Source organism: Methylobacterium litchii, assembly GCF_038442315.1.
Taxonomy (GTDB): domain Bacteria; phylum Pseudomonadota; class Alphaproteobacteria; order Rhizobiales; family Beijerinckiaceae; genus Methylobacterium; species Methylobacterium litchii.
Window position 1 is genome coordinate 1 of the sequence record NZ_JBBXMY010000006.1, and the last position, 56,020, is coordinate 56,020.

The following is a 56,020-nucleotide window of genomic DNA, read 5'->3' on the forward strand; positions in this document are numbered from 1 at the left end:
TCATCGGGTGGTCGGGGTTGCCGCGGACGCCCTGCAATTGGCCGTCCTTGACGTCGAACAGCATGGAGCAGGTATCGGGGCAATCGTGCGGGCAGCCTCCGAAGAAGGTCTCCGTCAGGCTCTCGGCTTGGGCGACGATCAGCGAGTCCGGCTTGACGATTTCGTTCATGTTTCCTCCGCAGTCGGGCGTCCGGCCTTCTTGGCGTTCCGGATGGGGAGCCCGACCCATTCCTGGGATGCACTAAACCGCAAACAATTCCAAATTTTGGTCACGCAAAAGAGCCAAAGTCGGCGAGACCCATGGTACCAACCGTTTTGTCGCGCCCCATCGGGGTCGAGTTGGCTGGCGGCGGCTTCGACCACGCGGTCGCGACAGGCCGCCGATGATGGTGAGGTAACGGGTGGAACTGACGCTCACGCTGGACGCCACCTCCGCCAAGCCCTTGCAGGTCCAAGTGTTCGACCAAGTCCGGGAGATCATCCTGGAAGGGAAGCTGAAGGCCGGCATGGCGCTGCCGCCGAGCCGCCTGCTCGCCGAGCGCCTAGGCATCTCTCGCAACACCGTGAACGCAGCCTACGAGCGGCTTTCCGCCGAGGGCTACGTCAAGGCGCGCGGCACGGCCGGGCTGTTCGTGGAGCCCATCCCGCCGGACAGCCTCCTGCTGATCCAGCGGGGCGGCCAAGCCCTGACCAACGGACCGGTCCCGGACGAGACCGGCGAACCTTTGCTCTGCTTCGCCGGCTCGCCTGGGGGCGGCGGCGAGAGGCCCGAGCTCGATTTCTGGGTCGGGCGTTCGGACCCCGCCGGGTTTCCCTTGCGCATCTGGCGGCGGATCGTGAATCGTCTGCTGTCGCACGAGACTGCCTACCTGACCGACTACTGCGATCCGGCCGGTCTCCCGGAACTCCGCGCGGCCATCGCCACTCACCTGAGACGGGCCCGCGCCGTCGCGGTGACGAAGGACCAGGTCGTCGTCACGACGGGCGGGCAGGACGCCCTCAACCTCGTGTTCAACCTGTTGAAGGGGCACACCCGGCAGCTCTGCATCGAGAACCCCTGCTATCTTGGCGCCTCCCTGATCTTCCGGAGCGCCGGCATGGCCGTCCATCCGGTCCCGGTCGACGGCGACGGCCTGCGCACGGAGCTTCTCCCCAGGGACCGGGGCAGCCTGCTCTACGTCACGCCCTCGCACCAGTTCCCGACCGGCGCGATCATGCCGTTGACCCGGCGGCTGGAACTCCTGCGCTGGGCCGAGGAGACCGACAGCTACATCGTCGAGGACGACTACGACAGCGACTTCCGCTACGACGGCCCGCCGCTGACCGCCCTGGCCGGCCTCGATGGCGGCCGGCGCGTCTTCTACGTCGGCACGTTCTCCAAGTCGGTGGGGGCTGGCCTGCGCATCGGCTATGCCACGGTCCCCCGAATGTTCTGGGACGAGGCCCGGATGATGAAGGCGCGGATGAGCAACGGCCAAGCGTGGCTTGAGCAGGCTGCACTGGCCACATTCATCGACGAAGGGCACTTCGACCGGCACCTGCGCCGGCTACGGCAACTCTACAAGGCCCGTCGCGATCATCTCGTCGCCACACTGCGGCGGACGTTCGACGAGGCCATGATCATAGGCGGCGAGAGCGGACTGCACCTGGTCTGGCGGCTACCGCCCGGGTGCCCCCCGGCGAGGCAAGTCCAGGTCGCGGCGAGGGAACGGGGCATCGGCGTCTACGCGTTATCGAGCGGGGCCGCGTTCGACGTCGATCAGGGGGCCCGGGACGACATGCTGGTCTTCGGCTACTCGTCCCTCACCGAAGCGCAGATCGGGGATGCGGTTGGAAGGCTGAAGTCGATGCTGGGCGATCACGCGTAGGCACGTCATCCGTAACGACCCTCGTCCCTCAGCCAAGATTGCCCACCACGAGTGAGGTGGCCGAACCGAGGGCGTGCGGCAACGGCGTTGCCGGGCATGTTTGACCGGAGGCTCCTCGGGTTGGGGCGGTACGGTTGGTGCTGTCGACCGGCCTATCGGATGACACCTAGCGGGTGTCCTATTCCGTCGCCGGCCTGCTGCGCCGCCGTTTAGAGGCCGCCAAGCGCAGGATACGGGACAAAGCCTCGACCGAGTAGGGCTTCTGAAGAAGCTCGAACCCGTGGTCGCTCTCCTGCGCGAGGACGTGGCTGTAGCCGCTGGTGAGTACCACCGGCAGACCGGGGTAGAGACGTCCGATCTCCCGTCCGAGCTCGACCCCGTTGGTGCCGGGCATGATCACGTCCGAGAACACCACGTCGTAGGTTTCCGATTCTGCGGCCAGTGCCGCCAGGGCCTCGTCTGCGTTCCCGACCCAGTGCGTGTCGTAGCCGAGTTCCTGGAGGGTCTGGGTCGAGAAGGTGCCGACGTCCCGGTTGTCCTCGACCACCAGGACGCGGGTACCCCGGCCATCGACGACGGCGGCCTCGTCCACGGCCTCATCGACCCGTACGGCGTCCGCGCCGACGCGCGGGAGATAGAGCGAGAAGGTGGTGCCGTGCCCGACCTCGCTCTCGACAAGGACCTCGCCGCCCGATTGCTTGGCGAAGCCGAACACCTGGCTGAGGCCCAATCCGGTGCCTTGCCCGACACCCTTGGTCGTGAAGAACGGCTCGAAGATCCGGTCGATCCGGTCGGGTGGAATGCCGGAGCCCGAATCCGACAGCGCGATCCGGACGAAGTCGCCGGCCTGGGCGGGATGCGAGCGCAACGCCGGCACGACACCCACGGCGTCGACCGCGATGTCGAGCCGGCCCTCGCCGTCCATCGCGTCGCGGGCGTTGACCGCCATGTTCACCAGGGCGGTGTCGAACTGGCTCGGGTCGGCGCTGACGTGGCACGGCTCGTCGCCGACGTGGATCGACACCGCAATCCGTGCGCCGGTGAGGGTACCGACCATCTCGCCGATGGCCCTCACGCTCCGTCCGACGTCGAATACCTCCGGCCGCAACGCCTGACGTCTGGCGAAGGCCAGGAGCTGGCCGGTGAGCTTGGCGGCCCGGTCGACGGTGTCCGAGATCGCGCCGATGTACCGGCCCCGCCGTTCCTCGGTGAGGTCGTGTCGCTTGAGCAGGTCGGTCGACGACTTGATCACGGTCAGCAGGTTGTTGAAATCGTGGGCCACGCCCCCGGTCAATTGCCCGACGGCCTCCAGCTTCTGCGATTGTCGCAGCGCCTCCTCGGCCTGGAGCAGGCTGGCGGCGCGCTCCTTCTCCTGCGTGACGTCGCGGGAGACGCAATACAGCATCCCCTCGACCGGGACGGCCGTCCAGGACAGCGTGCGGTATCCCCCGTCCCGCGCCCGGAAGCGGTTCTCGAACGCGAGCGTCAGGCCGCCGGCCGCGAGGCGGGCGACCTCGGCGCGCGTCCTCTCGCGGTCGTCGGGGTGTTCGAGCCACTCCGAGGTCTTGCCGACGATCTCGTCGCGTTCCCACCCCAGGATCGACCGCCAAGCCGGGTTGATGCTGACCCAGACGCCGTTCGTGTCGGCGACGCCGAGCATGTCCTGGCTCACCTGCCAGATGCGGTCGCGCTCCTTGGTGCGCTCGGCGACCTGGGCCGCCAGGGTCTCGTTCAACGCCCGCAGCGCCCCCTGCGCGCGGACGCGCTCCACGGCATCCCAGATCCGCGCCGCGACCTCCTCGACCAGCGAGACCTCGTCGGCCGTCCAGGCCCGCGGCTCGCGTTGGTTGACGTAGACGACTGAGCGCAGGCGTCCCTCGTGGACCTGCGGCACGGCGATGAGAGCGGCGATGCCGAAGGCGGCCATTCCGAGGCCGGCGGTGTCCGGATCGGCCTCGACGTCGGCGTACACCGATGTCCGGCCTGCCTTCAGGTTGGCGATGTTGCCGGGGCCGAACGCGTCGAGCGGGTAGGTGTCCGCCAGCGTCGCGACGCCGTCGACGTATTCGGTGCCGAGGGTGGCGGTCATGCCGTCCTCCCCGACGAAGCCGTAGCCGACCCTGCTGGCGCCGATGTGTCGCCCGAGGGCGTCGACCGCCGCCTGCATCCGGCCGCGCGGGCCGCCCTGTTCGCGCAAGGTGTCAGTCAGGTCGAGCAGGAAGCGCTGGCGCCCCTCGGCGGCGTGCCGTTCGGCGACGCGCCGCTCCAATTCCGCGTTCATCTCCCGGAGGCGACGCTCGTCCTGCCGGCGGTCGGTGACGTCGGAGACCGTCAGCACGGCCCCCATGAGCTCGCCGCCGCTGAACATGGGCGCGTTCGTGCAGATCACCTCGATGGGCGTTCCGTCACGGCGGAAGAAGGTACCGTCGCGCCGGCGAAGGGTCTCGCCCTTCCGGATGGCGTGCACGAAGGCGCATTCGGAAGCGGGGAACGGGCTTCCGTCTGGATGGTGGTGATGGGCGACCTCGTGAAGGTCCTGCCCGAGCAGGCTTCCGTCCTCCCAACCCAGCAGGGCGTGTGCGGCCACGTTGGCGAAAGTCACGATTCCGTCGAGGTCGAGCTGGAACACCGCCTCGCTGACGTGGTCCGTCACGGTCCGCAGCAGGTCGGTCTGCCGCTGCAGCGCCTCCGCCGCCAAACGCTGGCTGGTCCTGTCCCGAAGGATCTTGAGGTAGCCGACGTGGCTGCCGTCGTCGGCGTGCAGCGGCATCATCTCACCGAGCGCGAAGAACCGCGAGCCGTCCTTGCGCACGTGCCAGCGCTCGTCGTTGCCCCGGCCTTCCTCGCGTGCGCTCCTCATCTCGCGCTCGGGGACGCCCGCTTCGGCGTCCTCCCCGGTGAAGAATACCCGGGCGGGCTTGCCGCACATCTCGGCCTCGGACCAGCCGAGGATCGCCTCGGCCCCGGCGCTCCAGCCGGTGACGAGACCGTCGAGATCCATGGTCACCATGGCGTAGTCGATGGCGCTGTCGAGGATCTGGCGGTGCCGGGTGTCCGCTTCCCGGGCGCTTCGAAGGGCGTCGTCCCGGGCAGCCATCGACCGCCGCAACTCCATCTGCGCCATGACCTGGCGTGAAAGGGCTTCGAGGGCTTCCCCTTGCTCCGGTGTCAGTCCCTCGGGCCGTGGCTCCCGGTCGATCACGCACAGCGTCCCGAGCGCGACGCCCTCGGGCGTCTCCAGCCGGGCGCCGGCATAGAACCGGAGGCGGGGCTCCCCGGTGACCAGCGCGTTGTCCCAGGTGCGCGGGTCGACGGTCAGGTCCGGGATCACCAGCAATCCCGGTCGCGCCAGGGCGTGCGCGCAGACCGATTGTGACAGCGGGGTCTGGCAGGGGTCGAACCCGACCCGGGCCTTGAACCACTGGCGGTCGCCATCGACGAGGCTGACCAGGGCCACCGGGGTCGCGCAGATGCGCGTGGCGAGCAGGACAATGTCGTCGAAGCCCTGCTCCGCCTGCGTGTCGAGGATGCCGTAGCCGTCGAGGACCGCGAGCCGGGTCGGTTCGCGGGCGGCGTCCTCAGGCGCGGTCATAAATGGCCTCGGCCTGCGTGGCCCCACGCCGGTTGCTGACCGCTTCCCGCTCCATCAGGAGGCGCAGCGCCGTCGTGACGACCTCGCTGACCAAGATGTATTCGCCCTTGGCGACCTGGGTCTCGACGTAGGCGATCAGCGGTTCGGTCAGGGCGATGTGTCGCGAGTGCTTTGCGGCCATCCGGTGCCGGTAGCAGTTCCGACATCCGGTGTCGCAACCGCGCCATCCGTCTCACGCAGTCGTGTCGTCGCAGCGTGCGGACGCCCGCTCGAGGGCTCCGGTCTACCGGCCGGGCCGCATGAACCGGCCCGCCGCGGGAATTCGCTTGGGTCGCCGGCGCTCGGGGATCGGGGTAACGCTTCCGACCGACGCGGCGCCCCGCTCTTCCCAGTGCCGATCCTCGTCACCGCGGCGGCCCCGGCTGCGAAGGAGAACCGCCATGAACAGCATCATCGACATGATCACGGGTTTCGGCAGCGAGGCCGTCGGCAACGCCACCGGTCACCCGTCGGGCGTTTCCCGTTGACGATCAGCGACCCTTCAAACCTGGAAATCTCGCATCCCCGGCCCCGGACCCGTCACCTCCAGCGCGCCGGAGTACCCGAGCACCCGGATGCGCGCGAACAGGAGCTCGTCGCTGCATCCCTTACCGGCTGGTTGACGCCGGCGTCGAGATGACCGGGAACGTGGGCCATCAATTTGATCAGCAACGCCCATTCCTCGCCGGATCATCGGTGGGAAGGCAAACGTGGAGGCCGCCGTGGCCGAAGTAACTTCGACAGCTGCAGCCGGTGTTCGCAGTTCTGTAGGGAAGTGGCGCTCCCAAGGGGAATCGAACCCCTGTTTTCGCCGTGAGAGGGCGACGTCCTAGACCGCTAGACGATGGGAGCTTTCCGGCGGCGTGGCGTTGCTATAGCGACGCTGGGATCGGGGCACAAGTGCCGCCCGGTAGATATTTCAACGAACGGGTGAGCGCGGGTGGAAGAGCACGGACAGGAACGTGTCGGCATCGTGGACGAGGGCGGCCAGCGCCTCGACCGCGCCCTCGTCGGGCTTTTCCCCGACCTGTCGCGTGCGCGGTTGCAGGACCTCGTCCGCGAAGGCCATGTCAGCCGCGACAGCGGCGTGCTGCGCGATCCTTCCGCCAAGGTCGCCGCCGGGACGCGGCTCGTCCTCGATATGCCGCCGCCCGCCGATCCGGTGCCGGCAGCGGAAGCCGTGGATCTCGTGGTCGCCTATGAGGACGACGATCTCATCGTCATCGACAAACCCGCCGGCCTCGTCGTCCACCCGGCGCCGGGCCATGCCGGCGGGACCCTCGTCAACGCCCTCATCGCCCATTGCGGTGCCAGCCTGTCCGGCGTCGGCGGCGTGCGGCGGCCGGGGATCGTCCACCGGCTCGACAAGGACACGAGCGGCCTCATCGTCGTCGCCAAGAACGACGTCGCCCACCATGGCCTCGCCGCCCAGTTCGCCGACCATGGCCGCACCGGGCCGCTGGAGCGCGCCTACCTCGCCTTCGTCTGGGGGGAGCCCAACCCGGCGGCGGGGACGATCGAAGCGAGCCTCGCCCGCTCTCGCCACAACCGCGAGAAGATCGCCGTCGTCTCGGACGAGACCGGGCGCCACGCGATCACGCATTACGCGGTGGCGGAACGCTATGCGGAGGCGAGCCTTGTGCGCTGCCGGCTCGAGACAGGGCGCACGCACCAGATCCGCGTCCACCTCGCCCATCGCGGCCATCCGCTGCTCGGGGATGCTGTCTACGGGGCCGCGTTCCGCACGAAGGCGGCCAAGCTGGGCGAGGCGGCACGCGCCGCGCTGATCTCCCTGGACCGGCAGGCCCTGCATGCGGAACTGCTCGGATTCGCCCACCCGCGAACGGGCGAAACCCTGCGGTTCGAGAGCCCGCTGCCGCCGGACATGGCCGCGCTAAAGGCTGCGCTGGTCGCGTAATTTTCAGCGGTGAGCGTGCGAAAGGGCACGACAGGCCGCGGCACTTCGTGCCATCCTTCAACCCAACGATCCGGTCGTGCGTTGGTGGCGACGTAACGTGTCCCAGACGCGACGGGATTGGTCGAGCGGCCCCAGTCAGATGGGCGCTTGGGGGGTTGGCTCAAGGGCGGCCCCGTCGATCACCGCGTTCGCCCGTCTGGGGGACCTGTTTGAGGAGTTATGCCATGGCCGGTACGCTGCCCGTGCTCGCCAACGAAGGTGGCCTTTCCCGCTACCTCGACGAGATCCGCAAGTTCCCGATGCTGGAGCCGGCGGAAGAGTTCACCCTGGCGAAATCCTGGCGCGACGGTGGGGATCGCGAGTCGGCCCACCGGCTCGTCACTTCTCACCTGCGCCTCGTGGCGAAGATCGCCATGGGCTATCGCGGCTACGGCTTGCCGATCGCCGAGGTCGTGTCCGAGGGGAACGTCGGCCTGATGCAGGCCGTCAAGCGCTTCGACCCGGACAAAGGCTTCCGGCTGGCCACCTATGCGATGTGGTGGATCAAGGCGGCGATCCAGGAATACATCCTGCGCTCGTGGTCCCTCGTGAAGATGGGCACCACCGCCAACCAGAAGAAGCTGTTCTTCAACTTGCGCAAGGCCAAGGGCAAGATCTCCGCGCTGGAGGAAGGCGACCTGCGGCCCGATCAGGTGTCGCAGATCGCGACCCGCCTCGGCGTGCCGGAGCAGGACGTGGTGGACATGAACCGCCGCCTCTCGGGTGACACCTCCCTCAACGCGCCCCTGCGCGAGGAAGGCGAGGGCGAGTGGCAGGATTGGCTCGTGGACAACACGCCGAGCCAGGAGACGGTGCTGGTCCGCGAGCAGGAAGGCCAGAACCGGCTCTCGGCCCTGCGCGATGCCCTGAGCGTGCTGAACGCCCGCGAACGGCGCATCTTCGAGGCGCGCCGCTTGGCCGAGGATCCGATCACCCTTGAGGATCTGTCGGGCGAGTTCGGCGTCTCCCGCGAGCGGGTACGCCAGATCGAGGTCCGCGCCTTCGAGAAGGTGCAGGAGGCGGTGAAGCGCAACGTCGCGACCCGTGAGGCGCCCCGCGCGCTCGCTGCCCACCACTAAACGCCAATGCGAGAGTCATGACGAACGAAGCCGGCGAAGCGATCCGCCGGCTTCGTTCGTGTGGGGTGGTCACTTCCAGGCGTCGAAGGCCTGTTGCAGCACCTGCTCGCCGGAGGAGCCCTTCTCGAAGGTCAGGACCGCGCGGCGCCCCGACGTGTAGCGCACGGCCACGTCGAACCACGCCCGGTGCAGGAGCAGGTCGGTGTTGCGCTCGACATCGGCGGGCAGGGACGACAGCCCGATCAGGAAGAGGTTGTCGCGCACCCGCACCGGCAGACCCGAGACGGGCGAGCCCCGGGCGTTCTCATCATCCTTGGCTTGCAGCAGCCCGACATCCTGCACGACTTGCGCGGAGGGATCGCTGCCGGTCTGGCTGAACGACAGGCTCACCGTGTGCGAGGCCGGAAGAGTCGTGTCGAGGTTCTTCTGGATCGTCATGGTGAGCGTCAGGCCGCTCTCCGGATAGGTCACGATGGCCGTGGCCGAGGTCTGCAGCGGCTGGCCCTGGTCGCCGTTGGCGGTATCGATCCGCCACGTCACGCGGCCCTGCGTCGTGATTGGCTGCGAACTCTCGGTCGAGGTCGATTCCTCGATCAGGAAGGCACGCTGGGCCACGGCGACGCTCGGCTGGGCCGGGGCGACGGGCGCGGCGGTCTTCGGGGCGGCGCCATCCTGCTTGGGCTTCGGCCGCTCGGACGGGGCGGTCTCACCCCCGACGCGGTCGTTGAACTTCGCGTCCGGGTTCTCGCCGATGGGCTGGGACGTCTCCGGGGTCGAGCGGGCGACGAGTTGGGGTTTGTCGCGCAGCAGGAAAGCCGCGACGGCGATGGCGCCGATCACCGCCACCAGCACGATGCCGATCACGAGGTTGCGCAGCACCTTCGAGCGACTGCCGCGCGGGGCAACGACGGCAATCCGAGGGCGCTGGCGGCCCTGAGCGGCGTCGCCGACGGCATCCGACTCGTCCAGGGGGGCGGGCTCCGTGGCCGGCGACGCGGTCACGGGCGCGAACTCGGTCTCCGGACCCGTCGCGGGCTTGCGCGCCGCGATGGCGATGGCCGCCTCGCGGGGCTTCTCGGCGGTGGGCTCGGGCGACAGGACGAAGCGTGGGGAGGGCGCGGCCGGAAGGGCGGGCTCAGGCGCTTGCGGCTGGGTCTGCTCGGGCGGGCCGGCCTCGGGCAAGGGATCCGCCGCAGCCGTGGCCATGCGCTCCGCGACGGGCTCGACCGGCGGCTCGGGCGCGGGCTTCGGTTCGGGCGGCGGCGGTGGCGGGGGAGGCGGCGGAGCCTGGGCTGGCTCCGGCTTCGCGGCGTCCTTGTCTTTAGCGGCGTCGTTGGCCGGCGCGGGAATGCCGCCGTGCTCGACCTCCAAGCGCTCGATGGCGGTGTCGAGGGCGCGGCGTTCGAGGTCGATGTCGTCCTCGGACAGCGGCGGTTCGAGGGAGCGAAGCTGGCTGATCAGTGCATTGCGCGCCCGGTCGTAGACGGCGCGCCGGAGTCCGGGCGAGCGGTCGGGAAGAGCGTCGAGGGCCCTAGCCAGAAGCGGGTAATAATCGGCCATACTGCTCCGGTTCGCCCGCTTGGCGCCCTGCCGGCCACGGCCGAAGCCGCAGCCGCGTTCCTGCTACGCTCTTTTAACCAAAACGGCCGGCATTCACTACCATCGACGACGTTTGCGAGGCGCCATCAACGAGAGATGCGACCGCGCTGCTCAATCCTCGAAGGGGTTGTGCATCAAGATCGTGTCGTCGCGCTCCGGCGAGGTCGAGAGCAGCGCCACGGGCGCCCCGATCAACTCTTCGATCCGGCGCACGTATTTGATCGCCTGCGCTGGCAAGTCGGCCCAGGAGCGGCCGCCGGCCGTCGTCTCGGACCAGCCCTCGAACGCCTCGTAGATCGGCTCGACGCGGGCTTGGGCCGCCTGACTCGCGGGGAGGTGGTCGATCACCTTGCCGTCGAGGCGATAGCCCGTGCAGATCTGGATGGTCTCGAACCCGTCGAGGATGTCGAGCTTGGTCAGGGCGATACCGTTGATGCCGGAGGTGCGCACCGTCTGCCGCACCAGGGCCGCGTCGAACCAGCCGCAGCGGCGCTTGCGGCCGGTGACGACGCCGAACTCGCGGCCACGCTCGCCGATCCGCTCGCCGGTGGCGTCGGTCAGTTCGGTGGGGAAGGGGCCTTCGCCGACGCGGGTCGTGTAGGCCTTCACGATGCCGAGCACGTAGCCGATGGCCGAGGGGCCGAGGCCGGAGCCGGTCGCCGCCTGCGCCGCCACGATGTTGGACGAGGTGACGTAGGGGTAGGTGCCGTGGTCGACATCGAGGAGCGCGCCCTGGGCGCCCTCGAACAGGATGCGCTTGCCGGCACGGCGGGCCTCGTCCAGCAGCGACCACACCGTATCGGCGAAGGGCAGGATCTTGGGGGCGATGGCCAGAAGCTCGGCCTTCAGGGCGGCGCCGTCGATCTCGTCGATGCCGAGGCCCCGGCGCAGGGCGTTGTGGTGCGCGAGCAGCCGGGCGATCTTCGCGTCCAGCATGTCGGCATCGGCCAGATCCACGACGCGGATGGCCCGGCGCCCGACCTTGTCCTCGTAGGCGGGGCCGATGCCGCGCTTGGTGGTGCCGATCTTCAGGACCGCGTTCGAGGTCTCGCGGTAATGATCGAGCTCGCGGTGCAGGGGCAGAATCAGCGTGGCGTTGTCGGCGACGCGCAGGTTCTCTGGCGTGATCGACACGCCCTGTTGCCCGATCTTGGCGATCTCTTCCACGAGGTGCCAGGGATCGACCACGACGCCGTTGCCGATCACCGACAGCGTTCCGCCGCGCACGACGCCCGAAGGCAGCAGCGACAGCTTGTAGGTCACGCCGTCGATCACCAGCGTGTGGCCGGCATTATGGCCGCCCTGGAAGCGGACCACGACGTCGGCCTGCTCGGAGAGCCAATCGACGATCTTGCCCTTGCCCTCGTCGCCCCATTGGGCGCCGACTACGACGACGTTGGCCATGCCTGCCCTGAACCCGTGTCAGTGATGTCCACGCCGTCGGACGCAATCCAAAGGCGGGCTCAGAGCCCGTTTTCGCGATCCGGCAGTGGAAATCAAGCAAGCAGGGCGCAGGCGGGGTCCGTAACCCCGTCTGTCCGACGCTATTTCGCCTCGGTGCCGGGCGTCCGGCCAGGCAAATCACCGGGCTTGATCACCGGCATCGTTCCGGTTTGATCGGGCTTCACCACCGTTCCGGTGGCATCGCCCGGCGGCTTGATGACCCCGTCATTCTTCTGAAGCTTGTCCGAGAGGGATTGATCCTTCGGCGGGGCGTCGGCGCTCGGGCGAACCCGGTCCGGCGGCGTCTGGGTCGCCGGGGGGAGGGCGGGATCGCTGTCCTGCTTGCGCAGGGGAGCGTCCGGGTTCTGGGCCAGCGCCACCCCGCCGGTCAGCATCACCGCGAGGGCGGCGGCAGGCACTTTGGAGAGACGAAACAGGCTCGGCAACGCGGCCTCCATGGTCGAGTACGAGGTCCCGACGAAACAGGTGGCAGCCCAAACCGTTCCGATCTCCGGCCCGAAACGCCTCAGCCGGCGCGGGCCAAGTCCAGGTAAAGCTCGCGCAGGCGCTTGGTCAGCGGGCCGGGCTTGCCCTCGCCGATGGCGCGGCCGTCGATCTCGACCACCGGCATCACGAAGGCGGACGCGCTCGTGTAGAACGCCTCGGCAGCGTCCAGGGCCTCCGTGACGGGGATCAGACGCTCCTCGATGGTCAGGTCGGCCTCGGCGGCGAGCTTCAGCACGCTGGCGCGGGTGATGCCCGGCAGCAGCGCCGTGGAGAGCGGACGCGTCACCAGCTTGCGGTCGCGGCTGACGATGAAGGCGGTGGAGGACGAGCCCTCCGTGATCGCCCCGTCCTCGACCATCCAGGCCTCGGAGACGCCGGCCTCGACGGCCTGCTGCTTTGCCAGCACCTGTGCCAGAAGGGCGACGGACTTGATGTCCCGACGCTTCCAGCGAAGATCCTCGACGGTGATGACCCGCGCACCCTTCTCGGCCAGCGGGTTGGCGGCGACCGTCTTGGCTTGGGTGAACATCATCACCGTGGGCGGCGTGTCCGCCGAGGGGTAGGCGAAGTCGCGCTCGGCCACGCCGCGCGTCACCTGCATGTAGACCAGCCCCTCGGTGACGCCGTTGCGCTGGACGAGCTCGGTCTGCAGCCGCTCCCATTCCGCGGAATCGTGCGGATTGCGGATGCCGATCTCGCCGAGGGACCGGTCGAGCCGGGCCAGATGCGCCGCATTGTCCACGAGGCGTCCGTCCAGGATGGCGGACACCTCGTAGATGCCGTCGGCGAAGAGGAAGCCGCGATCCATGATCGGCACCTTCGCCTGCTCGAAGGGCAGGAACTCGCCGTTCAGGTAGACGATGCGGGACGCGCTCACGGCGGTTTCCTCAAGACTCGGACGATGGAACGGGTGGTGCGGGATTCGTGCCGGCCGATCAAGCCTTGCCGAAGACCCGCTCGAAGATCGTGTCGACGTGCTTGAAGTGATAGCCGAGATCGAAGCATTCCTCGATCTGCTCCGGCGTCAAAGCCTTGGTCACTTCTGCGTCGTTCTTGAGCAGCGTGAGGAAGTCTCCCTCGCCGCGCCAGACCGGCATCGCGTTGCGCTGGACCAGCCGGTACGAATCCTCGCGGGAGACGCCGGCCTGGGTGAGCGCCAGCAGCACCCGCTGCGAATGGACGAGGCCGCCGAGGCGGTCGAGGTTCCGCTGCATGTTCGCCGGGTAGACGAGCAGCTTCTCGATGACGCCGGTCATCCGCGCCAGGGCGAAATCGAGGGTCACGGTGGCGTCCGGGCCGATCATCCGCTCGACGGAGGAGTGAGAGATGTCGCGCTCGTGCCAGAGGGCGACGTTCTCCATGGCCGGGTTCACGTAGCTGCGCACCATGCGGGCGAGGCCGGTGATGTTCTCGGTGAGCACCGGGTTGCGCTTGTGCGGCATGGCCGAGGAGCCCTTCTGGCCCTCGGAGAAATATTCTTCCGCCTCAAGCACTTCGGTGCGCTGCAGGTGGCGGATCTCGATGGCGAGCCGCTCCAGCGACGAGGCGACGACGCCCAGCACCGCGAAGAACATCGCGTGGCGGTCGCGCGGGATGACCTGCGTCGAGACCGGCTCGGGCGAGAGACCCATCTTGCGCGAGACGTATTCCTCGACGCGCGGGTCGATGTTGGCGAAGGTGCCCACCGCCCCGGAGATGGCGCAGGTCGCGATCTCCTCGCGCGCCGCCACGAGGCGGGCGCGGTTGCGGGCGAACTCGGCATAGGCCTGGGCGAGTTTGAGGCCGAACGTCACCGGCTCGGCATGGATGCCGTGAGAGCGGCCGATGGTCGGCGTCATCTTGTGCTCCTGCGCCCGGTGCTTGAGAGCGTCGAGGAGGGCGTCCACGTCGGCGATCAGGATGTCGGCCGCGCGCACGAGCTGCACGTTCAGGCAGGTGTCGAGCACGTCCGAAGAGGTCATGCCCTGGTGGACGAAGCGCGCCTCCGGCCCGACGATCTCGGCGAGATGGGTGAGGAAGGCGATGACGTCATGCTTCGTCACGGCCTCGATGGCGTCGATGCGGGCGACGTCGAAGGTCGCGTCGCGGCCCATCGCCCAGACCTTCTCGGCCGCGTCCTTCGGCACCACGCCGATCTCGGCGAGCGCGGTGGTCGCGTGGGCCTCGATCTCGAACCAGATCCGGAAACGCGACTCGGGCGACCAGATCGCGGTCATCGCGGGGCGGCTGTAGCGGGGGATCATCGATGCTGACTCGACCGTCGGGGAACGGTCGGCGGGTAGCACCGCCGGGCGTTTAGCTCAATGCGCACCCGTGACGGGGCAGGGGAGCGCTACTCGACCCGCACCCAACCGGGGCCCATCAGCCGCTCCTGCGGCTTGAACTTGGCCTTGTAGTCCATCTTGCGCGAACCATCGACCCAATAGCCGAGATAGAGATACGGCAGGCCGAGCTGCTTCGCCCGGCGGATATGGTCGAGGATCATGAAGGTGCCGGGGGAGCGCCCGGCCTCGGTCGGCTCGAAGAACGAGTACACCATTGACAGCCCGTCCGAGAGGACGTCGGTGAGGCACACGGCCATCGGGCCGCCCATGCCCCGCCCGGTGATCGCCGTATCCGGCCCGTGGCGGCGGTACACGACGAGATGGGTGTCGACGTGGCTGTCCTCGATCATCATGGCGTAATCGAGCATCGTCATGTCGATCATGCCGCCGTCGTCGTGCCGGGCGTTCAGGTAGCGGCGGAACAGGGCGTACTGGTCCGAGGCCGGGCGGTTCTGCTCCGGCGCGCCGACCAAATCGGCGTTGCGCGCCATCACCCGCTTCTGGCTGGCGCTCGGGATGAAATCGTCCACCACCACCCGCACCGAGACGCAGGCGCGGCAGGTCTCGCAGGCCGGGCGGTAGGCGATGGTCTGCGAGCGGCGGAAGCCGCCCTGCGTCAGGATCTCGTTCAGGTCGCTGGCCCGCCGCCCGACGAGGTGCGTGAAGACTTTCCGCTCCTCCTGGCCCGTCAGGTACGGGCACGGCGAGGGCGCGGTGAGATAGAATTGCGGAGTGTCGCGCGGATGGCTCGTCACGCTTCGTCGGAACCTCGGCCACGGCTGCTCACGCCGCGCTTCTCACCAATCTACAAGGGTCGCGGCCGGGCTCAATGGGCCAGAAGGCCAAGCACGCCCTAAAAAGCCGCGACGCTTGGCCCTTGCTCTTTCCGTTGCCTAACGCGCGTGAACCACCGCGAGGCCGAGGAGCAGGTCATGCCCGAGGCGACGGTCGGAGCGGACCAGCCCGAAGGCCACGTCCACGCACCAGAGCAGGAAGGTCGAGACCGCCACGTAGAAGAGCAGCGCGTGAACCGCCGCCGACACGATGTCGACCGGCGCGCCGCTTTCCGGCGCCACCACCCGCAGGCCCATCAGCCGCTGGCCGATGGTGCTCTGCCGCCGGCCGCCCACGGTGATCGCGCTGTAGATGATCCCGCTCGCGGGCAGCACCGCGAATAGCGTCCAGCCGAGGCCGAAGGTCACGAGGCCGATGACCGTGATCGCCAGGGTCAGCAGGGTCGTGAAGCCGAGGATGAACAGGATGTCGAGCAGGTAAGCGATGGTGCGCGCACCGAGGCTCGCCCGCACGTAGGGAATGGGCAATCCCCCGGTGAAGGGTGCGGTGGCCGGACGGGCGGCGTAGTCGGTGCGGGATTCGTACATGGGAAGACCCTGCAAGCGGTGCAGCGACCGTTAGGTGGGCGCCGCCGCACTCCGCCGCAAGGGCGGGCTCACGGCTGGCCGGGATCGGCGCGCGCCGCGTCGGGCGTATCGAGGTAATAGCGCTGCAGCATGTGGAGGGCCGCGCCGGTGAGGGCGTTGCCGTCGGTCGCCACCTCCGTGAGCTTGGCCGCGTTGTCGAAGCGGCAGACCATCCGGTGCTGGCGCGTGCCTTCGGCGTAGTCCACCCGCACCGTTCCGGGGGCGGGACCGGACCCCGCTCCCAGGAAGCGGATGCCCGCGCCCTGCGCCACCGCCGGCAGGGCCCGGCGGCAGGTCGCCACGCGGTCCCGCCGCAGGGTGTCCTGGCAGGCCGCGAGCCCGCCGAGGAACCCCGCGACGATGCCCCCGGCCACCAGCCAGCGATGCAGGACCTTCACGGAATGAGAGCCCGGCGCCCTTCCGTCAAAGGGCGCGCAGCTTCTCGGCCACGCGCGGTGCGTGGTACGTCAGCACGCCGTCGGCGCCCGCGCGCTTGAAGGACAGCAGCGCCTCGACCATCGCCCGGTCGCCGTCGAGCCAGCCGTTGCGGGCGGCGGCCTCGATCATCGCGTACTCGCCGGACACCTGATAGGCGAAGGTCGGCACGCCGAACGTGTCGCGGACCCGGCGGATGATGTCGAGATACGGCATCCCCGGCTTCACCATCACCGAGTCGGCCCCCTCTTCGAGGTCGAGGGCGACCTCGCGCAGGGCTTCGGCCGAGTTGCCGGGGTCCATCTGGTAGGTGCGCTTGTCGCCGACCAGAGCGGCCTTGGTGCCGATCGCGTCGCGAAATGGGCCGTAGAACGCGCTCGCGTATTTCGCGGCGTAGGCCATGATCTGGACGTCGAGGAAGCCCGCCTTGTCGAGGGCGCGGCGGATGGCACCCACGCGCCCGTCCATCATGTCCGAGGGGGCGATGATGTCGGTGCCGGCCTCGGCCTGGATCAGGCTCTGCTCCACGAGGACCGCCACCGTCTCGTCGTTGAGGATGGCGCCGTCCTTCATCAGCCCGTCATGGCCGTGGCTGGTGTAGGGGTCGAGGGCGACGTCGGTCACGATGCCGATCTCGGGGAACTCGCGCTTCACCGCCCGCACCGCGCGGCAGACGAGGTTCTTGGCGTTCAACGCCTCCGAGCCCACGGGATCGCGCAGGCTCACCTCCGTGAAGGGGAAGAAGGCGATGGCCGGGATGCCCAGGCGCACCGCGCGCTCAGCGTCGCGGACGATCTCGTCCACCGTCAGGCGCTCGACGCCCGGCATGGAGGCCACGGGCTCGCGCTTGCCCTCGCCCTCGATGACGAACATCGGCCAGATCAGGTCATCGACGGTGAGCGTGTGCTCGCGGACGAGGCGGCGCGACCATTCCGCCTTGCGGTTCCGGCGCGGACGCTGGGTGATGCCGAGGCTCCCGCTGCTCTTGTCCTCGCGGACGGCGGCATAGGCGAGGGGGCGGGGTTCCGGGATTCTGTCCGACATGCGCGCGGGTGTCCGGGCTCGAAGAGGCGGCCGCGCGGGAGGCTCCCGCGGGACGACCGCGACAGGCAAGCGGAGGCGCTCGCCTGCCGCTGCGCCGGCCTAGCACGCCGGGCGGGATCGACCCAAGGGCCACGCGCAGGGCAGGGGTGCCGCACGTTGACGGCACGGCCCCGATGGGTTCAACCCGGCCGGGGGTGGGCGGTCGCATCGGGAGACGACGCAACGTGAACATCGAGCGGAGCCTGCGCGCGAGGGTTCGTCCATGCGCGGCCTGATCCCGCTGCGCAGCAAGCCGGTCCGGCCGGGGGGCCTGCTGGGAGACCGCATCGAGCGCGACGCGGCGCCCCAGCCCAGCACCTGGGACACGGCCCTCGTCTGGTTCATGCGGCTCACCGCGCTGGCATGGCTCGCCAAGGCGGTCTTCGCCTGGGCGACCATCCTCGACGTGCGCCCCGGCGCCCCGCCCTTCGAGGCCGAGCCGTTCGGCCGGCAGGCCGCCATCGTCTATTTCGCGGTGGTCGATGCCGTGGCCGCGAGCGGCCTGTGGCTCACCAGCGCCTGGGGCGGGGTGATCTGGCTGCTCGCCGTGACCTCCGGGCTGACGCTCGCCATCCTTACACCGAAGCTCGTGCCGGTCTCGATGCCGCTCCTGATCTTCGGCGTCCTCGTCATGCTCATCTATTTTCTGCTCTCCTGGCTCGCCGCCAGGGAGGGGCATTGAGCCAGCCGCACAGGATTGACGGAAGCTTATCGCAACCCTCGCAAGCTCGCCGAACGAAAGTGAACGAAATCTTCCTTTAATCCATTCAGTTTGTCTTTACTGACACAGGTAAATCGCGAATTCATCTTGCCGCTTAAATCGTCTTTCATTCCCAGCGGATAGCTTTGCCAACATAAGCGGTGACGGACCACACGATCACCGCAGGATCCGTCAGGGATTTCACCGATGAAGAGCCAGTCCGCCCGCACCCAGCCCGCCGCCTCCGAGGAGCCGGCTTCGCCGCACAACGCCTACCTCGAGGCGCTGCATCTCGTGGAGCGGCTGCACCGCCGCCTCCTCGACGTGATCAAGGACGAGTTCGAGCGGCGCGGCCGCGAGGACGTCAACAGCGTCCAGGCCCTGCTGCTCTACAACATCGGCGACAGCGAGCTGGCCGCCAGCGAACTGCGGACGCGGGGCTACTATCTCGGCTCCAACGTGTCCTACAACGTCAAGAAGCTCGTGGAGGCCGGCTACCTGCACCACGCCCGCTCCAAGACGGACCGGCGCTCCGTGCGGATCAGCCTGACCGACAAGGGTCGCCAGATCCACGACATCGTGCAGCAGCTCTACGACAAGCACTCGCGCACGATCGCCCCGATCGGCGGCATCTCGGACGACGACTTCGACCGTCTGAACCGCGCCCTCAGCCGCCTGGAGCGGTTCTGGACGGACCAGATCCGCTACCGCCTCTAAAGGTGGAGCAGGCCGGCGATGCCGGACACCACGGCGTAGGCGAAGCCCGCATTGATCGCCACGCCGAACAGGCCCACCGCGAGGCCCGCCAGCACGACGATCCCGTCGCGCTCCACGAGGCCGAGGCCGACGAGGCAGACCGCGAGCCCGAGCGGGATCTGCCCGATGAGCGGCGCCGCCACGATCAGCGCGAGGGCGAGCGCCAGAAGCGCCACGCCCATCCCGCGCATGCCGATGGCCGTCTCGAAGACGCTGAGGCGCGGGCGCGACCAGCGCTCCAGCCGCCGCAGGACCGGCACGGCCCGCTTGACCGCGCGCTTCACGTCCGACTGCTTGATCGACTGGCCGAGCAGCCGCCGGGGCAGCCACGGCGCCGACATGCCGGCCGCGATCTGAATGGCCACGAGCAGCAGCAGCAGACCGCAGACGAGCGGGATCGGCGGCGGCATCGGGAGGCAATTGGGCAGGCCCAGCAGCACGACGAGCAGGGCGAAAGCCCGGTCGCGCAGGACCGCCACGATGTCCGCTACCGTAAGACGCTCGCCTTCCTGGCTCGCGAGCACGGTGAGAACGTCCGAGGTGCGAGCACCGTAAGACACGTCCGGTCCAACCTTCACTGACTTGCGGCGGGCTCTATCCGAGATCGCCGCCTGCGCCAAGCCGCGCGGCGTCCCCCGGCTTTTTTGCACCCCCTCCGCGAACCTGACGTGCGGTCGGGGACCGTGCAGTCTCACCTAGAGTCTCGTTCCGCAACCGCGCCGTTCTACTGGTGGAAGCTGCAACCGTTCCTGTCCATTTGCTGGCGTTAACCAGGCTTTTACCAATCACGCCGGGTCGCCTCGTCACGGCGCTCCGACAGGGTCTGCGTCAGGCGGCGTGTGTGCGTAAGTCTCCTCCACAGGCGATGGGTCTTGGGCCTTGCGCTGCTCGGCCTCGCGGAAAGCCGCGTCGAGGCGAGCGATCTCGATGTGCTCCTGTTCGCGAGCCTGGATGCCGGCCGGTCGACCTTCTCCGCCAGCGGCGCGAAAATCGGGCTCGGCACCCGCGACAGGGACGGGCCGCTGGCCCTGGTCGCCATCGGCGACGGGGTGCGCATCGAACGGAAGCGATGCGGCTGCGGCGCGCCTGCAACGATTCTGTCGCTCTCGGCCCAAGCCTCCGCGCAACTCGGCTATCAATGGGTCCTGCCGCAGGGCGTCGTTGCCGCCTTTGCGGGATTCGAGACCCGATTCGACGGCGTGCGGGGCGTCCGCGACGGAATGCGGCTGCAGGCCGAGGCATGGCTGCGGCCGGACGAAAAAACACTCCTCCACGCGGTGACGGTCGCCGGCACGGCGCGCGGCAGCGTCTGGACCCGCATCGCCTGGGGCTACCGGCTCTGGGACACGTATCTCGGGCCGGAAGGCAGCGCCTATTTCGACGCCACCGGCTACGGAAAGGTCGCCCTCGGCCTCCACGCCACGGACTTCGTGCTGAAGAACACCCACATCCGCCTCTCGACGGGGATGCAGTGGGAATCCCACCGGACCCGCCCCGCCCCCTATTTCACGCTGACCACCTGGGCCTCGTTCTGATCCGCCGAGAGCGAACCGAGGAAGCGGGCGGCATCCGTGCGGATCTGCTTGCGGCGCGTGTCGTCCATGCCGGCCAGCGTGCGATAGGGCATCGCCATCCGCTGGTTGCCGGCCAGACGCTCCTCATTCTCGATGAGGAAGTTCCAGTACAAGTAGTTGAACGGGCAGGCCGTCGGGCCGGTCTTGGCCTTCACGTCATAGGCGCAGTCCCGGCAATAATCCGACATGCGGTCGATATAGGCGCCGGAGGCGGCATAGGGCTTCGAGCCCATGACACCGCCATCGGCCCAGAGCACCATCCCGTGGACGTTCGGCAACTCGACCCATTCGTAGGCGTCGGCGAAGACGACGAGGTACCATTCCTCCACCTGCGCCGGATCGAGCCCGGCGATGAGGGCGAAATTGCCCGTCACCATCAGCCGCTGGATGTGGTGGGCGTAGGCATGGGCGCGGGTCTGATCCACGACCTGCCGGATGCAGTGAAGGTCCGTCTCGCCCGACCAGTAGAACCACGGCAGCGGGCGGCTCGCGGCAAGGGCATTGGTCTCGGCGTAGGCCGGCATCCGCGCCCAGTAGAGCCCGCGCACATATTCCCGCCAGCCGAGGATCTGGCGGATGAAGCCCTCCGCGCAATGCAGCGGCACCGCACCCTCGCGATGCGCACGCTCGGCGGCCCGACACACCTCCTCGGCGGTGAGCAGGCCGGCATTGAGGGCCGGCGAGATCAGCGCGTGATAAAGGAACGGCTCGTTGCCCTTCATCGCGTCCTGATAGTCGCCGAAGGTCGGCAGGCATTCGGCGAGGAAGTGCTTGAGCGAGGCGATCGCATCCGCCCGCGTCACCGGCCAGGAGAAAGTGGCGCAGTCGCCGAAATGGTCGGGAAACTCCTGCTCGACCAAGGCGATGGCCTCGCGGGTGATCGCGTCGGGCTGGAAGCCGATCCGGTCGGGCAGGCGGTGGCCCTTGGGCAGGCGCTTGCGGTTCTCCGCATCGAAGTTCCAGCGGCCGCCCAGCGGTTCGCCGCCCTCCATCAGCAGGCCGGTGCGCTTGCGCATCCCCCGGTAAAAGGTCTCCATCCGCAGATGATGGCGCCCCTCGGCCCAGCGGGCGAAATCCTCGCTGGGGCAGAGGAAGCGGTTGTCGGCGCGGATCTCGACCGGCACCGGCAGGCTATCGCGCCAGCCCTGCATCATCTCCCAGACCCGCCACTCGCCGGGCTCCGTCACCACGATTCGCGCGATGTCGTGGCGGGTGAGCGCCCGTTCCAGTTCCCCGGTGAAGCTGCCGGTGTTCCCCGCATCGGTGAGGCGGACGTAATCGACCTCCGCGCCCTCCTCGCGCAACTCCTCGGCGAAGTGGCGCATGGCAGCGAACAGGAAGGCGATCTTCTGCTTGTGGTGGCGGACATAGGTCGCCTCGTCCCGCACCTCGACGAGCAGGACGACGTCGCCGTCCGTGTCGAGATCGGTGAGGCTGGAGACCCGGCGGTTCAGCTGGTCGCCAAGGACGAGGCGCAGGACCCGACCCTCTCGGGGCTTCTCGCGCGCTGGACGGCTGGCCACATATCCTCCCGGTCGCGAGGGCGACGCCGATGTTCCCACAGGGGTCGCGCCCAGGATAAAGCCGGCCTATGACCTCCGGTACCGGCAGCGCCCGGCCTTCCCGGCACCACGACGTCGCAGGCTTTCCATGAAGTTCGCCTTTGCGGGCATCGATTTCCTCGGTGGCGTGTTCGAGGCCCTGATCGAGGCCAACTGGACGCCGCTGAAGCTGTTCACCCGCCCCTGCGACGGCATCTACGACCATAACGAGGTGGTTGTGGCCCGCGCTCGCGCTGCGCGGATCCCGATCCAGCTGTCGAAGATCCAGCAGGCCGACCTCGACGCGCTGCATGCCGCGCACGGGCGGGATTGGGCGCTGGTGGTGGCCGGCTACCCTTGGTTGGTGCGCGGCTGGCGCGGTAAGGTGAACTTCGCCCTCAACCTTCACCCGTCGCCGCTCCCCACCGGGCGCGGCCCCTATCCGCTGTTCCGCGCGGTCCTCGACGGGTACGAGACCTGGGGCGTGACAGCCCATGTCCTGGCCGAGAACGGCTTCGACACCGGCGATATCCTCGCCCAGGAGATCTTCGCGATCGGCGCGGGCGAATCGCACGAGACCCTTCTGGCGAAGTGCCAGATGGCGGCCCGTCGCCTCGCCACCGGTCCCCTCGCGCGCGATCTGCCGAACCGGTGGAAACGCGCCGAGCCGCAGGGCGACGGCTCCTATTGGGCGCGGGCGACGGATGCCGACCGGACCCTCGACTTCCGCCAGGAGGTCGAGGCGATCCTCCGGCGGGTGCGCGCCTTCGGCACCGTCGAGACCATCGCCCGAATCGGCGACATGCGGGTCTTCATCGCCCAGGCCGACGGCTGGGTGGAGGCGCACGGCCACATCCCAGGAACCGTCGTCCATCGCCATCGCCGGCATCTCGTGGTGGCAGCGCGCAACGGCTACATCCAGATCCTGCGCTGGTCTCCCGCCTCGCAGGTGGAGGCGGCGCAGATCGGCCGCTAAACGAGCGCCGTATTTTCCCGCGTCATCGGACACGCGAAGCCGGCTTCCGTTTCCTCCCGGGCTGTTTTAGAGGATCAGGCAAGTTGCTCGGCCGGTCTGGGCTAGTTTAGTTCGTGATGTCACGCGCTGTGGTTCGCTCCTCTTGGGTGTACCGCTGGGGGGAGCGCTCGCCATGACGCAAAAGCCCGACGAGCAATCCGTCGCGGCCGAGGCGATCATCGTCTTTGGGATGGCGATCATCGTGGGCGCCGGCCTCTTCGAGTGGCTGGTGATCTCGCCCGACCATCCCGGCTACGCGCTGTTGCGCGTCCTCGCCGCGAGCCTCGTCGCGACGCTGGTGACGACGCTGCTGCCGGTGGAATGAGGCCGCCTCATTTTAGGCTGGACAGGCCCCGGCCGAGGGCCTAATTCCCATAACCGCGCGGGCGTAGTTCAGTGGTAGAACGTCAGCTTCCCAAGCTGAATGTCGTCGGTTCGATCCCGATCGCCCGCTCCACCTCTCCCCAAGCTGCGGCTGGCACGGCCGGGTCGGACGTTTTCTGGCCTCGATTTGCGCGGCCTGAGCAAGCATCACGTCATCCGAGCCAGCGTGTCGTCCTTCCAGCGCAGCCTGTGCACCATCGCCATCGCCGCGTGGCCGAGGACGACGATCATCAGCGTGAAGCCCAACCAGTAGTGGAAAAGGTCGGCGGGGATCATCATCCACGCGATCTTGTCGTCCCGCCCCGGCATCAGCGGAAGACCGTAGGGGGTGAACGGCTTGCCCGAGCCGTATTGGCGCAGCAGCGCCAGGCTCGGAATGACGACCATCAGCGCGTAGATCAGCCCATGCCCGAGTACCGCGGCCCGCCCAAGGCGGCCGTCGTGGATCGGGCGGCGCTTGATGTTCGCGAGCCCCCAGATCCCGCGAAACAGGACCAGCACGAAGAGCGTGAAGCCGAGGGTGAAATGGCTTCCGCCGATGAATCGCGTGACGGCTGTGTCGCCGATGGTGACGTAGAGCAGCGCCCCGGCGAATTGCCACGCGAAGAGCGCCGCCATGAGCCAATGGAAGGCGCGGCTGACGCGGCCGTAGCGCTGTGGGGTGTCGCGCCAGCCGGCCGTCGTCATGCGCGGTCCCCCGGTTCGTTCACGAGCACATCGAGCCGGTAAGCCTCCGTCGCGCCATGGTGGATCGCGCGGAGGAACGGATGACCGGTCGCCATGAACAGTTCGGCGGCCTCGTCGCCGCTCAGCGGATAATGCGTCACCCCCGTCCAATGCACCAGGACGATGGTGCCGCCCGGCCGCAAACTGCCCTTCACGCGCTCGACCAGACGCTCCACGTCGATGGGGTCGAGGAAATAGACCACCTCGGACAGGACGATCAGGTCGAACGTCCCCTCCGGCCATTCCCCGGGCACCTGGGCGCGGGCGAAGCGCACATGGGCCAGATCCTTGTTGCGGTCCCGCGCCTGCTCCAGCGCCTTGTCCACCACGTCGAGGCCGAGGACGGCATCGCAGCGCTCCGCCAAAGCCCGCGTCAGCACGCCGATCGAACATCCGACCTCGACGGCGGAGGCGAAGCGCGGGGCGGGCAGGGCGGCGAGGGTGGCCGCGTATTTCTCGCGCTCGTAGTCGCTGGTGGCCAGCTGCCAGGGGTCGGCGCTGCCGGCATACTGGCCGTCGAAGTAGCTCGGCGGCAGCGAGGACGTGAAGCGGCTCACGTGACGTCCCCGTCCCACAGGTCGCCGACGAGGCCGTCGGCCTTCAGGATCTCCGCAGCCGCGCCGACCAGGGCGCCATCGGGAGCGGGCTGGCGCAGGTAGGTCGCGAGATCGCGTGACAGGCGCTCCAGCGGATGACCGCGCAGGAAGCCCTGCAAGCCGACCGAGCGCTGCGCCAGTTGCAGCACGTCGAGCCCCGCGCGCTCGACGGCGAGGCGGACGAGGTTGATCGTGGCGACGATCCGCTCGGGCGGTAGGATGGCGTCAGAGACGGTCTCGGCGCCGCGCTTCACCCAGTTGCGGGCGCCTTCGAGGGCAAGAGCCCCCTCGCCGAGCCGCGCGAGCTGGTGCGGGTCGCCGCCACGGCCGGTGCGGGTGAGGTGGGCCCGCCACGCATCGAACACCGCCTCGATGCCGCCGAGTTGCACGGCCGCGAAGCGCCACGCCCCGCCGGAGAAGGCCGGCTGTCGGGAATAGGAGTCGGGCTCGCCGAGGATGTCCTCGTCGCGCACCGGCAGGCCGGCGAAGTCGAGGGTGCCGGTGGCCGAGGCGCGCATCCCCTGCGATTGCCACGCGGAAAGGTCGGCGCGGGTGCCGTGGTCGAGCGGCATCACCAGCATGAGCGTGCCCGGCACGCCGTCCCGCCGCGCGGTGACGAGGGCGCGGGTGACGTATCCCGCACCGGAGGCGAAGGTCTTCACGCCGCCAAGTTGCAGGCCGCCCTCGGCCTCCCTCAGGACGAGGCCGTTATCCGGTGGCTCGGTGTTCCAGACGCCGAAGAGGTGGCCCGCACGGGCGTCGGCGAAGAGCCGGGCGCGCTGGGCGGCATCGCCGTGCGTGGCGACGAGTTGCAGGGCGTTGACGTGGCCCTCGTAGAGCCGCCCGAGGGCGAGGCTGCCGTATCCGACGAGGCGCAAGACCTCCGCGAGGGCGCAGGCTCCCGGCTCGTCGCCAAGGCCGGTGCCGCCGGCTTCGGCGGGGATGGGGGCGGCCAGGAGGCCGAGGCGGGCGAGGTCGGCGACGTCCTCGCTGGGGAAGCCGTCGTCGCGATCCTGCGCGGCGGCCCGGAACGGCGCGGTCGAGGCGACGAGACGTGCGGCCGCGACCGCATCGTAGGCGAGGTCGAGCGGTGTTCTCTGGTCCATCCGTCTCTCACCCCGGTCCGCAGCGGCAACGTCCGCGACATGCGGCCTTGTGACGACAACCATACCGAGGCGAAATCTTTCACGGAAACGTTATGCGCCATCGCGGCGCATGCCCCGAACCGAAAGCTGGGGAGGACGCAGCGGCCTACGCAGGCTCGATCCGCCGGCCCGAGGCCCGGTCGAAGACGTGGGTCCTGTCGGCCGGAAAGGTCACGCGGATCGTCTTGCCCATCGCCGGGCCGCCCGTGGGCGCGTTCGGTGTGCGGAGGGTCAGCGTCGCCCCACCGGGCCGGGTGGCGTGGACCAGCATTTCCGATCCGAGCAGTTCCACCACCTCGACCGGCCACGCCATGCCATCGGAGGCGAGGGCGACATGCTCCGGGCGGATGCCGAGGAATACCGGGTGGCCATCCGGCAGCTCGTAGTGCTGCGGCCCGAGCGCGAACTCGGTGTCCTCGACCGCGATGGCGCTGCCGTTCCAGCGCATGAGGCCGGGCAGGAGGTTCATCGCGGGCGAGCCGATGAAGCCGGCGACGTAGGTGTCGGCCGGGCGCTCGAAGATCTCGGTCGGCGTCGCCAGTTGCACCGGCACGCCCTGGTGCATCACCAGCAGGCGGTCGCCGAGCGTCATCGCCTCGACCTGATCGTGGGTGACGTAGAGGCTCGTCACCTTCAGCCGGCGTTGCAGGCGGCGGATCTCGCCGCGCATCTGCACGCGCAGCTTCGCGTCGAGGTTCGACAGCGGCTCGTCGAAGAGGAACAGCTTCGGGTCGCGGACGATGGCGCGGCCCATGGCGACGCGCTGGCGCTGGCCGCCGGAGAGTTGGCGCGGCTTCCGATCAAGGAGCGCTTCGAGGCCGAGGAGCGACGAGGCGGCATCGACCTTGGCGCGGATCTCGGCCTTGCGCAGGCCACGGATCTTCAGCCCGTAGGCCATGTTCTCGTACACGCTCATGTGCGGGTAGAGCGCGTAGTTCTGGAACACCATCGCGATGTCGCGGGCGGAGGGATCGAGCTGCGTGACGTCGCGCCCGTCGATCAGGATGCGGCCGCCGGTCGGCGTCTCAAGCCCCGCCACGAGGCGCAGCAGGGTGGATTTCCCGCAGCCGGAGGCGCCGACGATCGCCAGCATCTCGCCATCGGCGAGCGTGAGATCGACCCCCTTCAGGATCTCGTTGGCGCCGAAACTCTTGCGCAGGCCGTCGAGCGTCAGGCCCGCCATCACTTGTCCCCCTCGGTGAGGCCCTTCACGAACCAGCGCTGCATCAGGAGCACCACCGCCACGGGCGGGATCAGCGCCAGCACCGCGGTCGCCATGACTTTGTTCCACTCGGTCGCCGTGTCGACGCCGATCATCTTGACGATGCCGATCACCACCGTGTCGAGCTTCGGGTCCGTCGCGACGAGGAGCGGCCACAGGTACTGGTTCCAGCCGTAGATGAACAGGATCACGAACAAGGCCGCGATGTTCGCGCCCGAGACCGGGATCACGATGTCCCTCAGGAAGCGGAGCGGCCCGGCCCCGTCCATCCGCGCCGCCTCAACCAGTTCGTCGGGGATGGCGAGAAAGGTCTGCCGGAACAGCAGCGTCGCCGTCGCGGAGGCGATGAGCGGAATCGTCAGGCCGGTGAAGCTGTTGATGAGGTCGAGGGACGACATGACCTGGAAGGTCGGGATCAGCCTCACCTCCACCGGCAGCATCAGGGTGAGGAAGATCAGCCAGAAGGCCGTCATCCGGAAGGGGAAGCGGAAGAACGTCACGGCGTAGGCCGAGGGCAGGGACAGGGCGATCTTGCCGAAGGCGATGGCGAGCGCCATCCCGGCCGAGACGAGCAGCGCCCGCCACACCGGCCCGGCCCCGGCCGAACCGTCGAGCAGCACGTCGCGGTAGACGCCGAGTCCGTCGAGGTTCGGCACGAGGGAGACTTCCCCTCGCGCGATGGCGGCGGAGTCCTGCGTCGAACCGGCGATGGCGATCCAGATCGGCAGGGCGAAGAGCAGGATCGCCAGGATCAGGACGGCGTGGGGAATGAGGTGGAGGGCGGAGCGGCGCATCAGGTCACGGCCTTCCGCCCGAGGAAGCGGAATTGCAGGGCGCAGAGCACGATGACGCCGACCATCAGCACCACCGATTGCGCGGAGGACGAGCCGACATTCGCGTTGACGATGCCGTCGAGATAGACCTTGAGCACCAGCGTCTGAGTCGATTGCCCCGGCCCGCCGGCATTCACCGCGTAGACCGTCGCGAAGGTGTCGAAGGCGGCGTAGACGAGATCGACCACAAGCAGGAAGTACACGGTCGGCATCAGCAGCGGCAGCACGATGGTGCGGAAGCGGCGGATGCCTCGGGCGCCGTCGATCCGCGCCGCCTCGATGATCGTCTTCGGGATAGCCTGGAGCCCGGCCAGGAAGAAGATGAAGTTGTAGCTGATCTGCTTCCACGCGGCGGCCAGGATGACCAGCGCCATCGCCTGTGTGCCGTCGAGCTTGTAGTCCCAGTCGATGCCGATCCGGTTCAGCCACGCCCCAACGAGGCCGATCTGCGGGTGGAACATCAGCACCCACAGCACCGCCGCCATCGCCGGCGCCACGGCGTAGGGCCAGATCAGCATTGTGCGGTAGAAAGCCCGCCCCCGGATCTCGGTATCGGCGAGGACGGCGAGCCCCAGCGCCACCCCCATCGAGAGGAGGGTGACGCAGCCGCAGAACAACGCCGTCCGCCCGATGGCCGCGACGTAGAGGGGATCACCGAACAGGTCGGCGAAGTTTTCGAGCCCGACGAATTCCGTGCTGGTGCCGAAGGCATCCTCACGCTCCAGGCTCGATTTGATGGCCTGGACCGCCGGCCACAGGAAGAAGACCAGCGTCAGCACGAGCTGAGGCAGGATCAGCAGCGCCGGCAGGAGCTTGCCGGGAAACAGCGTACGTCGTTCCATGGGTGGAGAGCGTCCCGATCCGCCGCGTCAGCCCCGGGCGGATTTCTGGAACTCGCGCAGCACGCGGTTGCCCCGTGCGACGGCGCTGTCCATGGCGGCCTGCGCACCCTGCTGGCCCTGGAGCGCCTTCTCGATCTCCTCGTAGAGGATCACCCGGATCTCCGGCAGGCGGCCGAGCCGCAGCCCCCGCGAGTTGGGGGTAAGCTCACCCCGCCCAAGCTGCTGCGCGGGCACGTCGGTGCCGGGGTTCTTCTCGAAATAGCCAGCCTGCTTCGTCGCCTCGTAGCCGGCGCTGGTCACGGGCACGTAGCCGGTGTGCTGCGCGTAGAGGGCGACCTGCTCGGGCTTCGAGATGAAGCCGTAGAAGGCGGCAACCGCCTTGTACTCGGCCTCGGTGCGCTTGGGCGCAGTCATGGCCCAGAGGCTCGCGCCGCCGATGATCGAGTTGTTGGGCTTCGGGTTCAGCGCCGGCTCGGTGGGCAGGAAGGCCTCGGCGTAGCGGAACTTTGCGTTCTTCACGATGTCGGCGCGGCCGGAGGACGAGCCGAAGCCGATGGCCGCCTGCCCGGAATAGAACACGGCATCCGGCGCCGTATCGCGGCCGGCATATTTGAACGCACCGTCCTTCGACAGGTCCATGAAGCGCTGGAGCTGATCGACGAAGGGCTTCGTGTTGATGAGGAGTTGCGCGCCGAGCCCGTCATAGCCGTTGCCCTCGGTGGCGTAGGGCAGGTTCTGGATCGCGGCGTATTCCTCGAACTGGATCCACGTCATCCAGGCGGAAGTGCTGGCGATGGGCGTCGCCGCCTTCGACGCAAGCGTGCGGGCGGCCTTGGCGAAGTCGTCGTAGGTGGCCGGCGGCTTGTCCGGGTCGAGTCCGGCTTTCTCGAAGGCGTCGCGGTTGTACCACATCACCGCCGTCGAGGAGTTGAACGGCATCGAGGCGAGCTTGCCGTCCGGCAGGCTGTAATAGCCCCGCACGCCGGGGATGTAGGCCTTCGGATCGAGGGCGAGCCCGGTCTCCTCCGCGAGCTTCCAGGCCGGCTTGATGGCCGGTCCCGCCTGCAGCATCGTCCCCGTGCCGACCTCGAAAATCTGGACGATGTGCGGCGCCTTGCCGGCGCGGTAGGCGGCGATGGCCGCCGTCAGGGTCTCCGGGTAGGTACCCTTGAACACCGCTTCCAGTGTCACGTCCGATTGGCTGGCGTTGAAGTCGCGCGCCAGGCGTTCGACCTCCTCGCCGTTGGCGCCCGACATGGCGTGCCACAGCACGATGGTCGTCTTGTCGCCCGCGGCGGCAGGGCCGGGTCGCAACGCGGTCCATGCGGCCACGGAGCCGACGCCCGTCAGCAGGACGCGACGATCCATTCAATGCCTCCCAAGCTTGGGCGCGCCCGCGCCGGGAGGCACCATGCACGGGCGCGATGACGGAATAAAGCGGCGTATCAGTAGCCGTGGTGATGATGGTGGTGATGATGTCCCCAATGATGGGGACGGTGGTGGCCGTGGTGGTGGTGCCGGCGGGGACCGTAGCCGTACCCATACCCATGATCGTGGTGGGGGCGGTGATGGCCCCAGCCGTGGTGGCCGTGATGGTGACGCGGGCCGTGGTCATACCATTGCGCGGAGGCGGCGCCGGGGACCAGCAGGAGCGTGGCGGCGACGAGACCGACGAGACGTGCCTTCATGGGACTGCCCTTTCATTTCACGATGAGGACAGTCTCGGGCCAGGGCGTTGAACCCATTCTGAAGCCGCTATGCAGTGTCCGTACAGGAACGCGGCGGGGCTATTCCTTCACGGCGCCGGTCAGCGCGGACACGTAATATTCCACGAAGAACGAGTAGAGGATCACCAGCGGCAGCGAGCCGAGCAGCGCGCCGGCCATCAGCGAGCCCCACTTGTAGACGTCGCCGTCCACGAACTCGCTCACGACGGCGATGGGCACCGTCTTGTTCTGCGTCGAGGACAGGAAGGTCAGGGCGTAGATGAACTCGTTCCAGCACAGCGTGAGGGAGAAGATGCCCGCCGAGATCAGACCGGGGAAGGCCAGCGGCAGGATGATCTTGGTGAGGATCTGCCAACGGCTCGCGCCGTCCATGAGGGCGCATTCCTCCAACTCGTAGGGGATGGTCTTGAAGTAGCCCATCAGCAGCCACGTCGAGAACGGGATCAGGATCGTCGGATAGGCGAGGATCAGGGCGATGGGGGAATCGAACAGCCCGTAGGCCTGGATGATCGTGGCGAGCGGAATGAACAGGATCGAGGGCGGCACGAGGTAGGCGAGGAAGATCGCCGCGCCGACCCAGCCCGCGCCCCGGAAGCGCACGCGGACGCAGGCATAGGCCGCGAGCACGCTGGCGAAGAGCGAGAGCACCGTCGCCAGCACCGACACGTACATCGTGTTCCAGAGCCAGCGGGGATATTGCGTCTCGAACAGCAGCTTGTGGATGTGCTTGAAGGTCGGGTCCACCACCCAGAACGGGTTGAACCGCTCCATATCGATGAGCTGCTCGTCCGGTTTGATGGCGGTGAGCGCCATCCAGTAGAACGGGAACAGCAGCACCGCGAGGATCACGAGGAGAGGCAGGTAGGTGGTCACGAGCCGCCGGGGCAGGCGGTCGAGATAGGCCATGCCCTCCGAATTGTCGGTGATCCCCGCCGGCCTTGCCTCCATGACGGGGTTGAGGCGCGGGTCGGCATGGGCGGGCGGTGCGGGCGCGCTCATCGGTCGGTTTCCCCGGACTGCCAGGCCCTGCGCTGAAGGCCGAACCACGAGATGCCGATGGCGGCGAGCAGGAACGGCACCATGGCGGTGGCGATGGCCGCGCCCTCGCCGAGCGTCCCCGAGAGGATGCCGCGCTGGTAGGAGAGGGTGGCCATCAGGTGCGTGGCGTTCACCGGCCCGCCGCGCGTCATCGCCCAGATCAACTGGAAGTCGGTGAAGGTGAACAGCACCGAGAAGGTCATCACCACGGCGATGATCGGGGTGAGCAGCGGCAGGGTGATCCGCGAGAAGATCTGCCAGTTCGAGGCGCCGTCGAGGGTCGCGGCCTCGTAGAGCGAGGGCGAGACGGTCTGCAATCCGGCAAGCAGCGTGATCGCGATGAAGGGCACGCCGCGCCAGATGTTGGCGAAGATCACGCAGGCGCGGGCCGTGTTGGGATCGCCGAGGAAGTCGATGTTGCCGTCGATGATCCCGAGATGCCGGAGCGACCACGAGATGATCGAGAACTGGCTGTCGAAGATCCACCAGAAGGCGATGGCCGAGAGCACGGTCGGCACCACGAACGGAATCAGCACGATCGACCGGATGATCGACTTGAACGGCATGTTCTTGTTGAGCAGCAGGGCGAGGTACAGCCCGACGCCGAACTTCACCACCGAGGCGACGGCGGTGTAGAGGCAGGTGTTGAACACCGACAGCCAGAACACGTCGTCGTCCCAGAGCCATTCGTAGTTCTCGAGACCGATGAACACGCCCTCGCGGCCGATCCGCGTGTTGGTGAAGGACAGCCAGATGCCCTTCAAAAGCGGATAGGCCAGGAACAGGCCGAGGATCAGCGCGGTCGGCAGCATGAACCAGAAGCCCGCCCAGCCCCGGCTCGCCCGAAGGCGGGTCCAGGCCGAGCGGGTCGGGACCGCGACCGGGGCGGGCCGTGTCAGGGCGGTGTGCGCCATGGTCTCGCCTCCGGCCCTTGGGCGTCAGGTGTTGCGGAAGATGCGCTGGGCCGCGCGCTCGGCGTTCTTGATAGCGGTCTTCACGTCCTCGCGGCCGGTGCAGTGGCTCGCGAACATGTCGACGACGACGAAATCCGCCAGCACCGCCGCGATGCGCTCGCTCACCGGGGCGAGGCCGCCCGCCGCCAGGGAGCGCCGCCCGGCCTCGGCGAAGACCGCGTTCTTCGGGTCGTTCGTCCAGATCGGGTTCTTGGGGTAGTTCGACAGCGGCTCGCAGAGGTAGCCCTGCGCCGCCTCCAGCCACGGCCCGTAATTGCTGGCCTCCATCATGTAACTGATGAAGGCCTTACAGGCGTTCGGCGCCTTCGAATATTTGAAGGCCAGGATCGGGAAGGCGAGCTGGAACTCGGTAGGCTTGCCGGCGGGGCCAATCGGCCAGACCGCGTGGTCCATGTCCTCGGCGAGCTTCGGGTTGTCCTTCTTGGCGGCGGCGTAGATCGAGATGCCGTTGTTGGTGAGGTAGAGGTCGCCCGCCAGGAACGCCTTGTTGTTCGAGGAATCGTTCCACGACACCGTGCCCGGCACGAAGGTCTCGTACAGGTTCTTGACGTATTCGAGGGCCTTCGCCGTCTCCGGCGAATTGATGACGATCTTCTCGTTGGCGTCCACGAGGTTGGCGCCGTGCGACCACAGCGCCCAATGGCACCATGTGTTGCCGTCGCCCGTCGCGTGGCCCAGGGCGAAGCCGGCGGGGGTGTTGTTCTTCTTCAGGCCCCGGCACAGTTCGAGGAAGCCCGCCGTGTCGGTGGGGAACTTGTCGAAGCCGGCCTTCTTCATCGCCGAGATGCGATAGTTCGGATAGCCGCCGTTGAACGCGACGGGGATGGCGATCCACTTGCCCTTCACCTTGCCGTAGGCTTCCGCCGAGGGGAAGAACGGGCCGTACTTCTTGGCGAGCGACTCCGCGACATCCTCCAGCGGCAGGCACTTGTCGGGGAACAGGGCAGGGAATGAAAACAGCCCCCACACGAGGTCCGGCCCCTGGCCGGTGTTCGCGGCGACCGACGCCTTGGGCTGGATGTCGTCGAAGGATTCGTTGGTGACGGTGACCTTCACCCCCGTCGCCTTGGTGAAGGCCTCCACCAGCTTCATGAAGGCCTCGTCCTCGGCCGGGACGAAGCGCTTCCACCGCAGCAGCGACAGGCTCGCCCCCGGCTCGGGCTTCCATTCCGAGGTCTGCGCCCAGGCTTTGGCGAAGCCGAGCAGGTCGCTTCCGGCGGCGAGGCCGGTCGCGGCGGCGCCGGCGAGGAGGGAACGGCGGTCGAGAGCAGTCATCTTGGGGTCTCCCTCGGGGCTGATCAGCTCGGCAGGCGACGGCCGGTCCCGGCGTCGAAGAAGTGCACGCGGTTCGGGCCGAGCGAGACGATCTCGCCCGGCCGCTCGCTTACGCGCTCACGCAGCACGCAGGTCATGTCCTGCCCGCCGGCCCGCACGGCCAGCATGGTCTCGGAGCCGGTGGGCTCCACCACCACCACCTCGGCGGCAAGACCATCGGGGGCGAGGTCGAAATGCTCCGGCCGGATGCCGAGGATCAGCGGCCGTCCCTCGCTTCCCGAGGGCGCGTCCTTCAGCGGGATCGTCAGCCCGCCCTCGGCGACGAAGGTGAGATGGCCGTTCGACCGGACTTGGCCGGGGATGAAGTTCATGGCCGGCGAGCCGATGAAGCCCGCGACGAACAGGTTGTCGGGCCGGTCGTAGAGGTCGAGCGGCGGCCCGATCTGCTCCACGATCCCGTCGTGCATCACCACGATCCGGTCGGCCATGGTCATGGCCTCGATCTGGTCGTGGGTGACGTAGATCGTCGTCGTCTTCAGCCGCTGATGAAGCTCCTTGATCTCGGTGCGCATGGCGACGCGCAGCTTCGCGTCGAGGTTCGACAGCGGCTCATCGAATAGGAAGACCTGCGGGTCGCGCACGATGGCCCGGCCCATGGCGACGCGCTGGCGCTGCCCGCCGGACAATTGGCGCGGGTAGCGGTCGAGGAGGGGCGCGAGCCCCAGGATCTGCGCGGCCCTGGCGACGCGCTGATCGATCTCCGACGCCGCCGCCTTCCGGATGCGCATCGAGAAGGCCATGTTCTCGCGCACCGTGAGGTGAGGGTAGAGCGCGTAGTTCTGGAACACCATCGCGATGTCCCGCTCCTTCGGCGGCACATCGTTCACGACCCGCTCACCGATTCGGATTTCGCCGCCGGAGATGTTCTCCAGCCCGGCGATCATGCGCAGAAGAGTCGACTTTCCGCAGCCGGACGGGCCGACGAGGATGACGAATTCGCCATCCCGAATGTCCACGGAGACACCGTGCAAGACATTCGTCGAACCGAAAGCCTTGCGAACCTCGCGGATTCCCACCGAGGCCATGCTTCCTCCCGTGCAAGGCCGCTCTGACGGCGGCTCTGTCGGGCCAGTACAAAGGAGGTGCCCGGGGAAAGCAAGCTCTTGTCTGTGTTATTCGCGCGATTTGCCTACGCCCTGTCACCGAGTGCAACGCAGCGAAGGTTATTTCTCGTTTTTGTGCTTTGCGGTGAGTCCGCCGTGGTTCAGACGACGCAGGGAAACCTGAAGTCGTGCTTCCGCCGCCTTGATCTCGTTGAGCGCGCTGTGGGTGTAGTGGATATGCGCCTCGGCGGCCTCGCCTGCCTTCTCGACATCGCCGGCCAGCACGCAGGCGGTGATCTCCCGGTGCTGGGCATAGAGCCGGTCGCGCGTCTCCGGGCGGGCGAACAGCGTCTCGCGATTCTCGATCACGCCCTGGCGCAGCATCCCGGATAGGGCGCGCATCGTGTGCAGCACGACGAGGTTGTGGCTCGCCTCGTAGACCGCGATGTGCAGGGCGACATCGGCCTCGGCCTCCTCCCGGTCGTTCCCCTGCTCGTGCGCGCGGTCGATGCGCTCCATGCATGTCGCGAGGCGGTCCCGGTCCACCGCGCTCGCCCGTGCGGCGGCGAGTCGGGCGGCCATCCGCTCCGTTGTTGCCCGGAACTCCAGGTAATCGTCCACGACCTCCGCGTGGGAGGCGATCAGCGCGATCAGCGGGTCGGTGATCTCGCGGCCGAGCGGCGCCACCGAGCGGCCGGCGGGGGTCGAGACGATGAGCCCGTCCTTCTCCAGCATCTTGATTCCCTGCCGCAGGGTCGGCCGCGAGACGTGGAGCTGCAGGGCGAGGTCGCGCTCGGGAAGCAGCAGATCGCCGGGGCTCAGCGTCCCCTCGGCGATGAGGTCCTTCAGGTGGCGGGCCGTGCTTTCGGCCACGCTCTCGCCCTTGATGGGATCCTGCTCCATGCCCCGCCCCAGCCTTCGGACCTCACGGACATCACCGGATGTATCGCTTTGGGCAAATGCTATTTCCAATTGACGAGCTTGGTCAATTCATTTTACCAAGCCGCCGCCATCGGTCCAGCTAAGGTTAGCCGCATACACGCCACCTGCGGGAATGACGACCGGGGCCGCATCGCCACGATGCAAAAAGGGGAGGACAAGGCGTGACCTGGAACCAAGTCTACGATCCGTTGGCGAACACGTTCGGATCGACGGCGCTCGCGGCCCTGCCGATCATCGTCCTGCTCGGAGGCATCGGCCTCCTGCACATGAAGGCGCATACGGCGGCGCTGCTCGGTCTCGTCACCGCCCTCCTCGTGGCGATCATCGGTTTCGGGATGCCGGCGCAGATGGCCGGCGCCACCGCCGCCTACGGCGCGGCCTTCGGCCTGCTGCCGATCGGCTGGATCATCCTCAACGTCATCTTCCTCTATCGGCTCACCGAGCAGACGGGGCAGTTCGACATCCTCCGCGACTCCATCGCGGGCATCACGCCGGACCGGCGCCTGCAACTCCTCTTCATCGCCTTCTCGTTCGGCGCCTTCTTCGAGGGCGCGGCAGGTTTCGGCACGCCGGTCGCCGTCACCGCCGCGATGCTGATGGGCCTGGGCTTCACGCCGCTCGCCGCCGCCGGCCTCTCGCTCATCGCCAACACCGCGCCGGTCGCCTACGGCGCGCTGGGCGCACCGGTCATCGCCCTCTCGGCCGTCACCGGGCTCGATCTCCTCGAACTCTCGGCCATGATCGGGCGGCAATTACCGTTCTTCTCGGTGATCGTGCCGTTCTGGCTAATCTGGGCCTTCGCCGGCCGCAAGGGCATGTGGGAAGTCTGGCCGGCGCTGCTGGTGGCGGGCGTCTCCTTCGCCGTCCCGCAATATCTCGTGTCGAACTTCCACGGCCCGTGGCTCGTGGACGTCATCGCCGCGATCTGCTCCATGGCGGCGCTGGCGAGCTTCCTGCGGGTGTGGAAGCCCGCCCGGATCTGGACCTCGACGGACACCGCGACCCCCGCCGGCGCGACCGTGGCCACCGCGCCCGTCGCCCCAGCCCGGACGCACAGCGCGGGCGCCGTGTTCCGCGCGTGGCTGCCCTGGCTGATCCTCTCGGTCTTCGTCTTCGCCTGGGGCACGCCGCAGTTCCGTGCGTGGCTCGACTCGCTCTTCATCTACAAGCTGCCGGTGCCGTACCTGCACAACCTCGTCTCCAAGGTGCCGCCGGTCGTCGCCAAGGCGCACAGTGAGGCGGCGGTCTATACTTTCAACATCCTCTCGGCGACGGGCACGGGCATCCTGTTCTCGTCCATCGTCGGCGGGCTGATCCTGGGCTTCAACCCGTTCAAGCTCGTGAAGGAATACGGGCGGACGGCCTACATCGTCCGCTACTCGCTCATTACCATCTCGGCGATGCTCGCGCTGGGCTACGTCACCCGCTACTCGGGCACCGACGCCACCCTCGGCCTCGCCTTCGCCCAGACGGGCTGGATCTACCCGTTCTTCGGGGCGATGCTCGGCTGGCTCGGCGTGGCGCTGACGGGATCGGACACGGCCTCGAACGTCCTGTTCGGCGGCCTGCAGAAGATCACGGCGGAACAGCTTGGCCTCTCGCCGGTCCTCATGGCCGCCTCGAACTCCTCGGGCGGCGTGATGGGCAAGATGATCGACGCGCAGTCCATCGTCGTGGCCTCCACCGCGACCCAATGGTACGGCGGCGAATCGAAGATCCTGCGCTACGTGTTCTTCCATTCGATCGCGCTGGCCTGCCTCGTCGGACTATTGGTGATGCTCCAGGCCTACGTGCCGCCCTTCACCGCCCTGGTCCCGCCCACGGTCGTCACCCCGGCGGTGGTCCACTGAGCCGAATTGGACAGGGGGCGCCCATGGCGTCCCCTGTCCCCGTCGCGGGGATCGCGAGCGCCTGCGGAGTTTGATGATGCGCCTTTCTCAGTGCCACTCGTTCCACGACTTCCGCCGCATGGCGAAGAGCCGCCTGCCGAGGCCGATCTTCGACTACATCGACGGCGCGGCCGACGACGAGGTCACGTACCGGCGCAACACCTCGTCCTTCGACAATTGCAGCCTTGTGCCCAACGTCCTGCGCGGCGTCGGCGACGTGGACATGTCGGTGACGGTGATGGGCCAGAAGCTCGCCATGCCGGTCTATTGCTCGCCGACCGCGCTGCAGCGCCTGTTCCACCACGACGGCGAGCGCGCCGTCGCGGCGGCGGCCGGTAAGTACGGCACGATGTTCGGCGTCTCGTCGCTGGGCACGGTGAGCCTGGAGGAGGCGCGGCGGATCAGCGGCGGGCCGCAGGTCTACCAGTTCTACTTCCACAAGGATCGCGGCCTGAACCGCGAGATGATGGCCCGCGCCAAGCAGGCCGGCATCCAGGTGATGATGCTCACCGTGGACAGCATCACCGGCGGCAACCGCGAGCGCGACAAGCGCACCGGCTTCTCGATTCCCTTCCGCCTGACGCTCGGCGGGATGCTGCAATTCGCGATCCGGCCCGCCTGGGCGATCAACTACGCCACGCACGAGAGCTTCAAGCTTCCGCAACTCGACAACCACGTCGACATGGGCGGCGGCTCGCTCTCGATTAGCCGCTACTTCACCGAAATGCTCGACCCCAGCATGACCTGGGACGACGTTGCCCTCATGGTGCGGGAATGGGGCGGCCAGTTCTGCCTCAAGGGCATCATGTCGGTGGAGGACGCCAAGCGCGCGGTCGACATCGGTTGCACCGGCATCGTGCTCTCGAACCATGGAGGCCGGCAGCTCGACGGCTCCACCACGGGCTTCGACCAGCTCGCCGAGATCGTGGACGCGGTCGGCGACCGGATCGACGTCATCATGGATGGCGGCGTTCAGCGCGGGACGCATGTGCTGAAGGCCCTCTCCCTCGGGGCGAAGGCGGTCGGCCTCGGGCGCTACTACCTGTTCCCCCTGGCCGCCGCCGGACGGCCTGGTGTCGAGAAGGCGCTCAGCCTGATGCACGCAGAGATCGAGCGCGACATGCGCCTGATGGGCTGCTCGTCCATCGCGGAACTGTCGCGGGACAACCTGCGCTTCACGAAGGATTGGGGCGTTCAGACAAGGCCGATGGCGTAGGCGGCGCCTCGCTGCGCGAGGCGAAATGCAGCCGCAAGGTGAGCGTGTCGCCGTCCTCGCTCACCGCCTCGAAGCCGAGGCGGCGATAGAGGGCGAGGGCGGGGGCGCGGCGATCCACCTGAAGGCTCATCGTCCGCGCGCGCTGCCGCGCATGGGCGAGGGCTTCGGCGAGGAGCGATTGTGCGATCCCCCGGCGGGCACGGTCCGGCAGGGTGCTGACGTTGCTCACGAAGGCGTCTCCGCCATCCTCCGGGCAATAGATCGCCACCAGCCCGACGAGGCGATCCGCCTCCCAGGCTTCGAACCGCTCGGCGCGCCGGGCGAGCTTGTCGGAATAGTCCGCGATGCCGACGCGGGTTTCGAGCGGCGGGACGAAGCTCCCGGAGCAGGCGGCGAGATGCCGGGCGATCGCTACCGCGTCCGAGCGGTTGCGGGTGATGCGCGGCGCGGCCCCGCTCACGCGGCCTCGGGCAGGCCGGCGGGGGCGGCCTCGTGGTGGGCGAGGAGATCGCATTCGCCGAGCATCGCGCGCGTGCCCTCGCGCCCGTTGAACATCAGCACGTCGATGATCGACAGCCACGGTACGAATTCCGCGCCGAATTGCGGGTAGGCGAGGGGCCTCGCCTTCAGGAAGCGCAGTTCCATGCCGCGCGCCTCGAATTCCTGCGGATCGTAGAGCGCGGTGCCGCCGATGGGGTTCACGTACGTCGTGGCCCCGAGGCGCTCGCACAGGCCGAGGACGCGATCCTGCTTGCGCAGGTCGGTGCGGCCCTCGATCTCCGAGGCGGTGAGGATGGGCGTGGCGATGCCGAGATGCGCGCAGGTGCGCGTCAGGCCCTCGCGCAGGTGGAGGAACAGGTTCTCCGCGCGGTGGCGCAGCACCGCCTCCACCAGGGGCATCGTCTCGGCGAAGGAGGGAGCCCGGCGGTAGGCACCCGCGATCTGCGCGCAGAGCTTGTCCGGGGCGAAATCGCCCGCGACCTGCCGCTCGGCGATGTCGAGTTCGTCCGCGCCCCTGGCGAGCGGCAGGGTAAAGGTGACGGCCTCGCCGTCCCGCAGGAAGCGATTTCGGTTGATCCAGCCCTTCTTCGTGTATTTCACCGCATCGTAGATCACGAAGCGATCCACGGACGCGATCAATTGGAAGTAGCCGATATACGGGAAAAGATACGGCTGCATGATCGCGACACGCATGGCGGCTCAGGTCCGCAAAGGGTCGGCGATGCGGGCGACGGTCCTGGCGACCACCTCCGGTTCGAGATCGGGGTAGATCGGCAGGCAGAGGATGCGGTCGGCAGCCTGCGCCGCAATGGGCAGCCCGGCGCGGCCGGCGCTCGGCAGGCCGGCATACATCGGATGGTCCGAGATCAGCGGGTGGAAGTAGCGGCGGGTGTGGATGCCCTCCCGCTTCAGGATCTCCCACAGGGCATCGCGGGCGATAGGGTAATCCGGTCCGACGAGGACCGGGAAATACGAGTAGTTGGCCCGCACCTCGCCAACGCCGTCGAGGCAGGCGATTCCGGGAATGCCGGTGAGCCCGGCCCGGTAGGCCGCATCGATGGCTCCGCGCCGGTCGATGACGGAATCGATGTAGCGCAATTGCAGCAGGCCGAGGGCGGCGTTGAACTCGCTCATCTTGCCGTTGAGGCCGACTTCGATGACGCTGGTCTCGCCGTCGTGGCCGAAGTTCTTGAGCTTGTCGATTTGCTCCTTGCGCGCCGCGTCGGGGCAGACGATGGCGCCGCCCTCGAAGGTGTTGAAGACCTTGGTGGCGTGGAAGCTCAGCACGGAGAGGTCGCCGTGCCGCAGCACCGAGCCGCCGGCATCGCGCACCCCGAAGGCATGGGCGGCGTCGTAGACGATCTTCAGCCCATGCCGCTCGGCGACCGCCGCGAGACCGTCGACGTCGCAAGGGTGGCCATAGCAATGGACCGGCAGGATCGCGCGGGTCCGGGGCGTCACCGCCGCCTCGACCGCCTTCGGGTCGAGGTTCAGGGTCACGGGGTCGATGTCGGCGAAGACGGGCGTGAGCCCGGTCCACATGAGCGCGTGGGAGGTCGCGACGAACGAGTAGGGGGTGGTGATGACCTCGCCCGAGGACAGGCCCAGCGCCCGAAGCGCCATGATGAGGGCCGTGGTCGCGTTGTTGAACAGCGCGACATGCGCCACGCCGAGATGTTCGGCCAGCCGCGCCTCGAACTCGTGGTGGTACGGGCCGCCGTTGGTCAGGACCTTGCGGTCCCAGATCTCCCGCAGCATCGGCTCGAATTCGGCGTAGGGCGGGAGAAAAGGCTTCGTGACGTAGATCGGCCCGTCTGCCTGCGGCGTGGGCGGCTCGCGCAGCAGCGCGGGGTCGCGGGCGGCGGCGGCGAGGCGTTCCGCCAGGGCGTCGTCGAGGAGCGGGGAGGGGACGCCGGCCCCCTCCGCCTTGCGCTTGCGGCGGACGCCGCCCTCGGTCGGAGCCTTCAGCCGCGCGCGCATGGCTCACCTGTCGCCCAGCGGGTCCACATGGCCCGGAACGCCTTCCCGACCTCGCCGGCGAGGCGGGCGTGGTCTGTCATGGGGCCGGCGAAGAAGCGCTCGCGCAGGCCCTCGCGGGTGCGGGTCAGGCGCTCCCGGTCGGTGGCGAGGGCGACGGCCGTCGCGACATACGCGTCCTGCGAGGTCGCCACGAGTTCATTGAGGTCCACCGAGCCGAGCACCACGGCGCCGGCCCGTTCGGGGGCGGTGGCGCCGCACAGGGTCACGAAGGGCACGCCCATGCTGAGCGTGTCGCAGCTCGTCGTGCCGCCGTTATAGGGAAACGGATCGAGGGCGATGTCGATCTGGTGGTAGAGTTCGAAATAACCGCTCGTCACGCGCGGTTGCAGGATCACCCGGTCGAGGTCGATCCCGGCGCGGCCCAGCCGCTCGTCCACCTGCTGGCGGACTTCCGGCGTGTTGACGTCGCCCACCACCATGAACAGCCGCGCATCGGGGATCGCGGCGAGGATGCGTCCCCAGGTCTGGAGCGCGGCATCGCTCACCTTCTCGAAGCGGTTCATCACGCCGAACGTGACGAAGCCGTTCTCCGCGCAAGGGGGCCGCTCGCGCACGGGCGGCGTGTCGTCGGCGAGGCGGTAGGTGGCCGACACGCGGGGCAGGCGCCACAGGGCCTCGGTGTGGAGGGCATCGCAGCCCTCGCCGTCCTGCACATCGTCGGTGAGGCGGTAATCGATGGCGGAGAGGCCGGTCGTGGCCGGATGGCCCATCCACGTCACCTGAACCGGGGCGGGCTTGCGGGCGAAGACCTGCAGGCGGTGTCCGGCGCTGTGACCGGAGAGGTCCACGAGGATATCGATGCGGTCGGCCTCGATCCGGTCGGCGGCCGCGTCGTCGGAAATGCTGGAGATGTTGAGCCACTGGTCGAACAGCGGCTTCATCCGCAGCGACAGCCCGTCCTCGGCCGCGCGGGTCATGTAGGCGTACGTCTCGAACGCCTCGCGGTCGAAGCATTCGAGGAAGGGTTCGAGGAAGCGGGCCACCGCGTGAGCGCAGAGATCGCCCGAGACGAAGCCGACCTTCAGACGCCGGTTCGGGTCGCGGTCATGGGTGAAGGGGCGCTTGCGCAGCAACGGGTCCGCGAAGAGCTTGCCGAAGGCCCGCGCGTCGGCGGCGTATTCCGTGGCCGGGATGTCGCCTGCGTAGAGCTTGGTGAAGAGCCGGTTCGAATGGGCATCGATGTCGCGCGGGGCGAGGGCGATGGCCATGTCCATGGCCGCGATGGAATCGTGCAGCCGCCCGAGGCTCTTCAGGATGAGCCCGCGGTTCACATGCGCCCCGGAACAGGTGGCGTCGATCGCCACGGCGCGGTCGGCGTGGTGCATCGCCTCCGCGTAGCAGGAGCGCTTGTGCAGGAACCCCGCGAGGTTCGAATGCGCGATGGCGAGGTTCGGATCGAGTTCGAGGGCCTTCTCTAGGGCGGAGCGGGTGCCGCCCTCGTCCTCCATCAGCATCATCAGGGAACCGAGGCCGGCGAAGTACAGGGCGCGGTCGGGCGTGCGGTAGATGGCGATGCTGATGAGATCGTACGCCATCTGCAACCGGTTCGTCCGGGCGGCGACGGCGCCGGCCAGGAAGGTCGCGTCCGGGTGCGTGTCGTCGAGGGCGATGGCGAGGTCGAGATAGGCTTCGGCCCGCTCGAAGTCCTGCTGATCGTAGCAGCCCCGGCCGAGGGCGACGGCCCGGTCGACCAGTACGGCCACGGCCTTCGGCGACACGGAGGCGAGGCCCGCCGCGCGGAACCGCTCGGCGATGGCCCTGGCCTCCGGCAGCCGCTGTGTTTCGAGAAGGGCGCCGATCAGGGCGAGCCAGCAGGCGGTGTTGGTCTGCGCGCCCTTCAGGGCGGCGGCGAAATGCGGGATCGCGGCGGCGGCACCCTCGGTGCGGCTGACGAGCAGGCCCAGTTCGTAGCGGGCATTCGCATGGTCGGGGGCCATGTCGAGGACACGGCCGATGTTACGCCGCGCCTTGTCGAGACGGCCGGCCTCGCGATGCGCCACGGCCTTGGACAGGAAGCGCTCGGCGGCTCCCGGCGCCCGGTCCTGACCGGCCAATCCGCCGCGATGTTCGAGCATGCCACGCCCCTCCCCACCGATGGGAGCGTGACCGTGGCCTTCCTAAAACACCGTTAAGATTTAATAGGCTTCGAGGCCCTACTGCATACGCAGCGGGATCGATTCCACCGTGACTTCATTCACGCCCCGGAGCGTGAGGCTGTCACGCAGCGGTGCGGTCAGGCTGGTGCCGGCGGTGAAGGCCGCGAGCACGCCGTGCGTCTCGGCGCGGGAGCCCTGCCCGAGCAGTTGCACCACCCGCCGCGCGATGGCCGGGGCGGGGTCGATCCACGTCACCGGCCAGGGGGCGAGGGCGCGCAGGCGCGGCAGCAGCAGCGGATAATGGGTGCAGGAGAGGCAGACGACATCCGTCCGCCGCCCGTCCTCGGCGCTCACGAAGCAGGCGGCGATTTCGGCGAGCAGCGTCGCGTCATCGACGGGCGTGCCCGCCATCTCGGCCTCGGCAAAGGTCGCGAGGTTGCGCGAGCCCACGAGAGTCACGGCGCAGGCGGACGCGTAGGTCGCGATGAGATCGCGGGTGTAGGAGCGCGCCACCGTGCCGGGCGTCGCCAGCAGGGTGATGAGGCCGCTGCGGGTCGTCGCCGCCGCCGGCTTGATCGGCGGCACCACGCCGACGAAGGGCGTCGTGAAGCGCTGCCGCAGGGCCGGCAGGACCAGCGTCGAGGCGGTGTTGCACGCGATGACCACGAGGTCCGGCCGATGCGCCGCGATGAGCTGGCCCATCACGTCGAGGACTCGCGCGACGAGATCGGCTTCCGACAGGCGTCCGTAGGGGAAGGCCGCGTCGTCGGCGGCGTAGACGTAGCGCGCATCGGGGCGTGCCCGCCGCACGGCCTCGAGCACCGTGAGCCCGCCGAGCCCGGAATCGAACGCGAGGATCGTCGGCTCCGGCGCCACGCCGACCGGGGCGAGGGACAATCCGGCACCGGCCATCAGGTCGATCCGCATCGCAAGGCTCACTGCTCCCCTCTGAACGAATACCGACCATCCGGTTCGGTGGTTAAGGCCGTCTCAAAACGGCGAGAGAAAGGCCCGCCATCCCGTCAATCCACCGGTCGCCATCGTCACGCTGAACACAATCGCCGCGCTACGGTTGCACCGTCAGATTGCGGGACTATGTGCCCCGGCACGCCTCCGGGCGGGAAAACTCTCCTTCGGAACGACGCCGAGAGGGAAGGATCTGCATGGCTGCCACCGCCGCACTGCCCAGGGACGACAGGCAAGGCGCCCCCCGCCCGGCCTTCCCGCCGCCGACTGTCGGCGCCCGGCCCATCGACCGGCAAGCCTGGATCGACGCCTACCGGGCGGTGCGCGCGGAGACGGAGCGGCGGGCCGCACCGCTCTCTCCGGAAGACCAGCAGATCCAGTCCATGGAAGATGCCAGCCCGACCAAGTGGCATCGGGCGCATGTGACGTGGTTCTTCGAGCAGTTCCTGCTCGCCGAGCACCTGCCGGGCTACGCGATCCACGATCCGCGCCTGCATTACCTCTTCAATTCGTATTACGTGGCCGCCGGCCCGCGCCAGCCGCGCACCCAGCGCGGGCTCATCACCCGGCCGACCTGTGACGAGGTGGCGGGCTATCGGGCGCATGTGGACCGCGCCGTCGAGGCCCTGCTCGGCCAAGCGTCGGAGAAGGCCCTCGCCGACATCCTGCCGATCCTAGAGATCGGCCTGTTCCACGAGCAGCAGCATCAGGAACTGCTCTGGACCGACATCCTCCACGCCTTCGCGCAGAACCCCCTCGATCCGGTCTACGATCCGTCCTGGCGCTTCCCCGACGCTGCGTCGGAGGCCGGCGCCGTGACGCTGGAGCACGGCATCACCGCCATCGGCCACGAGGGCGAAGGCTTCTCCTACGACAACGAATCGCCCCGGCACGAGAGCCTGATCCTCCCCGTGCGGATCGACAGGGCCTTGGTGAACAACCGCGACTGGCTCGCCTTCATGGAAGACGGCGGCTATGCCCGCCAGGACCTCTGGCTGTCGGACGGGTGGTACGCCGGCCAAGCCCAAGGCTGGGAGGCCCCCGGCTACTGGCGGCGGCACGAGGGGGGCTGGGTCCAAGCGAGCCTCGCCGGACCGAAGGCCGTCGATCCCGACGCCCCCGTCGCCCATGTGAGCTATTACGAAGCGGACGCCTATGCCCGCTGGGCGGGCAAGGTCCTGCCGACCGAGTTCGAATGGGAAGTGGCCGCCCGCAACGGCGATCTGCCGGACGCCTACGGTCTCCTCTGGCAATGGACCCGCAGCGCCTATCTTGCCTATCCCGGCTACCGGCCGCTGCCGGGTGCGCTCGGCGAGTACAACGGCAAATTCATGTCGAACCAGTTCGTGCTGCGCGGCTCGTCGGTGGCGACGCCGGAGGGGCACGCGCGGCCCACCTATCGCAACTTCTTCTACCCCCACCAGCGTTGGCAGTTCACCGGCCTGCGTCTGGCCGAACCGCTGTCCTGAACGGCGCGCCGCCCCTCGCGGCGGCGCCCCGCCCTCCCGTTCGTGCCCCGGAGTTCGCCGTGACCGTCCATCCGACCTTCCCCGAGTCCGTCGCGGCCGACTCCGTCTTCCTGGCCGATGTCCGCGCCGGCCTGTCGACGCCGCAGAAGACGCTCTCGCCCAAGTACTTCTACGACGCCGCCGGCTCGGAGCTGTTCGAACAAATCACCGCCCTGCCGGAATATTACCCGACCCGCACCGAGGTCGGCATCCTCGACGCCCGCGGCGACGAGATCGCCGCCTACCTGCCGAAGCAGGCCGCGCTCGTCGAGTTCGGCAGCGGCTCGACCGCGAAGCTCCGGCGACTCTTGAACCACCTGCCCGACCTCGCGGCCTACGTGCCGGTGGACGTTTCCGGCGAGTTCCTGGCGGAGCAGGCGACGACGCTGCAAAAGGATTTTCCCGATCTGACGGTCGAACCCGTCGTGGCCGACTTCACCAAGCCGTTCGCCCTGCCGGAGACGACCGGCATGGCGCCCCGCGCCGGCTTCTTCCCCGGCTCGACGGTCGGCAATTTCGAGCCGGAGGAGGCCCGCGCCCTGCTCGACAGCTTCGGCGCGATCCTGGGGCCCGACGCGCTCTTGATCCTCGGCGTCGACCTCGTGAAGGACACGGCCCGCCTGGAAGCCGCCTATGACGACGCCGCCGGCGTGACCGCCGCGTTCAACATGAACCTGTTGAAGCGGATCAACCACGAACTCGGCGGCGATTTCGACCTCGACGCCTTCCGCCACAAGGCCGTGTTCAACCCGAACGCCTCGCGGATCGAGATGCATCTCGAATCCTGCAAGGACCAGAACGTGCGGATCGGCGGCGAGACCTTCGCCTTCCGCGCGGGCGAGACGATCCACACCGAGAACAGCTATAAGTACACGCTCGACAGCTTCAAGGATCTGGCCGCCCGGGCCGGCTGGCAATCGGTGACGGTCTGGACCGATCCCGAGGCTTTATTCAGCGTCCACGTCCTGCGGCGGGACTGAGGCTCAGGCCGGAAGCCGCTTGAGGATGTCGCGGGCGGCGCGCTCGCCATCGAGGGTCGCGCCGCCGACCGTCATGGCGCCTCCGCCCGCCAAGGCTTCGCCCGCGAAGTAGACGCGCTCGGCAACGGGCGCCCGCAAGGCATCGCGGGCGCCGGCATGGTCGGGCGCCGCGATGGAGTAGGAGCCGCGCGCGTAGGGGTCGGTCCACCACCCCGCGAGCCGGCCGCCCGTCACCGCGCCCGATGCATTGCTCCCGAGGATCGCCGCGAGCCGTTCAGTGGCCAGCGCCACGGCAACCGTCTCGCCCGCGCGGCAGAGGTCGCGCGACAGGTCGCCCCCGAGATTGGCCACGGCCACGGGCCGCCCGAACGGCCCCATCTCGAAGTAGATCGTCGGTCCGTCGCGGGCGACGCTCACCGCATCGCCGACGGCCTTCGGATCGATCCGCTTGGGATCGAGGCGCAGGGCGACCTTTGAGTAAGCGCCCATCGAGAGCCCATTTAGCGCTGCTTGCGTCGGCGGGGGCAGGGTGGGGGTGAAGGTAATCCCGCCGTCCTTTAGGACGCCGACAGGAACCGTAATGATGGCAGCCGACGCGTCGAGGGTGCCCGATGCCGTCCGCAGCCGCACGCCCGCCCCCGACCAATCGATGCCGAGAACCGGGCAGTTCAGCCGCACCGGCAGATGGGCGAAATGCATCGCGACGAGATCGCCGTAGCCATCGACCCACAGATCGGTCCCCGACCACAAACGGTCGTAATCGGCAGCCGAAACGCGCCCGGGATCCTCCCCGAGGGACAGGCGGCTCAAACCGGAGGTCGCCGCCTCGGCGTCGGGGCCGGCGAGCTTCGCTTCGTCGGCGAGGGACATGTCCGCGCCCTTGGGGACGAGGATGGCATCGAGCCCCGCGAAGCCGGCGCGGCGGCGGGCGCGCTCGGCCTCGGTCGCCGGTCGTCCGTCGATGAAGAGGGTGCGCGCCCAGCCGTCCTGATCGTTGAACCGTGCGCCTTCCTGCCGGGCGATGGCCGCCCAGGGGTTCCGTTCGGCCCAGTGGATGTATTGCGCGCCCGCGTCGAACCGGGCCTCCGCGCCCAGCGAACGGTCGGTATGGGCGCGCCCCCCGATCCGGTCGCGGGCTTCGAGGAGGATGAAGGCGCGTCCCGCCCGCCACAGCGCCTCGGCGGCCGCGAGGCCCGCTGCGCCCGCGCCGACGATGGCGACAGGGCCGGAAGCCGCCCGCACGGTCGCGGGCAGGGCGGCGAGCAATCCGAGGGTGGCGCGTCGCGTGATCATGGTGTCGGCTCCGGCCTCGGGCGGCGCTGGCCGAACCGCGTCAGGTACGCCGCTTCTCCATCATCGCCTTGACCTGCATCAGCTGGTCCCAAACCTGGCCCGGCGAGGTTCCCATGAACTCGAACCCGGCCGTGACGCTCCAGTAGAGACCGAAGCAGATCAGCGGCACCAGCACCCAGGCCAGCATCTCTTCGCCCCGGCGCCGACGACGGCGGCGCTGGCGGCGTAATTCCCGGCCGGAAGGCTTTTGCTTCTGGGCAGGAGCAGTATGCGGCACCGTCGAGAGGGGGCCTTCCCGCAGGTCATCAGTCATCGGGCGCCTCCTCCCCGCGGCGCATGCGCGTCGCGGGGGTCATAGACCGGGTGATCGCCGACCGGAAGCCCGTGCCCCGGTCGGCCGATCATCACGCCCGGACGAGCGGCACTTTGGGCACGGTCTTCACGCCGCCACCCGAACCGCCGCCACCGCCCTTGTTGTCCTTGGGCGACTTCTTGCGCGTCACCGACCGAGGCTTGGCGCGCTTGCGCTTGGCCGCGTTGGCGACGTCCTTCTCGGGCTTCGGCATGGCCGGACCCGCCGGGAACTCGAAGGTCAGCGAGTCCTTCTCGCCGGCCTTGGCCTCCTCGTCCTCCGGCTTGCGGACGACGACCTTCACGGCGCCGCCGTCCTTAAGCCGGCCGAACAGCACCTCGTCGGCAAGCGGCGTCTTGATCGTGGACTGGATCAGGCGCGCCATGGGCCGGGCGCCCATCGCGTCGTCGTAGCCATGCTCCACGAGCCAGTCGCGAGCCTCGTCCGACAGCTCGATGGTGACGTTGCGGTCGGCAAGCTGGGCTTCGAGCTGAAGCACGAACTTGTCCACCACCTTGGCCACGACCTCCTTCGGCAGGTGGCCGAACGAGATGATCGCATCGAGACGGTTGCGGAATTCCGGCGCGAACAGGCGGTTGATCGCCTCCACGTCGTCACCCGTGCGCTTGCTCTGCGTGAACCCGTAGGCCGACTTCGCCAGATCCGAGGCGCCCGCGTTCGACGTCATGATGATGATGACGTTGCGGAAATCGACCTGCTTGCCGTTGTGATCGGTCAGCTTGCCGTGGTCCATCACCTGCAACAGGATGTTGAACAGGTCCGGGTGGGCCTTCTCGATCTCATCGAGCAGCAGCACGCAATGCGGGTGCTGGTCGATGCCATCGGTGAGCAGACCGCCCTGGTCGAAGCCCACATAGCCAGGAGGCGCACCGATCAGCCGCGAGACGGTGTGCCGCTCCATGTACTCCGACATGTCGAAGCGCAGCATCTCGACACCGAGAGACGCCGCCAATTGCTTGGCCGCCTCGGTCTTGCCGACGCCGGTCGGACCCGCGAACAGGTACGAGCCGATGGGCTTGTCCGGATCGCGCAGGCCGGCGCGGGCCAGCTTGATCGCCGACGTCAGCGCGTCGATAGCGCCGGTCTGGCCGTAGACGACCCGCTTCAGGCTCTCGGTCAGGTTCTGGAGAACCACCGCGTCGTCCTTGGAGACGGTCTTCGGCGGGATGCGGGCCATCGTGGCGATGGTCGCCTCGATCTCCTTGACGCCGATGGTCCGCTTACGGCGGGCCTCCGGCACCAGCATCTGCGAAGCGCCGGTCTCGTCGATCACGTCGATCGCCTTGTCCGGCAGCTTGCGGTCGTTGATGTAGCGGGCCGACAGTTCCACCGCCGCCTTTACGGCGTCGCTCGTGTACTTGAGCTTGTGGAACTCCTCGAAATACGGGCGCAGTCCCTTCACGATCTCGATCGCGTCCGGGATCGACGGCTCGTTGACGTCGATCTTCTGGAAGCGGCGCACCAGGGCGCGGTCCTTCTCGAAGTACTGGCGGTACTCCTTGTAGGTGGTCGAGCCGATGCAGCGCAGCGTCCCCGAGGCCAGGGCCGGCTTCAGGAGGTTCGAGGCATCCATCGCGCCGCCGGAGGTCGCACCGGCGCCGATCACCGTGTGGATCTCGTCGATGAACATGATGGCGTTCGGGTGGGCCTCGATCTCCTTCATCACCTGCTTGAGGCGTTCTTCGAAATCGCCCCGGTAGCGGGTGCCGGCGAGCAGCGTGCCCATGTCGAGGGAGAACACCGTCGCCTCCGCCAGAACCTCCGGCACCTCGTGCTGGATGATCTTGCGGGCGAGGCCTTCCGCGATGGCGGTCTTGCCGACGCCGGGGTCGCCCACCAGCAGCGGGTTGTTCTTCTGGCGGCGGCAGAGGACCTGGATCGTCCGCTCCACCTCGGCGTGGCGGCCGATCAGCGGGTCGATCTTGCCGTCGCGCGCCTTCTTGTTGAGGTTGACGCAGTAGGCGTCCAGCGCGTCGCCCTTCTTCTTCGTGCCGCGCGGCTCGCCCTCGTCGCTCGGACGCTCGGCCGGACCTTCGTCCTCGGCCCCACGCACGGGCTTCGAGTCGCTGGCGCCCGGGCGCTTGGCGATGCCGTGGCTGATGTAGTTGACCGCGTCGTAACGGGTCATGTCCTGCTCCTGCAGGAAGTAGGCGGCGTGGCTCTCGCGCTCGGCGAAGATCGCCACGAGCACGTTCGCGCCGGTCACTTCCTCGCGGCCGGAGGATTGGACATGGATCACCGCCCGCTGGATCACCCGCTGGAAGCCAGCCGTGGGCTTGGCATCCTGGCGTCCGTCGCCGGTCAGGTTCGAGAGTTCGGTGTCGACATATTCGACGAGGCTGCGGCGCAGCGTGTCGATCTCGACGTTGCAGGCCCGCATCACGGCGGCTGCGTCCTGGTCGTCCACCAGGGCGAGAAGCAGATGTTCGAGCGTCGCGTATTCGTGGCGGCGTTCGCCGGCCAGGGCGAGCGCCCGGTGAAGGGCTTGTTCTAGGCTGCGTGAGAAGCTTGGCAAAGCGGGCCTCTGTCCTTCGTGCCTACCGCGAGCGGCGCCTATTTCTTTTCCATAACGCACTGGAGAGGATGTTGGTGCTTGCGGGCAAAGTCCATGACCTGCGTCACCTTGGTCTCCGCGACCTCGTAGGTGAACACCCCGCACTCACCGACGCCGTTCTGGTGAACATGCATCATGATCCGGTACGCGTCCTCGTGGTTCTTGTTGAAGAACCGCTCCACAACGAGCACCACGAACTCCATCGGGGTGTAGTCGTCGTTGAGCAGGAGGACGCGGTAAAGGCTTGGCCGCTTCGTGCGCGGCTTGGTGCGGGTGATGATGGCGGTGTTCGAGCGGTCATCGCCCCCCGGCTCCCGTGAACCCGTGGCAGTGATCGCGAACGCCGTCCGCACTTGCTCCGTTCCCATCATCGGGACCCGTATCATATCCGTCGAACCGATCCCTTGCGGCAGGCCAGACCGTCCCCCGAAGCTCTCCGGCGATCGGTGGAATCGGCGATGTCCGACCGAACCTTCGTCGCGTGATGTCCAATCTACAGACCGTGAGCCGACTTCGCCAGACGCCTGCGCGCTCGTGTCCGCAGATAGGGTCGTCCGTACCGGTGCGCAGGCCCTCGGGGTGCGGCGAAACACGTCCGCTGACGGCGACGGTGTCACGGGAGGCGCCGTGGCCCCGCCGGGCGCAGGAGATGGCCGAACAGCGCGGTGAACTGGTCGCTCAGCACCACCGACCGGGCCAGCGCCCGTCCGGTCATGCGCTGGACCAGGTCTCCCTGCAGCGTCAGCGCCTCGCCGGGGTTGCGGCAGGCGGCCAGGCGCCCGGCCGTCGCCACGACGTCGTCGTAGCTCTGCTTGCCGAGATCGAGCCATTCCAGGCCGATGGTCTGCGCCGTGCGGACCGCCGCCCCGGTGCCCCGCAGGGCCGTGGCGCCCAGCGAGGGGGCGGCGAAGGGCTGCTGCATCGTGCGCCTCCTTCCGGCGAGCCGGCCTCGGCGGCGTTCCTGTGCGTCGGGCGGCATTCGAGTTTGTGCGCCGCCCACCACACCGTCAAGTCACGGGCAAGCGACCTGGGGGCCTGCAAGAAAAGCGTTCACCGTCAATCCGATTAACCCGCCCGTAACCGCGCCGCCGCATGGTTCTGGGGATGCGGACGTACCACCACGACGGGCGTCCTTGAGAGGGGCGGGGGCCGGTGCGGAACCGGCACGGCAGGGGCGTTCGGGCGCATGCGTATGGTAGTAGTTCCCGGCCTCACGGCCCGCGCGGTTCCAGCCGCGCTGGTCGCGGTAGCGGTCCTGACGTCGCTTACCTCACCCGCCGACGCGCGGCGCGGCCGCCACCACCGGCACGCCGCCCATGCCAAGCACGCCACGGGCGGCGGCTACAACCCGCCCTACGCGGCGATGGTCGTCGATGCCAAGACCGGCAAGACGCTCCATGCCGTGAATGAGGACGCCCTACGCCACCCGGCCTCGATCACCAAGGTGATGACGCTCTACATGCTCTTCGAGCAGATGGAGCGCGGCAAGTACGCCCTCGATTCCGAACTCACCATCACGCCCCACGCGGCCGCGCAAGCGCCGTCGAAGCTCGGCCTGCGCCCCGGTCAGACCATCTCCGTCGAGGACGCGATCAAGGCGATCGTCACCAAGTCCGCGAACGACGTGGCCTGCGCCATCGGCGAGAACATCGCCGGGTCCGAGGAGCGCTTCGCCGAGATGATGACGGCGAAGGCCCATGCGCTCGGCATGAGCCGCACGCACTATGCCAACGCCTCCGGCCTGCCCGACCCCGACCAGCTCACCACCGCCCGCGACCTGACGATCCTCGCCCGTGCGATCCAGGACCGCTTCCCGCGCTACTACCGCTACTTCCAGACCCGCTCCTTCGCCTTCCGCGGCCGGGTCATCGGCAACCACAACCATCTGCTCGGCAACGTCGAGGGCGTGGACGGCATCAAGACCGGCTACACCCGCGATTCCGGCTTCAACCTGATGACAGCGGCGAAGTCCGACGGGCACCAGATCGTCGCCATCGTGCTCGGCGGCCGCTCCGGCGCCAGCCGCGACCAAATCATGGCCAAGCTCGTGCGGGCCCACCTCCCGGTGGCCTATGCCGGCGCCCGCACCGCCCCGCCGGTGGTCGAGGTCGCCGAGCGCGCCCGCCCGGCCGTCGTCGCCGACGCGGTGTCGCGCACCCGCACGCAGATCGCCTCGGCCGAGGACGAGGACGTCGAGACCACGAATTCCACGGGCGAGCCGCTGGACATCTCCCCGTCCCGCACGACGACGCCCGGCGGCGGTCGCCTCCAGGCCCTGCCGAAGGCCGCGCAGGCCTATGCGGCGCAGGCCGCCCAGCCGGCCTTCCCGAACAGCGGCAAGATCGTCGCCCGCGTCGGATCGAACGAGCGCGACGAGCCGCCGAAGCCCCTCGCCGGCCCGAAGGTGACGCCCAGCGCCTGGGTGATCCAGCTCGGCGCCATGGACGACGAGGACAAGGCGCGCACCATGCTCGCCCAGGCCCGCGCCAAGGTCGGCGGCAGCCTCTCGAAGGCGGCGCCCTACACGGTGAAGGTCGAGCATGGCGGCGCCACGCTCTACCGCGCCCGATTCTCCGGCTTCGCCGAGCAGGAGACGGCGCAGGATGCCTGCGTCGCGCTCAAGCGCAGCGGCTACAGCTGCTTCGCCACGCGTAGCTGATCGGCCGTTGGAAACGGCCCTTCAAGACATTTCGTTCAGCATCATTTTCAGACGCAACGCCGGCTCCGTGAAGGGGCCGGGCCGTGTGACGCAACCTGGCAACGCGCGTGGAGTTCAGCGATGTCGGTTCAGCAATCGATCCCGGGCCGCGTTGAGCCGCGCCGCCCCCTCGGCACTTCCCCCCTGGTCGGGGTGGGCGCGCTTCATCAGCGTCCGGTGGGCCGTCCGGATCTCCTGAGCGGGCGCCCCGCGCTCAAGCCCCAGGATCTGGTACGCCTCCTCCTGAGACATCGCCCCTGGCTTCGCCGGTCCGCCCGGCCCCGCGTCGCGATCACACTCAGCGTCTACACGCCATCCGGGCGCCCGGCGGTCGAGATAAGCCTCTAGGATCGCCGCGCCCTCCGCGTCCTCCAGCCTGCAGAGGCCGAGGAGTCGCACCAGCGTCGATAGGTCGAGGGCGTCGAGCCGCGCCCCGCCGAGCGGGCCGGAGCGCACGCGCCCTCCGGCGAAGGTGCCGTCCGGGTAGATGACCACCGCGATGAGACGGGTGCGCACGCTGCGCCCCGCCGCCTGCCGCTTCGGCACGAGGGCGCGGAACCGCCGCCCGATCCCCTCCGGTCCTTCCAGGCTCCACAGGCCGGCGATCCCGAACAGGGCGGCGATCAACAGGTTGCCATGGAGCATGAAGAAGCCGGCGGCGGCCAGCGCCGCCCAGCCTGCGAGGAGATGGCGGGGGAAGACGGCCAGCGCCGCGCCGAACCCGCCCTTTTGCTGCGAGAGCCACCAGAGCACGCCGCAGCCGATCAATCCGAGCAACAGGATCATCGCCGGCCTACACCGGGTCCGGCAAGGCGGAGATCATCGGGAGGGCGCGCATCATTGCCGGTTCTCCGCCACGTCCGTCGTGCCAACGCGGACCTGCCGCAGCCGGCCGTCCCGCAGGATGCCGAGTTCCACGCTCGCGCCGATACCGGCCTCCGCGATGGCCGCCGTGAGGTCGGCGAGGCGATGGACATCGCGCCCGCCGGCCGAGACGATGACGTCGCCGACCGTACCGCTCTGCGGATCGACGCCCCCGATGCCGGCCTGGGCGGCGGGCGAACCGCGCAGCACCCGCAGGACCACCACCCCGTCGATCCCGAGGCGCGCGGCGGTCGCCTCCTGGCCGGCGATGATGCCGATGCCGGGGTTGCGCACCCGGCCGGCGCGGATCAGCTCCGGCACGACCCGGTTCACGACATCGACGGGAATCGCGAAGCCGATCCCGGCGCTGGCGCCGGAGGGCGAGACGATGGCCGTGTTCACCCCGATCAGCCGCCCGGCCGAATCGAGCAATGGACCGCCGGAATTGCCGGGGTTGATGGCGGCATCCGTCTGAATCACCCCCGAGACCTCGCGCCCCTCGCTCGTCGGCATCCTTCGGCGCACGGCGCTGATGACGCCGGTCGTGAGGGTGTGGTCCAGGCCGAACGGATTGCCGATGGCGAAGGTCGACTGGCCGACCTTCAGATCGGCCGAGGTGCCGATGGCCAGCGGCGGCGGCAAATGCGCAGTGCGCCCGAGGCGCAGCACGGCGAGGTCGTAAGACGGCGCCATCCCGACGAGGGTGGCCAGCACCACATCCCCCGAACTGAGCCGCACGGAGACCGAGCCGCCCGATTGCGCGGCGGACTGCACCACATGGGTGTTGGTGACGATATGGCCGGCGCCGTCCCAGACGAAGCCGGTGCCGGTCTGCGTGCCGCCGCCCTGGCCCTCGTCCTCGTTCTCGATGTCGAGGAGGCCGCGATCCTGCGCGGCGGATTGGGCGAAGACGTGGACCACCGAAGGGCTCGCCCGCTCGAACAGGGCGATCGTCGTCTTCTCCGACCCTGCGAGGTCGCCCCGGGCCGCGATGAGGCGAGGCGTGCTGGCCGAGTACAGCAAAGGTGTGACGTAAGGTTGCACCACCGCCAGTCCGAGCAGCAGCAGGACCAGCGCGAGCACGAGGCGTCGGGTGCGGTCCGGCACGGGTCTCTCCGAAGCGATGGACTAGGAAACGGCGGCTGAGCGCGGCCTTAAGTGGGCGTTCAGCTTCGAAGCGTCAACAAGTCCCCATGTGCCGATGCGGTTCGGCTACAGCCACCTCCGCCGCGTCGGGGCAGCTAACGGAATGGTCATGTTTCGGGTGTGACAATCATCATAAGTGCAGTGCAGTGAATTCGT

General features: G+C 68.6%; 52 protein-coding genes and 2 tRNA genes. 14 read left to right on the plus strand and 40 right to left on the minus strand.

Annotated elements, in window-relative coordinates:
- A partial coding sequence (locus AAHF99_RS12700) for a hypothetical protein (RefSeq protein ID WP_342163437.1) occupies positions 1–169 on the minus strand: 169 nt, incomplete at its 3' end.
- Between the two features lie 232 nt (positions 170–401).
- Between AAHF99_RS12700 and pdxR the strand changes: the two genes are divergently transcribed.
- Positions 402–1,868: a MocR-like pyridoxine biosynthesis transcription factor PdxR gene (gene pdxR / locus AAHF99_RS12705; protein ID WP_342164719.1), complete on the plus strand. Its 1,467-nt coding sequence runs from the start codon at positions 402–404 to the stop codon at positions 1,866–1,868.
- Positions 1,869–2,046: 178 nt separating this feature from the next.
- Here pdxR and AAHF99_RS12710 read toward each other — a convergent pair whose 3' ends face one another.
- The 3 genes from AAHF99_RS12710 to AAHF99_RS12720 all read right to left on the minus strand — a co-directional run bounded on the left by AAHF99_RS12710 (position 2,047) and on the right by AAHF99_RS12720 (position 6,351).
- On the minus strand, positions 2,047–5,460 hold the full coding sequence (locus AAHF99_RS12710; RefSeq protein WP_342164721.1) for a PAS domain S-box protein: 3,414 nt from the start codon (positions 5,458–5,460) through the stop codon (positions 2,047–2,049).
- Positions 5,447–5,641 carry a ribbon-helix-helix domain-containing protein gene (locus AAHF99_RS12715; protein WP_342164722.1) on the minus strand — a complete coding sequence of 65 codons (195 nt, stop codon included), beginning with the start codon at positions 5,639–5,641 and terminating at the stop codon, positions 5,447–5,449. Before AAHF99_RS12715 ends, AAHF99_RS12710 begins: the two co-directional genes overlap by 14 nt.
- A 634-nt stretch (positions 5,642–6,275) precedes the next feature.
- Positions 6,276–6,351 (minus strand) — tRNA-Glu (locus tag AAHF99_RS12720).
- Between the two features lie 88 nt (positions 6,352–6,439).
- Between AAHF99_RS12720 and AAHF99_RS12725 the strand changes: the two genes are divergently transcribed.
- Positions 6,440–7,417: an RluA family pseudouridine synthase gene (locus AAHF99_RS12725; protein WP_342164723.1), complete on the plus strand. Its 978-nt coding sequence runs from the start codon at positions 6,440–6,442 to the stop codon at positions 7,415–7,417.
- 224 nt (positions 7,418–7,641) lie between these two features.
- On the plus strand, positions 7,642–8,535 hold the full coding sequence (gene rpoH, locus AAHF99_RS12730; RefSeq protein ID WP_243952337.1) for an RNA polymerase sigma factor RpoH: 894 nt from the start codon (positions 7,642–7,644) through the stop codon (positions 8,533–8,535).
- A 69-nt stretch (positions 8,536–8,604) separates the two neighbouring features.
- Here rpoH and AAHF99_RS12735 read toward each other — a convergent pair whose 3' ends face one another.
- From AAHF99_RS12735 to hemB, 9 genes are all read right to left on the minus strand, one after another.
- Positions 8,605–10,095: a histidine kinase gene (locus AAHF99_RS12735; protein ID WP_342164724.1), complete on the minus strand. Its 1,491-nt coding sequence runs from the start codon at positions 10,093–10,095 to the stop codon at positions 8,605–8,607.
- 150 nt (positions 10,096–10,245) lie between these two features.
- Positions 10,246–11,538: an adenylosuccinate synthase gene (locus AAHF99_RS12740; protein ID WP_342164725.1), complete on the minus strand. Its 1,293-nt coding sequence runs from the start codon at positions 11,536–11,538 to the stop codon at positions 10,246–10,248.
- 140 nt (positions 11,539–11,678) lie between these two features.
- The gene (locus tag AAHF99_RS12745; RefSeq protein ID WP_342165001.1) at positions 11,679–11,972 is read right to left on the minus strand and encodes a hypothetical protein; all 294 of its coding nucleotides are present in this window, start codon (positions 11,970–11,972) and stop codon (positions 11,679–11,681) included.
- A 131-nt stretch (positions 11,973–12,103) separates the two neighbouring features.
- Positions 12,104–12,961: a D-amino-acid transaminase gene (locus tag AAHF99_RS12750; protein WP_342164726.1), complete on the minus strand. Its 858-nt coding sequence runs from the start codon at positions 12,959–12,961 to the stop codon at positions 12,104–12,106.
- 58 nt (positions 12,962–13,019) lie between these two features.
- Entirely contained in the window at positions 13,020–14,327 is a 1,308-nt protein-coding gene (gene purB, locus AAHF99_RS12755; RefSeq protein WP_342164727.1) for an adenylosuccinate lyase, read from the minus strand.
- Between the two features lie 89 nt (positions 14,328–14,416).
- Complete coding sequence (locus tag AAHF99_RS12760) at positions 14,417–15,163, minus strand: arginyltransferase (RefSeq protein WP_342164729.1); 747 nt, start codon at positions 15,161–15,163, stop codon at positions 14,417–14,419.
- A 138-nt stretch (positions 15,164–15,301) separates the two neighbouring features.
- Positions 15,302–15,790, minus strand: a complete 489-nt coding sequence (locus AAHF99_RS12765) for an RDD family protein (protein WP_342164730.1) — start codon at positions 15,788–15,790, stop codon at positions 15,302–15,304.
- A 68-nt stretch (positions 15,791–15,858) separates the two neighbouring features.
- Positions 15,859–16,227 (minus strand): hypothetical protein, encoded by a 369-nt coding sequence (locus tag AAHF99_RS12770; RefSeq protein ID WP_342164731.1) that lies wholly within the window; start codon positions 16,225–16,227, stop codon positions 15,859–15,861.
- A gap of 25 nt (positions 16,228–16,252) precedes the next feature.
- A complete protein-coding gene (gene hemB / locus AAHF99_RS12775; protein WP_342164732.1) occupies positions 16,253–17,308 on the minus strand; it encodes a porphobilinogen synthase in 1,056 nt (351 codons plus the stop codon).
- Positions 17,309–17,570: 262 nt separating this feature from the next.
- Here hemB and AAHF99_RS12780 point away from each other — a divergent pair, with 262 nt between their 5' ends.
- Both AAHF99_RS12780 and ldtR read left to right on the plus strand, forming a co-directional pair.
- Positions 17,571–18,029 (plus strand): DUF6163 family protein, encoded by a 459-nt coding sequence (locus AAHF99_RS12780; protein ID WP_342164733.1) that lies wholly within the window; start codon positions 17,571–17,573, stop codon positions 18,027–18,029.
- A 225-nt stretch (positions 18,030–18,254) separates the two neighbouring features.
- Positions 18,255–18,764 (plus strand): transcriptional regulator LdtR, encoded by a 510-nt coding sequence (ldtR, locus tag AAHF99_RS12785; protein ID WP_342164735.1) that lies wholly within the window; start codon positions 18,255–18,257, stop codon positions 18,762–18,764.
- Here the strand turns inward: ldtR and AAHF99_RS12790 are convergent.
- A complete protein-coding gene (locus tag AAHF99_RS12790; protein ID WP_313898722.1) occupies positions 18,761–19,363 on the minus strand; it encodes an exopolysaccharide biosynthesis protein in 603 nt (200 codons plus the stop codon). The two genes, ldtR and AAHF99_RS12790, sit on opposite strands and share 4 nt — an antisense overlap.
- 312 nt (positions 19,364–19,675) lie before the next feature.
- Between AAHF99_RS12790 and bcsS the strand changes: the two genes are divergently transcribed.
- Positions 19,676–20,338 (plus strand): cellulose biosynthesis protein BcsS, encoded by a 663-nt coding sequence (bcsS, locus tag AAHF99_RS12795; RefSeq protein WP_342164737.1) that lies wholly within the window; start codon positions 19,676–19,678, stop codon positions 20,336–20,338.
- Here bcsS and AAHF99_RS12800 read toward each other — a convergent pair.
- Complete coding sequence (locus AAHF99_RS12800) at positions 20,305–21,900, minus strand: cryptochrome/photolyase family protein (RefSeq protein WP_342164738.1); 1,596 nt, start codon at positions 21,898–21,900, stop codon at positions 20,305–20,307. The genes bcsS and AAHF99_RS12800 overlap by 34 nt on opposite strands.
- A 127-nt stretch (positions 21,901–22,027) precedes the next feature.
- Here AAHF99_RS12800 and AAHF99_RS12805 point away from each other — a divergent pair, with 127 nt between their 5' ends.
- The 3 genes from AAHF99_RS12805 to AAHF99_RS12815 all read left to right on the plus strand — a co-directional run bounded on the left by AAHF99_RS12805 (position 22,028) and on the right by AAHF99_RS12815 (position 23,390).
- Positions 22,028–22,894 (plus strand): formyltransferase family protein, encoded by an 867-nt coding sequence (locus tag AAHF99_RS12805; RefSeq protein ID WP_342164739.1) that lies wholly within the window; start codon positions 22,028–22,030, stop codon positions 22,892–22,894.
- A 172-nt stretch (positions 22,895–23,066) separates the two neighbouring features.
- The gene (locus AAHF99_RS12810; protein ID WP_243952323.1) at positions 23,067–23,258 is read left to right on the plus strand and encodes a hypothetical protein; all 192 of its coding nucleotides are present in this window, start codon (positions 23,067–23,069) and stop codon (positions 23,256–23,258) included.
- A gap of 57 nt (positions 23,259–23,315) precedes the next feature.
- Positions 23,316–23,390, plus strand: a tRNA-Gly gene (locus tag AAHF99_RS12815).
- A gap of 74 nt (positions 23,391–23,464) precedes the next feature.
- On the opposite strand, the gene AAHF99_RS12820 is transcribed toward AAHF99_RS12815, so the two are convergent.
- From AAHF99_RS12820 to AAHF99_RS12880, 13 genes are all read right to left on the minus strand, one after another.
- Complete coding sequence (locus AAHF99_RS12820) at positions 23,465–24,004, minus strand: cytochrome b (RefSeq protein WP_342164740.1); 540 nt, start codon at positions 24,002–24,004, stop codon at positions 23,465–23,467.
- Entirely contained in the window at positions 24,001–24,600 is a 600-nt protein-coding gene (locus tag AAHF99_RS12825) for a class I SAM-dependent DNA methyltransferase (RefSeq protein ID WP_342164741.1), read from the minus strand. The genes AAHF99_RS12820 and AAHF99_RS12825 overlap by 4 nt, the downstream gene beginning before the upstream one ends.
- Entirely contained in the window at positions 24,597–25,745 is a 1,149-nt protein-coding gene (locus tag AAHF99_RS12830; RefSeq protein ID WP_342164743.1) for an acyl-CoA dehydrogenase family protein, read from the minus strand. Before AAHF99_RS12830 ends, AAHF99_RS12825 begins: the two co-directional genes overlap by 4 nt.
- Positions 25,746–25,890: 145 nt before the next feature.
- The gene (locus tag AAHF99_RS12835) at positions 25,891–26,967 is read right to left on the minus strand and encodes an ABC transporter ATP-binding protein (protein WP_342164744.1); all 1,077 of its coding nucleotides are present in this window, start codon (positions 26,965–26,967) and stop codon (positions 25,891–25,893) included.
- Complete coding sequence (gene ugpE, locus AAHF99_RS12840; protein WP_342164745.1) at positions 26,967–27,800, minus strand: sn-glycerol-3-phosphate ABC transporter permease UgpE; 834 nt, start codon at positions 27,798–27,800, stop codon at positions 26,967–26,969. The genes AAHF99_RS12835 and ugpE overlap by 1 nt, the downstream gene beginning before the upstream one ends.
- The gene (locus AAHF99_RS12845) at positions 27,800–28,681 is read right to left on the minus strand and encodes an ABC transporter permease subunit (protein WP_342164746.1); all 882 of its coding nucleotides are present in this window, start codon (positions 28,679–28,681) and stop codon (positions 27,800–27,802) included. Before AAHF99_RS12845 ends, ugpE begins: the two co-directional genes overlap by 1 nt.
- Before the next feature lie 27 nt (positions 28,682–28,708).
- A complete protein-coding gene (ugpB, locus tag AAHF99_RS12850) occupies positions 28,709–30,049 on the minus strand; it encodes a sn-glycerol-3-phosphate ABC transporter substrate-binding protein UgpB (protein ID WP_342164748.1) in 1,341 nt (446 codons plus the stop codon).
- Between the two features lie 77 nt (positions 30,050–30,126).
- Complete coding sequence (locus AAHF99_RS12855; protein WP_342164750.1) at positions 30,127–30,369, minus strand: hypothetical protein; 243 nt, start codon at positions 30,367–30,369, stop codon at positions 30,127–30,129.
- Positions 30,370–30,468: 99 nt separating this feature from the next.
- A complete protein-coding gene (locus AAHF99_RS12860; RefSeq protein WP_342165002.1) occupies positions 30,469–31,356 on the minus strand; it encodes a carbohydrate ABC transporter permease in 888 nt (295 codons plus the stop codon).
- Positions 31,357–31,403: 47 nt separating this feature from the next.
- Positions 31,404–32,360 carry a carbohydrate ABC transporter permease gene (locus tag AAHF99_RS12865; RefSeq protein ID WP_243953912.1) on the minus strand — a complete coding sequence of 319 codons (957 nt, stop codon included), beginning with the start codon at positions 32,358–32,360 and terminating at the stop codon, positions 31,404–31,406.
- 24 nt (positions 32,361–32,384) lie between these two features.
- The gene (locus AAHF99_RS12870; protein WP_342164751.1) at positions 32,385–33,695 is read right to left on the minus strand and encodes an ABC transporter substrate-binding protein; all 1,311 of its coding nucleotides are present in this window, start codon (positions 33,693–33,695) and stop codon (positions 32,385–32,387) included.
- Positions 33,696–33,718: 23 nt separating this feature from the next.
- Positions 33,719–34,780, minus strand: a complete 1,062-nt coding sequence (locus tag AAHF99_RS12875; protein WP_342164752.1) for an ABC transporter ATP-binding protein — start codon at positions 34,778–34,780, stop codon at positions 33,719–33,721.
- Between the two features lie 138 nt (positions 34,781–34,918).
- A complete protein-coding gene (locus AAHF99_RS12880) occupies positions 34,919–35,701 on the minus strand; it encodes an FCD domain-containing protein (RefSeq protein ID WP_243953918.1) in 783 nt (260 codons plus the stop codon).
- A gap of 200 nt (positions 35,702–35,901) precedes the next feature.
- Between AAHF99_RS12880 and AAHF99_RS12885 the strand changes: the two genes are divergently transcribed.
- Together AAHF99_RS12885 and AAHF99_RS12890 are read left to right on the plus strand one after the other, a co-directional pair.
- Positions 35,902–37,590 (plus strand): L-lactate permease, encoded by a 1,689-nt coding sequence (locus AAHF99_RS12885; protein ID WP_342164754.1) that lies wholly within the window; start codon positions 35,902–35,904, stop codon positions 37,588–37,590.
- Between the two features lie 76 nt (positions 37,591–37,666).
- Positions 37,667–38,845 (plus strand): alpha-hydroxy acid oxidase, encoded by a 1,179-nt coding sequence (locus AAHF99_RS12890; RefSeq protein ID WP_342164756.1) that lies wholly within the window; start codon positions 37,667–37,669, stop codon positions 38,843–38,845.
- On the opposite strand, the gene AAHF99_RS12895 is transcribed toward AAHF99_RS12890, so the two are convergent.
- The 5 genes from AAHF99_RS12895 to murI all read right to left on the minus strand — a co-directional run bounded on the left by AAHF99_RS12895 (position 38,805) and on the right by murI (position 44,409).
- Entirely contained in the window at positions 38,805–39,305 is a 501-nt protein-coding gene (locus tag AAHF99_RS12895) for a GNAT family N-acetyltransferase (RefSeq protein ID WP_342164757.1), read from the minus strand. The two genes, AAHF99_RS12890 and AAHF99_RS12895, sit on opposite strands and share 41 nt — an antisense overlap.
- Positions 39,302–40,039: a WbqC family protein gene (locus AAHF99_RS12900; protein WP_342164758.1), complete on the minus strand. Its 738-nt coding sequence runs from the start codon at positions 40,037–40,039 to the stop codon at positions 39,302–39,304. Before AAHF99_RS12900 ends, AAHF99_RS12895 begins: the two co-directional genes overlap by 4 nt.
- A gap of 6 nt (positions 40,040–40,045) precedes the next feature.
- Positions 40,046–41,326 carry a DegT/DnrJ/EryC1/StrS family aminotransferase gene (locus AAHF99_RS12905; RefSeq protein WP_342164759.1) on the minus strand — a complete coding sequence of 427 codons (1,281 nt, stop codon included), beginning with the start codon at positions 41,324–41,326 and terminating at the stop codon, positions 40,046–40,048.
- Complete coding sequence (locus AAHF99_RS12910; RefSeq protein WP_342164760.1) at positions 41,311–43,461, minus strand: O-linked N-acetylglucosamine transferase, SPINDLY family protein; 2,151 nt, start codon at positions 43,459–43,461, stop codon at positions 41,311–41,313. Before AAHF99_RS12910 ends, AAHF99_RS12905 begins: the two co-directional genes overlap by 16 nt.
- Before the next feature lie 78 nt (positions 43,462–43,539).
- Entirely contained in the window at positions 43,540–44,409 is an 870-nt protein-coding gene (gene murI / locus AAHF99_RS12915) for a glutamate racemase (RefSeq protein WP_342164761.1), read from the minus strand.
- 236 nt (positions 44,410–44,645) lie between these two features.
- On the opposite strand from murI, the gene egtB reads away from it, so the two are divergent.
- Both egtB and egtD read left to right on the plus strand, forming a co-directional pair.
- On the plus strand, positions 44,646–45,917 hold the full coding sequence (egtB, locus tag AAHF99_RS12920; protein ID WP_342164762.1) for an ergothioneine biosynthesis protein EgtB: 1,272 nt from the start codon (positions 44,646–44,648) through the stop codon (positions 45,915–45,917).
- A 59-nt stretch (positions 45,918–45,976) separates the two neighbouring features.
- Positions 45,977–46,936 (plus strand): L-histidine N(alpha)-methyltransferase, encoded by a 960-nt coding sequence (gene egtD / locus AAHF99_RS12925; RefSeq protein ID WP_342164763.1) that lies wholly within the window; start codon positions 45,977–45,979, stop codon positions 46,934–46,936.
- A 3-nt stretch (positions 46,937–46,939) separates the two neighbouring features.
- Here the strand turns inward: egtD and AAHF99_RS12930 are convergent, their stop codons facing one another.
- The 5 genes from AAHF99_RS12930 to AAHF99_RS12950 form a co-directional block, all read right to left on the minus strand.
- Positions 46,940–48,229: a flavin monoamine oxidase family protein gene (locus AAHF99_RS12930; protein ID WP_342164764.1), complete on the minus strand. Its 1,290-nt coding sequence runs from the start codon at positions 48,227–48,229 to the stop codon at positions 46,940–46,942.
- A gap of 40 nt (positions 48,230–48,269) precedes the next feature.
- On the minus strand, positions 48,270–48,542 hold the full coding sequence (locus tag AAHF99_RS12935) for a hypothetical protein (RefSeq protein WP_243953934.1): 273 nt from the start codon (positions 48,540–48,542) through the stop codon (positions 48,270–48,272).
- 91 nt (positions 48,543–48,633) lie between these two features.
- Positions 48,634–51,117 carry an ATP-dependent Clp protease ATP-binding subunit ClpA gene (clpA, locus tag AAHF99_RS12940; protein WP_243953935.1) on the minus strand — a complete coding sequence of 828 codons (2,484 nt, stop codon included), beginning with the start codon at positions 51,115–51,117 and terminating at the stop codon, positions 48,634–48,636.
- 38 nt (positions 51,118–51,155) lie between these two features.
- The gene (clpS, locus tag AAHF99_RS12945) at positions 51,156–51,542 is read right to left on the minus strand and encodes an ATP-dependent Clp protease adapter ClpS (RefSeq protein WP_412759879.1); all 387 of its coding nucleotides are present in this window, start codon (positions 51,540–51,542) and stop codon (positions 51,156–51,158) included.
- A gap of 227 nt (positions 51,543–51,769) precedes the next feature.
- Entirely contained in the window at positions 51,770–52,078 is a 309-nt protein-coding gene (locus AAHF99_RS12950) for a phasin family protein (RefSeq protein ID WP_342164766.1), read from the minus strand.
- Positions 52,079–52,342: 264 nt separating this feature from the next.
- On the opposite strand from AAHF99_RS12950, the gene AAHF99_RS12955 reads away from it, so the two are divergent.
- On the plus strand, positions 52,343–53,815 hold the full coding sequence (locus AAHF99_RS12955) for a D-alanyl-D-alanine carboxypeptidase (protein ID WP_342164767.1): 1,473 nt from the start codon (positions 52,343–52,345) through the stop codon (positions 53,813–53,815).
- A 114-nt stretch (positions 53,816–53,929) separates the two neighbouring features.
- On the opposite strand, the gene AAHF99_RS12960 is transcribed toward AAHF99_RS12955, so the two are convergent.
- On the minus strand, positions 53,930–54,640 hold the full coding sequence (locus AAHF99_RS12960) for a J domain-containing protein (protein ID WP_342164768.1): 711 nt from the start codon (positions 54,638–54,640) through the stop codon (positions 53,930–53,932).
- Positions 54,641–54,691: 51 nt separating this feature from the next.
- The gene (locus AAHF99_RS12965; protein ID WP_342164770.1) at positions 54,692–55,825 is read right to left on the minus strand and encodes a S1C family serine protease; all 1,134 of its coding nucleotides are present in this window, start codon (positions 55,823–55,825) and stop codon (positions 54,692–54,694) included.
- Positions 55,826–56,020 lie beyond the last annotated feature (195 nt).

Excerpts from the sequence above, each read along its gene's own strand:
- AAHF99_RS12710 (WP_342164721.1), bottom strand. The coding sequence starts at position 5,460 with ATGACCGCGCCTGAGGACGCCGCCCGCGAACCGACCCGGCTCGCGGTC.
- AAHF99_RS12715 (WP_342164722.1), bottom strand. The coding sequence starts at position 5,641 with ATGGCCGCAAAGCACTCGCGACACATCGCCCTGACCGAACCGCTGATC.
- rpoH (WP_243952337.1), top strand. The coding sequence starts at position 7,642 with ATGGCCGGTACGCTGCCCGTGCTCGCCAACGAAGGTGGCCTTTCCCGC.
- AAHF99_RS12735 (WP_342164724.1), bottom strand. The coding sequence starts at position 10,095 with ATGGCCGATTATTACCCGCTTCTGGCTAGGGCCCTCGACGCTCTTCCC.
- AAHF99_RS12740 (WP_342164725.1), bottom strand. The coding sequence starts at position 11,538 with ATGGCCAACGTCGTCGTAGTCGGCGCCCAATGGGGCGACGAGGGCAAG.
- AAHF99_RS12745 (WP_342165001.1), bottom strand. The coding sequence starts at position 11,972 with ATGCTGACCGGCGGGGTGGCGCTGGCCCAGAACCCGGACGCTCCCCTG.
- purB (WP_342164727.1), bottom strand. The coding sequence starts at position 14,327 with ATGATCCCCCGCTACAGCCGCCCCGCGATGACCGCGATCTGGTCGCCC.
- AAHF99_RS12765 (WP_342164730.1), bottom strand. The coding sequence starts at position 15,790 with ATGTACGAATCCCGCACCGACTACGCCGCCCGTCCGGCCACCGCACCC.
- hemB (WP_342164732.1), bottom strand. The coding sequence starts at position 17,308 with ATGTCGGACAGAATCCCGGAACCCCGCCCCCTCGCCTATGCCGCCGTC.
- AAHF99_RS12780 (WP_342164733.1), top strand. The coding sequence starts at position 17,571 with ATGCGCGGCCTGATCCCGCTGCGCAGCAAGCCGGTCCGGCCGGGGGGC.
- ldtR (WP_342164735.1), top strand. The coding sequence starts at position 18,255 with ATGAAGAGCCAGTCCGCCCGCACCCAGCCCGCCGCCTCCGAGGAGCCG.
- AAHF99_RS12805 (WP_342164739.1), top strand. The coding sequence starts at position 22,028 with ATGAAGTTCGCCTTTGCGGGCATCGATTTCCTCGGTGGCGTGTTCGAG.
- AAHF99_RS12810 (WP_243952323.1), top strand. The coding sequence starts at position 23,067 with ATGACGCAAAAGCCCGACGAGCAATCCGTCGCGGCCGAGGCGATCATC.
- AAHF99_RS12820 (WP_342164740.1), bottom strand. The coding sequence starts at position 24,004 with ATGACGACGGCCGGCTGGCGCGACACCCCACAGCGCTACGGCCGCGTC.
- AAHF99_RS12830 (WP_342164743.1), bottom strand. The coding sequence starts at position 25,745 with ATGGACCAGAGAACACCGCTCGACCTCGCCTACGATGCGGTCGCGGCC.
- AAHF99_RS12835 (WP_342164744.1), bottom strand. The coding sequence starts at position 26,967 with ATGGCGGGCCTGACGCTCGACGGCCTGCGCAAGAGTTTCGGCGCCAAC.
- ugpE (WP_342164745.1), bottom strand. The coding sequence starts at position 27,800 with ATGCGCCGCTCCGCCCTCCACCTCATTCCCCACGCCGTCCTGATCCTG.
- AAHF99_RS12845 (WP_342164746.1), bottom strand. The coding sequence starts at position 28,681 with ATGGAACGACGTACGCTGTTTCCCGGCAAGCTCCTGCCGGCGCTGCTG.
- ugpB (WP_342164748.1), bottom strand. The coding sequence starts at position 30,049 with ATGGATCGTCGCGTCCTGCTGACGGGCGTCGGCTCCGTGGCCGCATGG.
- AAHF99_RS12855 (WP_342164750.1), bottom strand. The coding sequence starts at position 30,369 with ATGAAGGCACGTCTCGTCGGTCTCGTCGCCGCCACGCTCCTGCTGGTC.
- AAHF99_RS12860 (WP_342165002.1), bottom strand. The coding sequence starts at position 31,356 with ATGGAGGCAAGGCCGGCGGGGATCACCGACAATTCGGAGGGCATGGCC.
- AAHF99_RS12865 (WP_243953912.1), bottom strand. The coding sequence starts at position 32,360 with ATGGCGCACACCGCCCTGACACGGCCCGCCCCGGTCGCGGTCCCGACC.
- AAHF99_RS12870 (WP_342164751.1), bottom strand. The coding sequence starts at position 33,695 with ATGACTGCTCTCGACCGCCGTTCCCTCCTCGCCGGCGCCGCCGCGACC.
- AAHF99_RS12875 (WP_342164752.1), bottom strand. The coding sequence starts at position 34,780 with ATGGCCTCGGTGGGAATCCGCGAGGTTCGCAAGGCTTTCGGTTCGACG.
- AAHF99_RS12880 (WP_243953918.1), bottom strand. The coding sequence starts at position 35,701 with ATGGAGCAGGATCCCATCAAGGGCGAGAGCGTGGCCGAAAGCACGGCC.
- AAHF99_RS12890 (WP_342164756.1), top strand. The coding sequence starts at position 37,667 with ATGCGCCTTTCTCAGTGCCACTCGTTCCACGACTTCCGCCGCATGGCG.
- AAHF99_RS12900 (WP_342164758.1), bottom strand. The coding sequence starts at position 40,039 with ATGCGTGTCGCGATCATGCAGCCGTATCTTTTCCCGTATATCGGCTAC.
- AAHF99_RS12905 (WP_342164759.1), bottom strand. The coding sequence starts at position 41,326 with ATGCGCGCGCGGCTGAAGGCTCCGACCGAGGGCGGCGTCCGCCGCAAG.
- AAHF99_RS12910 (WP_342164760.1), bottom strand. The coding sequence starts at position 43,461 with ATGCTCGAACATCGCGGCGGATTGGCCGGTCAGGACCGGGCGCCGGGA.
- murI (WP_342164761.1), bottom strand. The coding sequence starts at position 44,409 with ATGCGGATCGACCTGATGGCCGGTGCCGGATTGTCCCTCGCCCCGGTC.
- egtB (WP_342164762.1), top strand. The coding sequence starts at position 44,646 with ATGGCTGCCACCGCCGCACTGCCCAGGGACGACAGGCAAGGCGCCCCC.
- AAHF99_RS12930 (WP_342164764.1), bottom strand. The coding sequence starts at position 48,229 with ATGATCACGCGACGCGCCACCCTCGGATTGCTCGCCGCCCTGCCCGCG.
- AAHF99_RS12935 (WP_243953934.1), bottom strand. The coding sequence starts at position 48,542 with ATGACTGATGACCTGCGGGAAGGCCCCCTCTCGACGGTGCCGCATACT.
- clpS (WP_412759879.1), bottom strand. The coding sequence starts at position 51,542 with ATGATACGGGTCCCGATGATGGGAACGGAGCAAGTGCGGACGGCGTTC.
- AAHF99_RS12950 (WP_342164766.1), bottom strand. The coding sequence starts at position 52,078 with ATGCAGCAGCCCTTCGCCGCCCCCTCGCTGGGCGCCACGGCCCTGCGG.
- AAHF99_RS12955 (WP_342164767.1), top strand. The coding sequence starts at position 52,343 with ATGCGTATGGTAGTAGTTCCCGGCCTCACGGCCCGCGCGGTTCCAGCC.
- AAHF99_RS12960 (WP_342164768.1), bottom strand. The coding sequence starts at position 54,640 with ATGATCCTGTTGCTCGGATTGATCGGCTGCGGCGTGCTCTGGTGGCTC.